This is a genomic window from Paenibacillus medicaginis (genome assembly GCF_042138635.1).
GTDB classification, from domain to species: domain Bacteria; phylum Bacillota; class Bacilli; order Paenibacillales; family Paenibacillaceae; genus Paenibacillus; species Paenibacillus medicaginis.
Genome location: NZ_JBHIRY010000003.1, coordinates 1 through 57671, shown reverse-complemented (window position 1 = coordinate 57671; position 57671 = coordinate 1). Strand labels below are relative to the sequence as shown.

General features: G+C 51.6%; 53 protein-coding genes and 1 pseudogene (1 of these 54 running past the window's edge). 40 read left to right on the top strand and 14 right to left on the bottom strand.

The genetic code is table 11. The annotated features are described in order from the left end of the window. A protein-coding gene (locus tag ACE5LO_RS04385; protein WP_375518845.1) for a protease complex subunit PrcB family protein crosses the window boundary here: on the top strand, positions 1 to 84 show its final stretch. 921 nt of this gene lie to the left of the window's left edge; only the last 84 of its 1005 coding nucleotides appear in the window; the start codon falls outside the window, past its left edge; its stop codon occupies positions 82 to 84. A gap of 140 nt (positions 85 to 224) precedes the next feature. On the opposite strand, the gene ACE5LO_RS04380 is transcribed toward ACE5LO_RS04385, so the two are convergent. Next, entirely contained in the window at positions 225 to 839 is a 615-nt protein-coding gene (locus ACE5LO_RS04380) for a TetR/AcrR family transcriptional regulator (protein WP_375518844.1), read from the bottom strand. Further along, positions 811 to 2352 carry a phytoene desaturase family protein gene (locus ACE5LO_RS04375; RefSeq protein WP_375518843.1) on the bottom strand — a complete coding sequence of 514 codons (1542 nt, stop codon included), beginning with the start codon at positions 2350 to 2352 and terminating at the stop codon, positions 811 to 813. Before ACE5LO_RS04375 ends, ACE5LO_RS04380 begins: the two co-directional genes overlap by 29 nt. A 551-nt stretch (positions 2353 to 2903) precedes the next feature. On the opposite strand from ACE5LO_RS04375, the gene ACE5LO_RS04370 reads away from it, so the two are divergent. Then, entirely contained in the window at positions 2904 to 3806 is a 903-nt protein-coding gene (locus ACE5LO_RS04370) for a transposase (protein WP_375518842.1), read from the top strand. Between the two features lie 673 nt (positions 3807 to 4479). Here ACE5LO_RS04370 and ACE5LO_RS04365 read toward each other — a convergent pair. Both ACE5LO_RS04365 and ACE5LO_RS04360 read right to left on the bottom strand, forming a co-directional pair. Continuing rightward, positions 4480 to 6588, bottom strand: a complete 2109-nt coding sequence (locus ACE5LO_RS04365; RefSeq protein WP_375518841.1) for an ABC transporter ATP-binding protein — start codon at positions 6586 to 6588, stop codon at positions 4480 to 4482. Between the two features lies 1 nt (position 6589). Continuing rightward, positions 6590 to 8347, bottom strand: a complete 1758-nt coding sequence (locus tag ACE5LO_RS04360) for an ABC transporter ATP-binding protein (protein ID WP_375518840.1) — start codon at positions 8345 to 8347, stop codon at positions 6590 to 6592. A gap of 500 nt (positions 8348 to 8847) precedes the next feature. Here ACE5LO_RS04360 and ACE5LO_RS04355 point away from each other — a divergent pair, with 500 nt between their 5' ends. Next, a complete protein-coding gene (locus tag ACE5LO_RS04355; protein WP_375518839.1) occupies positions 8848 to 9141 on the top strand; it encodes a HesB/YadR/YfhF family protein in 294 nt (97 codons plus the stop codon). 277 nt (positions 9142 to 9418) lie between these two features. Here the strand turns inward: ACE5LO_RS04355 and ACE5LO_RS04350 are convergent, their stop codons facing one another. From ACE5LO_RS04350 to ACE5LO_RS04340, 3 genes are all read right to left on the bottom strand, one after another. Next, positions 9419 to 9925 carry an ADP-heptose synthase gene (locus tag ACE5LO_RS04350; protein WP_375518838.1) on the bottom strand — a complete coding sequence of 169 codons (507 nt, stop codon included), beginning with the start codon at positions 9923 to 9925 and terminating at the stop codon, positions 9419 to 9421. A 120-nt stretch (positions 9926 to 10045) separates the two neighbouring features. Next, positions 10046 to 10489, bottom strand: coding sequence for a DUF441 domain-containing protein (locus tag ACE5LO_RS04345; RefSeq protein WP_375518837.1), 444 nt, complete (start codon positions 10487 to 10489; stop codon positions 10046 to 10048). A gap of 35 nt (positions 10490 to 10524) precedes the next feature. After that, entirely contained in the window at positions 10525 to 11511 is a 987-nt protein-coding gene (locus tag ACE5LO_RS04340; RefSeq protein WP_375518836.1) for a YpdA family putative bacillithiol disulfide reductase, read from the bottom strand. A gap of 146 nt (positions 11512 to 11657) precedes the next feature. Here ACE5LO_RS04340 and ACE5LO_RS04335 point away from each other — a divergent pair, with 146 nt between their 5' ends. From ACE5LO_RS04335 to ACE5LO_RS04325, 3 genes are all read left to right on the top strand, one after another. Beyond that, positions 11658 to 12254: a DUF2087 domain-containing protein gene (locus tag ACE5LO_RS04335; protein ID WP_375518835.1), complete on the top strand. Its 597-nt coding sequence runs from the start codon at positions 11658 to 11660 to the stop codon at positions 12252 to 12254. A gap of 390 nt (positions 12255 to 12644) precedes the next feature. Beyond that, positions 12645 to 13727: a ribosome small subunit-dependent GTPase A gene (gene rsgA, locus ACE5LO_RS04330; protein ID WP_375518834.1), complete on the top strand. Its 1083-nt coding sequence runs from the start codon at positions 12645 to 12647 to the stop codon at positions 13725 to 13727. 49 nt (positions 13728 to 13776) lie between these two features. Then, positions 13777 to 14115 (top strand): L,D-transpeptidase, encoded by a 339-nt coding sequence (locus ACE5LO_RS04325; protein ID WP_375518833.1) that lies wholly within the window; start codon positions 13777 to 13779, stop codon positions 14113 to 14115. Positions 14116 to 14231: 116 nt separating this feature from the next. Here ACE5LO_RS04325 and ACE5LO_RS04320 read toward each other — a convergent pair whose 3' ends face one another. After that, positions 14232 to 14471, bottom strand: coding sequence for a hypothetical protein (locus ACE5LO_RS04320; RefSeq protein WP_375352403.1), 240 nt, complete (start codon positions 14469 to 14471; stop codon positions 14232 to 14234). Between the two features lie 292 nt (positions 14472 to 14763). On the opposite strand from ACE5LO_RS04320, the gene ACE5LO_RS04315 reads away from it, so the two are divergent. The 10 genes from ACE5LO_RS04315 to ACE5LO_RS04270 all read left to right on the top strand — a co-directional run bounded on the left by ACE5LO_RS04315 (position 14764) and on the right by ACE5LO_RS04270 (position 26182). Then, positions 14764 to 15084, top strand: coding sequence for a hypothetical protein (locus ACE5LO_RS04315; RefSeq protein ID WP_375518832.1), 321 nt, complete (start codon positions 14764 to 14766; stop codon positions 15082 to 15084). A 78-nt stretch (positions 15085 to 15162) separates the two neighbouring features. Next, on the top strand, positions 15163 to 19152 hold the full coding sequence (essC, locus tag ACE5LO_RS04310) for a type VII secretion protein EssC (RefSeq protein ID WP_375518831.1): 3990 nt from the start codon (positions 15163 to 15165) through the stop codon (positions 19150 to 19152). 16 nt (positions 19153 to 19168) lie between these two features. Further along, the gene (locus ACE5LO_RS04305) at positions 19169 to 19999 is read left to right on the top strand and encodes a hypothetical protein (protein ID WP_375518830.1); all 831 of its coding nucleotides are present in this window, start codon (positions 19169 to 19171) and stop codon (positions 19997 to 19999) included. A 5-nt stretch (positions 20000 to 20004) separates the two neighbouring features. After that, positions 20005 to 20538 carry a WXG100 family type VII secretion target gene (locus ACE5LO_RS04300; RefSeq protein ID WP_375518829.1) on the top strand — a complete coding sequence of 178 codons (534 nt, stop codon included), beginning with the start codon at positions 20005 to 20007 and terminating at the stop codon, positions 20536 to 20538. A 198-nt stretch (positions 20539 to 20736) separates the two neighbouring features. Continuing rightward, a complete protein-coding gene (locus tag ACE5LO_RS04295; RefSeq protein WP_375518828.1) occupies positions 20737 to 21012 on the top strand; it encodes a WXG100 family type VII secretion target in 276 nt (91 codons plus the stop codon). 177 nt (positions 21013 to 21189) lie between these two features. Next, a complete protein-coding gene (locus ACE5LO_RS04290; protein ID WP_375518827.1) occupies positions 21190 to 23130 on the top strand; it encodes a serine/threonine-protein kinase in 1941 nt (646 codons plus the stop codon). A 29-nt stretch (positions 23131 to 23159) separates the two neighbouring features. Continuing rightward, a complete protein-coding gene (locus ACE5LO_RS04285; RefSeq protein ID WP_375518826.1) occupies positions 23160 to 23912 on the top strand; it encodes a vWA domain-containing protein in 753 nt (250 codons plus the stop codon). A 12-nt stretch (positions 23913 to 23924) separates the two neighbouring features. Then, positions 23925 to 24764, top strand: coding sequence for a hypothetical protein (locus ACE5LO_RS04280; protein WP_375518825.1), 840 nt, complete (start codon positions 23925 to 23927; stop codon positions 24762 to 24764). 130 nt (positions 24765 to 24894) lie between these two features. Further along, positions 24895 to 25263 (top strand): winged helix-turn-helix transcriptional regulator, encoded by a 369-nt coding sequence (locus ACE5LO_RS04275; protein WP_375352416.1) that lies wholly within the window; start codon positions 24895 to 24897, stop codon positions 25261 to 25263. Positions 25264 to 25372: 109 nt separating this feature from the next. After that, on the top strand, positions 25373 to 26182 hold the full coding sequence (locus ACE5LO_RS04270; protein ID WP_375518824.1) for an SDR family oxidoreductase: 810 nt from the start codon (positions 25373 to 25375) through the stop codon (positions 26180 to 26182). Here ACE5LO_RS04270 and gluQRS read toward each other — a convergent pair. Continuing rightward, a complete protein-coding gene (gene gluQRS, locus ACE5LO_RS04265) occupies positions 26179 to 27174 on the bottom strand; it encodes a tRNA glutamyl-Q(34) synthetase GluQRS (RefSeq protein WP_375518823.1) in 996 nt (331 codons plus the stop codon). The genes ACE5LO_RS04270 and gluQRS overlap by 4 nt on opposite strands. Before the next feature lie 97 nt (positions 27175 to 27271). Between gluQRS and hrpB the strand changes: the two genes are divergently transcribed. The 8 genes from hrpB to ACE5LO_RS04225 all read left to right on the top strand — a co-directional run bounded on the left by hrpB (position 27272) and on the right by ACE5LO_RS04225 (position 35085). After that, positions 27272 to 29773 carry an ATP-dependent helicase HrpB gene (gene hrpB / locus ACE5LO_RS04260; protein ID WP_375518822.1) on the top strand — a complete coding sequence of 834 codons (2502 nt, stop codon included), beginning with the start codon at positions 27272 to 27274 and terminating at the stop codon, positions 29771 to 29773. A gap of 112 nt (positions 29774 to 29885) precedes the next feature. Then, the gene (locus ACE5LO_RS04255) at positions 29886 to 31070 is read left to right on the top strand and encodes an acyltransferase (RefSeq protein ID WP_375518821.1); all 1185 of its coding nucleotides are present in this window, start codon (positions 29886 to 29888) and stop codon (positions 31068 to 31070) included. A 148-nt stretch (positions 31071 to 31218) separates the two neighbouring features. Further along, a complete protein-coding gene (locus ACE5LO_RS04250) occupies positions 31219 to 31641 on the top strand; it encodes a VOC family protein (protein ID WP_375518820.1) in 423 nt (140 codons plus the stop codon). 58 nt (positions 31642 to 31699) lie between these two features. Then, the gene (locus tag ACE5LO_RS04245; RefSeq protein ID WP_375518819.1) at positions 31700 to 32704 is read left to right on the top strand and encodes a Gfo/Idh/MocA family protein; all 1005 of its coding nucleotides are present in this window, start codon (positions 31700 to 31702) and stop codon (positions 32702 to 32704) included. A 188-nt stretch (positions 32705 to 32892) separates the two neighbouring features. After that, positions 32893 to 33270 carry a DivIVA domain-containing protein gene (locus tag ACE5LO_RS04240; protein WP_375352428.1) on the top strand — a complete coding sequence of 126 codons (378 nt, stop codon included), beginning with the start codon at positions 32893 to 32895 and terminating at the stop codon, positions 33268 to 33270. Positions 33271 to 33419: 149 nt separating this feature from the next. Beyond that, entirely contained in the window at positions 33420 to 33890 is a 471-nt protein-coding gene (locus ACE5LO_RS04235; RefSeq protein WP_375518818.1) for a DUF6376 family protein, read from the top strand. 48 nt (positions 33891 to 33938) lie between these two features. Continuing rightward, the gene (locus ACE5LO_RS04230; RefSeq protein WP_375518817.1) at positions 33939 to 34157 is read left to right on the top strand and encodes a YczO family protein; all 219 of its coding nucleotides are present in this window, start codon (positions 33939 to 33941) and stop codon (positions 34155 to 34157) included. Between the two features lie 187 nt (positions 34158 to 34344). Then, entirely contained in the window at positions 34345 to 35085 is a 741-nt protein-coding gene (locus ACE5LO_RS04225; RefSeq protein WP_375518816.1) for an SDR family oxidoreductase, read from the top strand. A gap of 142 nt (positions 35086 to 35227) precedes the next feature. On the opposite strand, the gene metE is transcribed toward ACE5LO_RS04225, so the two are convergent. Next, positions 35228 to 37519, bottom strand: coding sequence for a 5-methyltetrahydropteroyltriglutamate--homocysteine S-methyltransferase (metE, locus tag ACE5LO_RS04220; protein WP_375518815.1), 2292 nt, complete (start codon positions 37517 to 37519; stop codon positions 35228 to 35230). Positions 37520 to 37767: 248 nt separating this feature from the next. Here metE and ACE5LO_RS04215 point away from each other — a divergent pair, with 248 nt between their 5' ends. Continuing rightward, complete coding sequence (locus ACE5LO_RS04215; RefSeq protein ID WP_375518814.1) at positions 37768 to 38688, top strand: NAD(P)/FAD-dependent oxidoreductase; 921 nt, start codon at positions 37768 to 37770, stop codon at positions 38686 to 38688. A gap of 7 nt (positions 38689 to 38695) precedes the next feature. On the opposite strand, the gene ACE5LO_RS04210 is transcribed toward ACE5LO_RS04215, so the two are convergent. Next, the gene (locus ACE5LO_RS04210) at positions 38696 to 38998 is read right to left on the bottom strand and encodes a hypothetical protein (RefSeq protein ID WP_375518813.1); all 303 of its coding nucleotides are present in this window, start codon (positions 38996 to 38998) and stop codon (positions 38696 to 38698) included. A 150-nt stretch (positions 38999 to 39148) separates the two neighbouring features. Here ACE5LO_RS04210 and ACE5LO_RS04205 point away from each other — a divergent pair, with 150 nt between their 5' ends. From ACE5LO_RS04205 to ACE5LO_RS04175, 7 genes are all read left to right on the top strand, one after another. Next, on the top strand, positions 39149 to 39517 hold the full coding sequence (locus tag ACE5LO_RS04205) for a hypothetical protein (protein ID WP_375518812.1): 369 nt from the start codon (positions 39149 to 39151) through the stop codon (positions 39515 to 39517). A gap of 94 nt (positions 39518 to 39611) precedes the next feature. After that, entirely contained in the window at positions 39612 to 40184 is a 573-nt protein-coding gene (locus ACE5LO_RS04200) for a cupin domain-containing protein (protein ID WP_375518811.1), read from the top strand. Positions 40185 to 40470: 286 nt separating this feature from the next. Continuing rightward, positions 40471 to 41796, top strand: coding sequence for an extracellular solute-binding protein (locus ACE5LO_RS04195; protein ID WP_375518810.1), 1326 nt, complete (start codon positions 40471 to 40473; stop codon positions 41794 to 41796). 70 nt (positions 41797 to 41866) lie between these two features. Beyond that, the gene (locus ACE5LO_RS04190; RefSeq protein ID WP_375352444.1) at positions 41867 to 42748 is read left to right on the top strand and encodes a carbohydrate ABC transporter permease; all 882 of its coding nucleotides are present in this window, start codon (positions 41867 to 41869) and stop codon (positions 42746 to 42748) included. A gap of 23 nt (positions 42749 to 42771) precedes the next feature. Continuing rightward, complete coding sequence (locus ACE5LO_RS04185; protein ID WP_375518809.1) at positions 42772 to 43653, top strand: carbohydrate ABC transporter permease; 882 nt, start codon at positions 42772 to 42774, stop codon at positions 43651 to 43653. Positions 43654 to 43948: 295 nt separating this feature from the next. Further along, a complete protein-coding gene (locus tag ACE5LO_RS04180; RefSeq protein WP_375518808.1) occupies positions 43949 to 45730 on the top strand; it encodes a cache domain-containing sensor histidine kinase in 1782 nt (593 codons plus the stop codon). Next, positions 45711 to 47285, top strand: coding sequence for a helix-turn-helix domain-containing protein (locus tag ACE5LO_RS04175; RefSeq protein WP_375518807.1), 1575 nt, complete (start codon positions 45711 to 45713; stop codon positions 47283 to 47285). Before ACE5LO_RS04180 ends, ACE5LO_RS04175 begins: the two co-directional genes overlap by 20 nt. An 80-nt stretch (positions 47286 to 47365) precedes the next feature. Here the strand turns inward: ACE5LO_RS04175 and ACE5LO_RS04170 are convergent, their stop codons facing one another. Beyond that, complete coding sequence (locus ACE5LO_RS04170) at positions 47366 to 47683, bottom strand: winged helix-turn-helix transcriptional regulator (protein WP_375518806.1); 318 nt, start codon at positions 47681 to 47683, stop codon at positions 47366 to 47368. 202 nt (positions 47684 to 47885) lie between these two features. On the opposite strand from ACE5LO_RS04170, the gene zwf reads away from it, so the two are divergent. The 6 genes from zwf to ACE5LO_RS04140 all read left to right on the top strand — a co-directional run bounded on the left by zwf (position 47886) and on the right by ACE5LO_RS04140 (position 54339). Next, positions 47886 to 49382, top strand: a complete 1497-nt coding sequence (zwf, locus tag ACE5LO_RS04165; RefSeq protein WP_375518805.1) for a glucose-6-phosphate dehydrogenase — start codon at positions 47886 to 47888, stop codon at positions 49380 to 49382. 73 nt (positions 49383 to 49455) lie between these two features. Continuing rightward, positions 49456 to 50349 (top strand): phosphogluconate dehydrogenase (NAD(+)-dependent, decarboxylating), encoded by an 894-nt coding sequence (gene gnd / locus ACE5LO_RS04160; RefSeq protein WP_375518804.1) that lies wholly within the window; start codon positions 49456 to 49458, stop codon positions 50347 to 50349. Positions 50350 to 50457: 108 nt separating this feature from the next. Further along, a complete protein-coding gene (locus ACE5LO_RS04155) occupies positions 50458 to 51132 on the top strand; it encodes an SOS response-associated peptidase (RefSeq protein WP_375518803.1) in 675 nt (224 codons plus the stop codon). Positions 51133 to 51535: 403 nt separating this feature from the next. Next, positions 51536 to 52753: a niacin permease NiaP gene (gene niaP / locus ACE5LO_RS04150; RefSeq protein WP_375518802.1), complete on the top strand. Its 1218-nt coding sequence runs from the start codon at positions 51536 to 51538 to the stop codon at positions 52751 to 52753. A gap of 15 nt (positions 52754 to 52768) precedes the next feature. Then, a complete protein-coding gene (locus tag ACE5LO_RS04145) occupies positions 52769 to 53215 on the top strand; it encodes an OsmC family protein (protein WP_375518801.1) in 447 nt (148 codons plus the stop codon). A 50-nt stretch (positions 53216 to 53265) separates the two neighbouring features. After that, a complete protein-coding gene (locus tag ACE5LO_RS04140) occupies positions 53266 to 54339 on the top strand; it encodes a lactonase family protein (protein ID WP_375518800.1) in 1074 nt (357 codons plus the stop codon). Positions 54340 to 54499: 160 nt separating this feature from the next. On the opposite strand, the gene ACE5LO_RS04135 is transcribed toward ACE5LO_RS04140, so the two are convergent. Beyond that, positions 54500 to 55165, bottom strand: coding sequence for a TetR/AcrR family transcriptional regulator (locus tag ACE5LO_RS04135; RefSeq protein WP_375518799.1), 666 nt, complete (start codon positions 55163 to 55165; stop codon positions 54500 to 54502). Positions 55166 to 55391: 226 nt separating this feature from the next. Here ACE5LO_RS04135 and ACE5LO_RS04130 point away from each other — a divergent pair, with 226 nt between their 5' ends. Together ACE5LO_RS04130 and ACE5LO_RS04125 are read left to right on the top strand one after the other, a co-directional pair. Next, complete coding sequence (locus tag ACE5LO_RS04130) at positions 55392 to 56219, top strand: oxidoreductase (RefSeq protein ID WP_375518798.1); 828 nt, start codon at positions 55392 to 55394, stop codon at positions 56217 to 56219. 55 nt (positions 56220 to 56274) lie between these two features. Beyond that, a pseudogene (locus ACE5LO_RS04125) lies at positions 56275 to 56567 on the top strand (ATP-binding cassette domain-containing protein); the annotation flags it as partial. A 361-nt stretch (positions 56568 to 56928) separates the two neighbouring features. Here ACE5LO_RS04125 and ACE5LO_RS04120 read toward each other — a convergent pair. Further along, positions 56929 to 57671: hypothetical protein (locus ACE5LO_RS04120; RefSeq protein WP_375518797.1), on the bottom strand; the 743-nt coding region annotated here is incomplete at its 5' end.

Below are 57671 nucleotides of genomic sequence, written 5' to 3'. Positions count from 1 at the left end.
GAGCTGGACAGCAAATATGAGAAGGTCAGCATCAAGCCAGCGGACAGCAGCGCAGATACATCTGCCCTTCATTTGCGCCCATAAGACAGGTCTGTTCTGAAATGTAATGGACCGTGCTTCATTCATCAGTTGTGCCGAAGTGACAAGAAAAGGTCGGGAACAGGAGGAACTTGCTCTTGTTCTCGACCTTTTTTAATACAAAAATCCAAGGCGGGGAGAAAAGCCTACCGACCCAGCCCCCGGAAAAACGTCTCAATGGTGAAGGAGATCAGCTCATCTCTGGATTCCATATCCGGACCATAAAAGCTAAGAAGAAGCGATGTCAGACCGTGCAGCATGCTCCAGATGCTTTGTGCGGTTAACCGCTCATCAGTAATAGTCAGATAACCTTCATCCACTGCTTTTCTGATGCCGGCCTCCAGCATTTCAAACCCTTTGGAGCGGTCATTTTCAATGATCGCGATAGAGCTTGCCCCCTCCAGATTGGTGGTGAACAGGATGTTGTAGTATCCCGGATGCTCAAGTCCGAAAAGGATGTACGACTTGCATACGGTTTTCAGCACATCCATGGCATGTAGTCCCTCTGCCCTGGCTTCCTGCTCTCGCTGCTGAAGGGCCTGCAGAAACAAGGCATAACCTTCTTCGAGCAGTTCACGGACGACAGCTTCTTTATTTTCAAAATAGTGATAAATGGTCGTTGGCGAGTATTCAATCCGGTCCGCAATCTTGCGCATGGATACTTCTCCGTAACCATGGCTTAGAAAAAGATCACGTGCGGCCTCGATAATTTTACGGCGGATTTCATGGCTTTCACGTTCGCGGCGTTTGATATGCTTCATAAGTAGTTTGTTTTACCCTTTCTGCCTGCCCCAATTTGGCGGCGATGCGATCAGCTTCCATTATACCCGAGCTGATTGCTCCTTGAAAACCGCCTCCCGGCTGCGTCCAGGCGCCAACAAGAGACAGACGGTGCAGCGGTGCTGTCCGTTTCAGCCGTTTGATGCCCGATTGGCGGACAGTTTGCGCGAAGCCGTATACGGCACCCGCAGGATTGGCGGTATAACGTTGCATGGTACGGGGAGTTCCTAATTCAGCAACCGCCACTTTACTGGCCAGCCCCGAATAATGCTGTTCCAGCACCTCCAGCATATGTTGTGTGACTTCAGCCTTTTTGGTTTTGTATGCGGCACGGTCAGCAGGCCAATTCTCCATATTATCCGGGAAGGTAACGGCAATACAGCCTTTTCCGGGCTCATTAAGCGTAGGGTCCATGGCGTTGTAATTGGTAATGCTCCAGTTGCATTTGGTATATTCACCGCGCATAGCTGCTGCGTAATCCGTTTCGGAGTCCGGCTCATGATAGAGAATCAAATCCTCCTGTGTGATGCCAAGCTCATGTGGTTCGCAGGTCAGTCCCAAGTATAACTGAGTCAGCGAAGTCCCGATTTCAAGCGTGTTCAGCTTCTCCATTTCACGCTTGGCAGCAGGCTCGTGTTGCAGCAGACGGCCATAAGTTAACAGTGGGCTGATGCCGGACACAATCCAGTTGGCGTCGTACAGCGCCCCTTTTTTCAATTTTACCCCGCTTACTTTCCCATCTGTGACCACAATTTCCGACACCTCGCTGCGCAGATGCACCTGCCCGCCAGCAGATTGGATGACGTCAACCAGCGCGTTGGACAACGCTTGGCCGCCGCCCTGAATATAATAGGTGCCCTCAAGATGATAGCCAAGCCATGGAATAAAAAAATACAGAGCCGCCAGCCGCTTCGGAGGCAAACCATAATAGGGCCAGAGTGCGGTGAAAAATTCTGTGAACGTATCAGACAGCTCGAACTGTTTTACCGCTTCCCATGTCGTCATTTGCGTCCAGCGGAAGAAGGTGCCTGCCTTCATCAAACCTGCAGCCTTCCGCCAAGGGGACAGGGGGGAGGTGAAGGCGGAGAAGCCTGCCGCAAAACGGTGGATGCCTGCAAACAGCCTGTCAATGCCTTCCTGATCGGCAGGGAACATTTTTTTGAGAAGCTGTACATACGCTTTGGCGTCGGACGGGATATCGATGATTTCTCCTTGCCAGCGGATGGAGTAAGGATGCCTTTTGCGTAAAGGCACGATGCCTTTATCCGCTCCGCATGCCTGCAGCATTTGACCGAAGCTGCCAGTTTCCAGCCCGCCCACACCATGGAGAGCGACGTCGAAGACATAACCCTTGCGCCGGAATTCTGTTGCATAACCGCCGGCGAGAGTATGACTTTCGAATACTGCCGTCCGGTAGCCGAGCGTGGACAATCTTGCAGCACAGGACAAGCCGCCGAGACCTGCGCCAATGATAATAACATCATATTTACTCATTATTTCCACTCCTTTTTTCGTTAACATAGTTATTTAAATTAACACTGTTAAGTTAATCGCATTATAGACCATATTTCATGAAAAAAGAAGCCTTTTATTAAAATCAAAAACTCAACTTTCGTAGCATGGAATCGTCAAATAGGCCCTGAGATAACGGAGTAAAACGGAGATATACTGCTAGGGGTGACACTGGATCAAAGCAGACCGGTTTTTGCTAGTTATCTTGCAAGAAGGAGATTCGACTCCCGCAGAGTCTAGTAGCCAGAGTGAGATAGGTGTCTATAGGGTGCGATGTGTGGCGTCCGGTATTTGGTATTTGGTGTCCGTTGTCTGCTGCCTCCATACAGCCTTGCACGATTATCCCTTTCGTTCAGGATGCAGGGGTTGAGGATTGGGGATCGGGGGGACTAGGGAAGGAAAGAGAAAAGAAATAAGAAAAAAGAAAAAAGAGGCAGCTCAAGTGGAATGTTTGGCTTGAAACAAGAACATATGTTTGGTACAATGAAACAAGAACTTATGTTCGATGATTATGGATTTGGGGGCGAGCAGACATGGAAGTCCAAGCAGAAACGGAACTTCAACCGTTTAGCAGTCGTTATCACAACGAGCAGACCTGCATGGAGGCGCTGATCGCGATGAAGTGGCCGAGCGGCTTCGTCTGCCCGCGTTGCGCCCATACCCGCTGCAGTCGTCTGACTTCCCGTCGCATCCCCTTGTTCGAGTGCGCAAGATGCGCGCACCAAACGTCAGCTTTGGTTGGCACGATGTTTGAACGAACGCATCTCCCCCTGACCAAGTGGTTCCAGGCGCTGGAGTTGTTCCTGCTGCCTGATGGCATCTCGGCGATGCGGCTGAGCCAGGTGATTCAGGTCACCTACAAGACCGCGTGGTTCATGCTCCAACGCATTCGCCATGCCATCGGGGAGTTCGACGCCCGGGAGCTGCTCCGCGGAGACGTGAAAGTGAACAGCGACCTGTATGGGCGTAATCCGTCCCGGCCTCAGTTTCTTCATCCGTATGCTTCGGCAGTCGTTGCCGGGTGCACAGTCACGGAGTCGGGCGAGCCGGAGCAGGTCAAAATCCGCCTGGTCCCGCAGATGAGGGGAGAGGGGAACGGAGCGAATCGTCACGAACTCGCTGCGTTCATCCGTGAACAGGTAGATGTCCGTGCATCGGAGGTACAACCGTTCCCTCAAGCCTATCGACTGTATATGCCCTTGCGGAAAGTGGTGAGAGAGGCGTGGAAATCGCTGAAGCGTACGTATGTAGCCTTGGGCCTGAAGCATCTGCAGGCGTATCTCAACGAGTACACCGGACGCCGCCGACTGCGCTTGACCGAAGGGGAAGAAACGATGTGGCAGAAGTTGCTGTACATGTGTGTGGCGATTCCGGCGATCCCTTATCGCCGACTGATCGCGCGCCAACCGGTTCAGCCTCTTGCGGCTGCGTCCTGATCGCAGGGTTTGAACGAGGAAAGGTGAGCATGATGTGTGTTGCTGGATCGGTACGGGTCAGCATGAACGCGGACATCGGAACATTCGGGTTCAAGCCGCAACGAGGACCAGAGTCTTTTTATTTTTCCGATGCCTTGCTCCACTCTTTCCGTCTCTCTCGGTCGGTTTCACATCACCTAAACGCTCTGCTTTCTCCTAAGATCGTCTCATGACCTTGAACCGATCTGCTTCTCGATAAGGCACGATCAAAAAAATAATAGACCCATTCGATTATCCTGAATCGCGTAACCAAAGGCACTTTCGTGCTTCATTTGATCTGTTATTTTCTTTAACGTACCTAAAGTATTTTCGGCCGCGGGTCGCTGTTTTTTGCACCTGATCCAACGGGATAATCGTGCAAAGCTCCCGAACAGCGAGTTCATATGCCTTGCCGCGATCCGCTGGCGGCTTGACTGTCAAGCACGGATGATTAGGTTGAACTTAACTTTTGCAGCATGAAATCGGCAAATTTGCATGAAGAGGATTCGAATTCCTCAGAACCCAGTAATAAGAAAAAGCGCCCTTGGAGAGACACGGGAAACCTTAGATCGGTTATATCCATGTCAGGCTCCAAAGAGCGCATTTTTGCGGGTGATTAGGTTAGTTGTTCCGTGTTATGCTGCAGCTTCACGAGTTACGCCTGATTCCCCGGATAAGACACTTTTCCAGAGATACCTGCTGCACCTGCCGTCACGGGAAGCTGCTCTGTGGAAGCTGCAGGTTGTTCTGCAGCCGCCGCGGAGCCTTGCTGAAGCTGGTACATCTGATAATAACGGCCACGAAGCTGCATGAGCTGCTCGTGATTTCCTTTTTCTACAATTTGCCCGTGGTGCAGGACGAGAATTTGATCGGCGCTGCGGATTGTGGACAGGCGATGGGCGATGATGAAGGTGGTGCGCCCTTTCTTGAGCACCTCCAGCGCAGATTGAATCAAGGCCTCCGTCTCGGTATCGATGTTGGCCGTCGCCTCATCCAGAATGAGAATGGCTGGATCAAACGCCAGGGCACGGGCGAAGGAGATGAGCTGCCGCTGCCCGGCGGACAGGGTGCTGCCTTTCTCGATGACAGGCTCATCAAAACCCTGCGGCAGGTGGGCGAGTAGCTGTTCAGCCCCTACATCCCGCAGTGCCTTTTCCACCTGCTCACGGGAAATTCGGCTGTCCCCGAGACTGACGTTGCCCGCAATCGTGCCTGTAAACAGATAAGGGTCCTGCAGCACGATGCCCATATGGCGGCGAATCCACTGCTTTGGCAGCTCTCTGACGTTCTGGCCGTCAATCGTAATCGTTCCCTGCTGCGGGTCGTAGAAACGGAACAGCAGGTTGATAATGGAGCTTTTGCCTGAGCCAGTATGACCCACGAGCGCGACAGTCTGCCCTTGCTGGGCAGAGAAAGAGATATCCTTTAACACGAAATCCTTCTTGTAAGCAAATGATACATTTTTAAATTCGACGTTGCCTTTGTAACGGGGCATGTCACCGTCCGTCACTGGCTCGCCAGTTTCATCCATCAGCTCAAAGACACGTCCGGCGGATACAATCGAGGTATCCAGGGCGGCAAGCTGGTTGACCATGCCGGTGACAGGCTGGAAGAGCCTGCTCAGCACGTCGACAAAGGCGTACAGCACGCCAAGCGAAATAGCAGTGGATCCGGTGATGGAGCCTGCACCGAAATACCAGAGCACCACGGCAAAGGACAGATTTCTGAGCACATTGACCAGGTTGTGGGAGGTCAGCGCGTTCAGATTCAGCATTTTATTCTGATGCTTCATGTAATCATCGTTCAGATCCTCGAATTCCTGCATCGTCTTTTGTTGACGGCGGAAGATACGGATAATGGACATGCCCTGAATCGACTCGTTGATAATGGCATTGATCTCGCTCAGGCGTGAACGAATGATCGTATTATAGCGGGTTGCCACCTTGCGGTACAAAATGATCCACAGAATGAGGGCAGGAACCAGAAACAGGCAGATCAGCCCGAGCCGGACATCCAGCAGGAAGAGGGCGACATACACCCCGGTAATGGTGACGATACCTGAACAGAAATTGGACAGTACCGCGACAAAAAGATCCTTGACCGCCTCCGTATCATTGGTTACCCGGGAGACGACCTTGCCTGCAGGCAGATTATCGAAAAAATAGACTGGCAGCCGCTGAATCTGCGCATACAGGTCCAGTCGCAGCCGCTGGATCACCCGGTTGGCCGAGGACTGCAGCCAGTAGGTTTTGCCAAATTCCGCAATAATCGAGATGAACAGAAAGACAAAGTACAAGCCGATTAATTGCGTTATGCCGGGCAGCTCCGGCTTGTAAAAGCCGTACAGCTCATCCGAGCTTAATGGTTGTGCCGGATAGGAGGCAGCTTCTCCGCCGCGTGTGATGGTCATCATGCCGTCCTGGTAGCTGCGCACGCCGCCTGCTTCGGTCACGGGAGCATCAACGAAGTAGAAAGACGTCCCCGCCTGCAGAATGCGCACCTCGCGGCCGCGTGTCTCCCCGTCTGCCCAGCGGTCTCCGCGTTTAAACAGCTCATTGTTGTACGCGGCGGCTCCCGCCGGATCATTCGTTTGATAATAAGGCCGTTCAATGGCCAGCATATGTCCGTCAATCATCTGTTTCGCGATGAAGGGACCGGCCAATTCGGCGGCCACGCCGATCGCAAGAGCGATCAGCGCAACGATAAATGTATATTTGGCTGTCATGGCATATTGGAACAGCCGTTTGCCAATGTTCGGTTTCAAATCAGCTTACCTCCCCAGAGGAGAGACCCGTTTCCAGCTGTTGCCGTTCATACTGCTGGCGGTACCAGCCGTCCCGCTGCAGCAACTCGCTGTGCGTGCCCTCCTCGATAATCCTTCCCTGCTCCAGCACCACAATCCGGTCCGCATGCTCGACAGCGGAGAGGCGGTGGGTAGAGATCAGGGTCGTTTTGCCGGAGCGCTTGCTCCGGATGTTGTCAATAATGCGCGCTTCCGTCCTGGCGTCCACGGCGGAGAGTGCATCGTCCAGAATCAAAATGTCAGGATCGCCGATGAAGGCGCGGGCAAGGGACACCCGCTGCTTTTGCCCGCCCGACAGGGCAATGCCCTTTTCACCAACGATGGTGTCAAGTCCGTCAGAGAGAGTGCCCAGATCGTTATCGAACGCGGCGGTGCGGATGGCCTCCATAATGTCGGCATCCGTTGCGTCCGGCTTGCCGAAGCGGATGTTTTCTCGAACAGTTTTGGAGAACAGAATCTGCTCCTGCGGCACATACCCGATCCAGCTGTGCAGCCGCTCCGCCGCAATATGCTCAATCGGTGTACCAGAGAGCAGAAGGCCGCCGCTGCCTGACGGGTATTCCCGCAGCAGCTGCTTCAGCAGCGTTGACTTGCCGCTGCCGGTACGGCCAACGACACCCAACGTTTCCCCGCGCCGCAGGCTGAGATGAATCTGCTGCAAATTATCCGTCTGTGAGGTTGGATATCTGAAGGTGAAGTCCTTCATCACGATTGACTCGGCAGCCGCGACCGCTTCGGGATGCTCAATATCCCGAACGTCCTGCGGGGAGGACAGCGTCTCATTGACACGATCAAGTGAGGCGCTGCCGCGCTGCATGATGTTGATCAGCTCGCCGATGGCAAACATCGGCCAGATCATCATCCCCAGGTACATGTTGAACGATACGAGATCCCCCAGGGTGATTTCATTACGGAACACGAGAATCATGCCGTAGCCGAGACCGATCACGTAGCTTAAACCGACGAAGAGGCGAATGGTAGGCTCAAAGAGAGCGTCCATACGCGCAACCGCCAGGTTTTTGCGGTAGACATCATCCGTAATATCGGCGAACCGTTTTTCATCCAGACGCTCCTGGACATAAGCACGGATCACTCGAATGCCGGCAACCGATTCCAGCACCTGATCGTTCATGTCTCCGAAAGCGTCCTGCGCCAGTGTATAGCGCTGATGCACCGCTTTGCCGTAAATGCTCATGGCCAGCGCAATAAAAGGCAGCGGAATGATCGCCGCTAACGTTAATTTCCAGCTGATCAGAAAGCCCATCGCGCCCAATACGACGGCAAGATATATCGTTGAATCCGTCAGGGTAAGCATGCCGAAGCCTGCCGTGGCCGCAACGGAACGAAGATCGTTCGTGGCGCGGGCCATCAGGTCGCCTGTGCGGTTGCGCTCAAAGAATGGCGGCGTCATGCTCAGCAGATGTCTCATAAAGCGGGAGCGGAGCAGCCGTTCCACAAGGTTGGCGCCGCCGAACAGCCTGTGCATCCATATGTAGGTGATGTAGTAGATGAGCACCAACATTGCGAGGATGTACAGGATGGACCGCATCAGTGAATCCCAGGTCACGGAGCCGCTCACAATCTGATCAATCGAATCTCCCAGCAGGCGGGGAGGCACAAGCTCCAGGAAGCCGACCAGGATCAGCATGGCTAGCCCGATGGTATAGCGTTTCCGTTCCTGGTGGAAGAACCAGCCCAAATCTTTTAAAACTGTAAACAAAGTATCCCTTCCTCTCATCATCAAGTCTCTGCCGCATGTTGCGAACTGCTGAAGACAGCAAAAAGGACATACCGTCCGCAAACGATATGTCCCGTGTTCGACATCATATGGTATGCGCAGGTAAACCCGGCGGGAAACGCACAAGTCCTGCTGCATTTTTATACAGGTACGCGGCTATAGCAAGGTCAGAAAGACTGACCAGCCGGTACGCGGCAGATGTGGCTCCTCCGGTATGAAGTTGAATATTTGGTTTGCTTAAATACAATTGCTTTATCCAACACCGGAATCACCCTTTCTTGATCATTGTAAGTAATTTCAAGTTTTGATCTCGTATGGTTGCATCTTACCATCCAGTTTTGCGAAATGTCAAACCTTTTTCAAATTTGCAAGCTTCAGCACAAGTTTCGGGCGGGTTTGGAGTGCTTTGGCGGAGATGCTATGATAGGATATATGTTCAAGGCTGTAGAATATGCATTTGGTTAAGGAGTTGAGCAGAATCCATGAGTATATACGTATCAGAACCCGCTGCTGAATGGTATAAAAAAGAGCTCGGCTTAAAATCCGGGGATCATGTCCGATTTTTTGCGCGCTACAGCTCAGGCGGAGGGCTTCATCCCGGCTTTTCGCTCGGCATTGCCGTTGAGCCTCCCCAGCATGCGGCGCTGCGCACGGAATCCGGCGGTGTTGTTTTTTTCATGGAAGAGCAGGATGAATGGTATTTGAAAGGGTATAAAATCGAAGTGAAATACCTGCCAGAGCATGACGATATTATTTATGAGTATAGTCCTGAATAGGCAAACTTAGCTGTAAGAGGTAGTTCAAAAAGTCATCTTTTGATCACGAAGGAAGTCAGGAAGCGGACTCGACATCGAATCTTGAATTCAGCCGGGCCTTCCGGTGCTCACGTACCCCAAGTACGCTCCGCTCCTCAGTCCCTACTTCATCCAACCTTCTCGGTGCTGAAAACTTGACTTTTTGAACACTTACTGTAAGTGAAATTCAAAACGGCGGAGCTGCGGGCCACAGGCGTATGAAGAACGCCCTGTGACGGGCAGTCCGCCGTTTTATGCGTCATGGTAAATAAATGCCTTCTACGGCAAAATCAAAATCCTCGATATCATAGACCTGCACCGGTACGGAAGCTTCAACAATACGCTCGATCCAATCCGTCTGGTCGGTCAGAATCGGCAAACTTTCCCGCTGCGCGGTCAACAGAAGCTCGGTTTCAATGGGGTCGAAATATTCTCCGTACTGCGCGTTATCCACCCCGTTGATGATGGTAAAGGCTACGGAATTGCCGAATAAAATGGGCAGGCTTTTGGCCCAGGGCACCTGGAGCGCCCGGTTGATTTTCTTCTTGTTCAGAGGCTCCTCCAGATATTCAATCAGTTCAGCCACTTTCTCTTTTACATGCTTGTCTTCGGCCGGATTGTCCATAAGCGGCTCATCGCTGGCACGAAATTCGTACAATTCCAATAGGGTGGTATAGGGCACAACATATTCTACCGCTGCCGCCGGAGCCAGCAGTTGGCCGTAAATCGCTACCATGACGGCTTCGGTTACAAACTGTTGGGACATCGGCTTTCCTCCTGCGATGTGCAAATATGCGGTGTTAAATCGAATTGAGTATACCATAATGCTGTCCCAAAAACAGCATGGCAGCAGGCTATTCCTATTTTAAAGCGCATCCCGGGTGATCTAGGACTTGCCAAGCAGAAGGGAAAGGATGCCGGCAGCGATCAAAGGACCGACCGGTACCCCTTTAAAAAAAGCAACGCCAAGCACGGTTCCGATCAGCAGCCCGTTGACAACGGCAGGCTGGGAGGACATCAGCGTCACTCCGCGTCCTCCCAGATAGGCGACCAGGACACCGACACCAATGGCCAGCAGCGATTTCCAGTGCAGGAAGGACGTTAATACCTCCTGCACGGTAATCCGCCCGCTAGCCAAAGGGGCCATAACGCCAATTGTCAGCAGCACGATGCCGACCGTCAGGCCGTATTTCTCCAGCCAGGGGAAGGTTTGATGCAAATTCATCACCCGTAGCAGCAGCAGGACAACCATGGCGATTGTTACGCTTGAGTTGCCGCTGAAAATGCCGAGGCCTGCAAGCACGAGCAGCAGCAGGGCACTGTAATCCATGGTAGCAACTCCTTTTCCAGTCTGCTTGCCTGTTGTCATGATTGGTCTGGCGTCTGTGTGATATGCTCTGCAATCAGCCTGCCATGCCACCGTCCGGATTCGATAAACACTTCATTGGCGTTCCGTCCGGACGCGATTACGCCTGCGACATAAACGCCGGGTATGTTCGTCTCCATCGTTTCCGGGTTAAAAACAGGTTTATCCAAATCCTCGGCCAGCTGCACACCGACCGATTCAAGCAGCTTGCGGTCCGGGCGGTAGCCGGTCATGGCCAGCACAAAGTCGTTATCCAGCTTGAACTGGCTGCCATTATTGTCGGTGACGGTAATATCGTGCGGGCTGATTTCTGTGACGCGAGAGCCAAGGTGGAGTGTGATCTTTCCTTTGTTGACCAGGCTTTCAAACAGAGGTCTGACCCACGGTTTGATATGCTCGGATAAAACGGCGCCCCTGTATACCATATCGATATGCGCGCCTGCCTTGGTCAGTTCCATGGCTGCATCCACCGCGGAATTACTGCCGCCGATAATGGCGACACGGGTGCCTGTGTACGGGTGTGCTTCCCTGAAATAGTGGGTTACCTTGTCCATATCCTCTCCGGGAATGCCGAGAACATTTGGATGGTCAAAATAACCCGTGGCCACAACGACATGGCGGGTCCGGTATTGGTGGGACTGCCCGCTTTTGTCCGTCGTATGTACAATGAAGCTTCCGTCCGCTTCCTTGACGATGGAGCCAGCTTCCTCATAAGGACGAATGTCGAGCCCGTAATGTGCCGCTACCCTGCGGTAGTATGTAAGAGCTTCGTGCCGGAAAGGCTTGTCATTGGGGGAGCTGAAGGGGATGTCCCCGATTTCGAGCAACTCGGCTGTGCTGAAAAACTGCATATTGGTCGGGTAAAGATAAATCGACTGCACAATATTGTGCTTCTCAATAATAAGCGGCTTCAACCCGCGCCGTCCGCATTCTATGGCCGCAGACAGACCGCAGGGGCCGCCGCCGATAATAATAATGTCTTCCACAGTATTACCTCCAATAAAACAAAATTGCCCACATTCGGCAAGCAATTTTATCCTATCGCATTCATAGAGCAAATGCCAGCCGGTTGACAATGAACAAACACAGCTATATCATTAGATATATATCTAATTAAAGGATCGTGAAAACAATGCAGCTGGATAAAATCGTGAATTATCACAAGGCCCTGGCCGATCCAACAAGAATGCGCATGCTGTTGCTGCTGGCCGGAGGAGAGATGAACGGGCAGGCGCTCGCTGAGAAATTGAATCTGTCCCCGCCGACCGTCACGCATCATGCGGCGAAGCTGCGCGAAGCGGCACTCGTCAAGGAGCGCCGGGACAAGAACACGGTATATTTTACGCTGAATGAGGATTTTATCAGACAAAATGCGGAAGCTTCCGTAAACTTCATATTTGGCAAAGGAGGCAGGGAAATGGAGAAAGAAGGGGTTCAAGAGCCGCTGGCCGCTTCCGTGATGCGCAATTTTTTCGCCAAGGACGGAAGGCTGCGCCAAATCCCGGCCCAGTACAAGAAGAAGCTGATCGTGCTGCAGCACCTGGCCGAGCAGCTTGAACCGGGGCGAAAGTACAGTGAGCGTGAATTAAGCGATTGGATTAAGAACTACCATGATGATTTTGCAACCCTGCGCCGTGAGCTGATCATGCACCAGTTTATGTACAGAGAGAATGATATTTATGAACTGAATCCACGGGAAATGTGGAGCAAATGGGAGGATGTCATATAAACAAAATCAGTGTTGACAAGAAAAGCCAGGAAGACGTATAATCAAGAAAATTTTGAAGGAGGCGATATTGTATGAGCAAGCACATCATTGGATTGGTTTTGCGTCGTAATGTCGTCTCCCTAACGGACACACTCGGGTAAGGCCGCAGTAGCGGTCTGCCCGCCGGTCGGTACTGACCGGACATCCGCAGGGAGTTATCTCCTGCGGATTTTTGCATTTTTCGGGCATCTTTATGCCTGTTTACAGGCCTACCAGGCCTTTTTATGCAGCCGCAGGAGCATCATCCCTGCGGTTTTTTTGTGCTTGTCCGCGTGGTTAGGGAGACGTAATAGGAGCAGGAAATTGAACAGCAGCACGAAGCTGGAAAGCTAAAATGATCGGAGGACAAACATGCAATTGGAGAACTACGGATGGTCGGAAACATGGCAGCAACAGTGGGAGCAGCTTGTAGCTGCGGTAGCTCGGGACATCGAACTAAAACCTGCCAGGGTAACCGCCGACTTTGGACAAAAAATGAAAATTATGACAAGTGAAGGCGAACGCTGGGCAGCACCTTCCGGAAAGCTGCGTCATGAAACGCCGGAAGCTGCCGAACTGCCAGCGGTCGGGGATTGGGTGGCGGCCGCTTATTCGGCTACAGCTGACGATGCCGTTATCCATGCCGTGCTCCCGCGCAAGAGCCGCATATCGAGGCAGGCTGCGGGATTTGAGACGAAGGAACAGATTATTTCTGCCAATGTGGATACGCTGTTTTTGGTGCAGGCGCTGAACGGGGATTTTAATGTGCGGAGAATGGAGCGGTATCTCGTGATGGCCTGGAACAGCGGCGTTGATCCGGTCATCGTGCTGAGCAAAAGCGACCTTTGTCCCGACCCGGACGGATATGCGGCGCAGATGGAAATGGCGGCGCCGGGAGTTCCGGTGCTGATCGTATCAGCCTGGGACGGAAGAGGAAGAGATCAGCTCGAAGCGTACTTACGGAAGGGGAGGACGGTGGCTTTAACCGGCTCGTCGGGCTGTGGAAAATCAACCATCGTAAACTGGCTGTCAGGAGAAGAGCTTCAGGCAACCCAGGACATAAGGGAGGATGACAGCAGAGGCCGGCATACGACGACACACAGGCAGCTGTTCCCACTGCTGCATGATGCTGTTCTGGTCGATACGCCGGGGATGAGGGAGCTCAGCCTGTGGAGTGATGAGAACGGTACGGAAGCCACGTTTGCCGATATTGAAAGCCTGGCGGCGCAATGCAGGTTTGCGGATTGCCGGCATATGCGTGAGGAAGGTTGTGCCGTGAAGGAAGCGGTCAGCAGTGGAGCACTCTCACCACCGAGGCTGGACAGCTACAGAAAGATGAAGCGGGAACTGGAATATCAGAACCGCAAAGAAAAGGAGAAAGCTCGTAAAGCCAAAGCGGGAAAAACATCCCGTTCCTATGGCTCAACAGGCTGGCGGCACGATATGGAGGGGTAAGGACATTTGCGGTGGTCTGTCATAGGATAAGGCAGAAGGGGGGAAGACCATGCCGAATTACAGCATTACTGTAGACCTGTCGGATCACCGCTTATATCTGATGGACGGAGGCCGGGTTGTTCGAAGCTACCCGGTTGGAATCGGCAAAATAGCCACACAGACCCCTCATGGACGATTTACCATTGTGAACAAGCAGAAAAATCCGGGAGGCGCCTTTGGGGCCTTCTGGATGGGGCTTTCGGCTCCCCATTACGGCATACACGGCACCAATGCACCGTGGAGCATCGGACACTCGGTGTCCCACGGCTGCATCCGTATGCAGAACAGCGATGTATTGGAACTGGCAGGAATGGTGGGGGTGGGCACACCTGTAGCCATCCGCCCGTAACAGATCATACAGCCTGTCCAGAGCCGCATAAGGGAGGTTAGCTAAGTCCATGCTATGTGTAGAAAACGGGCAGGGGAGAATCCGGACGGATTCTCCCCTGTTTGCGTGGTATAATCTTAGTAGAGTGACAGAGCCAGTGAGTCATTCTCGCTAACGCTATGCAGAATGGCTTCGCCGCCAATGACTTCAATGCTGATCAGAGAGTTCAGGCATTTTTGCAGAGCGCGCTTGCCTGTCGCAATTTTGTTTTCCAGCGTGTTGGACAGCAATCTTAATGTTTTTTGGACAGGCTGTTTGTTTTCTTGATTAATATACACAGGAATTTTTTTGTTTTGGAAGATTATTAGTGTTCTCATAGAAATCACCTCACTAGAGTTATTTCATAGTACTGATTGTAGATTCTGTTGCTTAAAAATACCTTAAAAATACCTTATAAAAACATAAAGGTCAGAAAATTTTACAAACTGTTCACATTTGGCTTCGAAAATAAAGAAATAAAACTATAGTCTCTTCCAGTATAAAAAAACATACCATTAGTCTTATGATATATGCTTAAGTGGGTAGTTTGTAACAAATTGACAGAATGAAAGCGGTCATGTAAAGTTACATTAATAGTTTTTATCACTTGAAATAACGGGAGGGGAGTCTATGATCCTGACCGTGCTTGCGGGAAGACAGGAAACCGATTGGTTCGATATAGAAGTGGATGATGTATATGCCGTGCAGCATTTAAAGCTGATGCTCGGCCTGCGCATATTTGGAGAAGCGCCCGGAGAAGGCGTACAATATAATATGGAGGCTAAATTTCCCGAAGGGCTGTGGTTTCCGGTAGAGGATCACCAGCATCTGACCGGGGCAGGCCTGCGTGAGGGCTGCATGATCCGCATTCAGCGCGCTTTTTCTACTACTGAAGAAGAGGCGCCTGTATTTGGACGCAGATCCCTGTTTCAAAATGCGCAAAATGGGTAATATCACTGCAGATCAAGCTAAAACTGGGTACTGCTGATCAACTTTCAGGAACCTGAGAATGGAAAGGGGACTTTTGACGTGAACGCTTTGTATCAACGATCCCCGCGCATCCGCCCCGCTCTGTATGATGAGAAGCTGGAAATTTTGCGGCCCCCGGCCGAACCGGGCAAGCCGACGTTTTCTATGGTATCCCTCATTATTCCTTTAATAATGACCCTGGCTACAGTCGGTTTTTATATATATATGAGCAGAACAGGGAAAATGGGCAACAGCAATTATTTTATGTTTCAGATCCTGACACTCTTCATGATGGTTTCCTCTTATACCATTCCATTTTTTGTATACCTGCATAACAAAAAAGAATACCGGCTCAAGCTTGCGGAACGGGACCGCATGTACAGACAGCAGCTGCAGAAGCACCGGGAGCAGCTTGAGGAGAAGAAGAAGGAGCAGGTTCGCATTTTATATGAAATTCACGGCGATCCGCAAGGCTGCACCCAGATTGTGAAAAGCCGCAGCAGCTCGCTTTGGGAACGTTCGCCGGAGGATGATGATTTTTTGCAGGTGCGAATCGGAACGGGGGAGGTTCCTTTTCACATCAAGGTGCAGGTTCCTCGTGCGGAAGGATATGAACGTGAACCGCTGCTGGAAGCAGCCCATGAGCTGGCTGATGATTTTCAGACGGTGGAGGATGCTTCGATTGCGCTTCCTCTGTATCAATCCAAAGTCATAGGCATTGTTGGCGAGCGTACAAATACGCTGGCTGCGCTGCGGGTTATCATGTCCCAGATCGCTGTCAGACATTCGCCCGATGAGGTGAAGGTGGCGGCTTTTTATAATGAGCGCGAGCAGCAGGAGTGGAGCTGGATGCGCTGGCTGCCCCATGTGTGGGATGATGACCGCTCTCAGCGCATGATGTCAGATCGGAACAGCAGCGCTCACCAGCTGGCCGATGATCTGTTTTCACGCTTAAACCGCCGTAGGAACCGCAAGGATCGTGTGGGCAGAAATATGGAGATTCCATGTTATGTAGTCGTGCTCTCAGATGCACAGCTGATTGAGGAGGAGCCGCTGCTTCCTCTGCTGCTGGAAGACGGGGCGTATGCGGACAGCTGCACCATCGTGCTTGCCTCACGCAAGGAGGCCTTGCCGATGCAGTGTCAGCTGATTGTCGAAGCAGGACCGGAAAACGGGGTGTATACCCTGAAGACGGAGTCGTCGAATATTACACAAAAGAGCTTCCGTATGGACTGGCTTACCGTGGACGAAGCCGGTGTCCTGGCCAGATACATGGCCCCGATCCGCCTTAAGCGCTCTTCCGCTTCCGATATCCCACCCGTACTCACGCTGTTTGATATGATGGGGGTAGAGCGGGGAGAAGAATTGAACGTGCTGTCCAGATGGCGGGAAACGAGACATCCGGATACGCTGCCTGTCCCTATGGGGGTTCGCGCAGGCGGGAAGAAAATTATGATTAATCTGCACGATAAGATTGAAAGGCAGGGGCATGGTCCGCACGGTCTGCTTGCCGGGACTACCGGTTCAGGCAAAAGCGAGGTGCTGCAGTCCGTCGTCGCATCCCTTGCCGCCGAGTTTCACCCTCATGATCTGGCTTTCATGCTTATCGACTATAAGGGTGGCGGCATGTCCAACACATTCGTTGATCTTCCTCATGTTGTCGGCACGATTACGAATCTGGACAGCAATCTGATCGAGCGGGCCAAGATTTCATTGAAGGCAGAGCTTGTGCGCAGGCAAAAAATACTGAATGAGGCAGGCAATCTGCAGCATATCGACGAGTACTACAGGCTTCTGCGCCAGCGCCATGCACAGCCGCTTCCGCATTTGGTCATTATCATTGATGAGTTTGCGCAGCTCAAAAAAGACCAGCCTGAATTTATGGATGAATTGATCAGCATTGCGGCCATTGGCCGGACCTTGGGGGTACACCTTATTTTGGCGACCCAGAAGCCGGCAGGCGTGATCGATGACAAAATATGGAGCAACTCGCGGTTCCGCATCTGCCTGCGTGTCCAGAGCGAAGGCGACAGCCGCGATATGATCAAAATTCCGAATGCCGCCTGGATTACGAAGCCAGGCAGAGGTTATTTCCAGGTGGGCAGCGACGAGGTATTTGAGGAGCTGCAGTTTGCATGGAGCGGCGCACCCTACCGGGTCGATGACGGCAGCTCCAAGGTGCTGCCGGTGAATGAGGTCCGCCTGAACGGCAAGCGGGAACCGCTGTTAACCGGCGATCGGGCTGCAACGGCTTTGCAGGGCGGTGAACCGCCCAAGCAGCTCCAGGTCATGATCGACTATATCGCTGCCCAGGCTGCAGCGGCGGGCATCGAACGGCTGCAGGGACCATGGCTGCCGCCCCTGCCGGAAATGCTCGATTTGACGGCACTGCCCGCAAAGGGTGCCGAAAACGGCCTGTATGGGCCGGCAGAATTGCGGCCGGCCGCGGGTCTCGTGGACGATCTGCCCAACCAGCGGCAGGAGCCGCTTCATATTGCCATGGATCAGGGACATTGGGCGGTATACGGAATGCCCGGGATGGGCAAGACGACCTTTGTGCAAACCTTGCTTGTATCCATGGCGCGTGCTTATACACCGGACCAATGGAACGGCTATATTATCGATATGGGACGTATGATGCGCGATTTTACGGATTTGCCGCACATAGGCGGGGTCATGATGGGCGAGGAGGAGGACCGCATCAAGCGGCTGTTCCGCTTCCTGTTCAAATTGTCCGCACAGCGTAAGGAACTTATCGCCGAGTCCGGCGTCAAAACAATAAACGCTTACCGGCGTTCCGCCACAGGCACTGTACCGCAAATTGTAGTCATTATTGACGGTTATTCGAGTTTCAGGAATGCATATCCGGAAGAAAACGAGCTTCTCGAGGCTGTTCTCCGTGAAGGAGGAAGTCTGGGCATTACGTTTGTCATTACGGCCAACCGCATCACCGACCTGTTCGAGAAATTCCGCAGCAACATTCCGAATGCTGTAAGCTATGAGCTGGCGGATCCGAGCGATTATTATTATGCTGTTGGCAGGCCTGCCAAAACACCGGGACCGCTTACTCCCGGCAGGGGGCTTATCAAGGGGCAGACGCCACCGCTGGAGTTCCAGACGGCGCTGCCTGCGGTTGGTGAAGATGAAGCCAAGCGTTCGGCCGAGCTGCGCCGGAGCATTGCCAATGCGGGACAGGCATGGAAGGGAGAAAGGGCGCCTGCCATTCTTCCTCTGCCCGACAAGGTTCCACTGTCCGGGCTTATCCGTTCATGGAAGCGCACCGAGGGAATGGAAAGGGAGTATCCGTTCCAGGTGCCTGTTGCGATACATATCGACGATCTCGCGCCATTTCTCCTGAATTTGAAGGAAGGCCCGCATTTTATTGTGGGAAGTCCGATGGAGGGCGGGAAAACGTCATTTCTGCTCACCTGGATGCTGTCGCTCACCTATTATAATTCCCCGGACAAGCTTGAGATGTATACGGTGGACACCAGGTACGGAGGAGGGGGGCTGTCCAGGCTCCGGCATCTCCCCCATGTGAAGGCGGCAGCGGAAAGCGAAGAGGAGCTTGCTCCTCTGGTGGCGATGCTTTATGAAGCCGTTCAGCGCAGGACGAAGGACGGGAGTGATCCCGAGCTGCTCCTCATCATTGACGATGCGGACCTGCTCAGTAAACAGTTAAATGATTTCACGGTCAAGGATCAGCTTACCTCTATCGTCCGTCTGGGACGGGACCGCAACGTGCATGTGGTGCTTTCCGGAGTGCCTCAGGATTTTCCAACGTTCGGTGTGGATTGGTTCAATGATGTGAAGGCAAGCCAGAGCGGGGTCCTTTTTGGAACCCTTGATCCCAACGATTTATCCTTCTTCCGTATCCCTTATTCAGAGTCCAATAACGGCTCGGGAGGGTTGAAAGTCCTGCCTCCGGGGCAGGGATATTACATCAGACGCAAATTCAGCAGGATTAAAGGGGCAATTCCTTTTGATGAGGGGCATAGCTGTGAGGATTGGATCGTTGAAATTCGTGACCGATGGCATGTTGTAGTTTGAAGGGAGGTGGCACATAATGTTAACGTTTCAGGTTTCCCAACAGAAACTGATTACGCTGAAGTCCAAAGAGTTGTTTTTTCTGGCCGGTGTATTGGGGTCCAACAGATTGCTTGGCGTTGAAGATCCATTTCAAGGATTTCTTGCGGAAGAATTGACGGCGGAGTGGGATTTGGTGAAAGCTTCCCTGATGGACAAGGGTTATCTTCGCCAGGTAGAGGACGGGGGAGAGCTTGCCATCCCGCCGACTGTTTTTTCCAGAGTTGCTATTGCGGGTCTTTCCAGCAGAGCATGCCGGTACAGATATACGAAGGATGGCGCACAGTTGGAAGGATATCTTCACTGCACCAACGAAAGAGTGGTTGAATTGTCACCCTCCGAGGAAATGAACGACGAATACCGGCTCAGCGATCTTGGAGACGTGACAGCGGCTTGTGACACACTGACGGATAAAATGGGATGGCGTGAACAGGCTCAGGAAGAAGTGCCTGCCCTTATGTTTTCCCAAAAAAAATTCCGCGAGATCTATGATCTTGCCGGAAAAGAAGATACACAATTTCTCGCTTCGAGCTTTTCGGAAGCAAGCGGTGATCCGGAAGGCTCGCTGAAGCTGGCGCAAACGCTAAATGCGAGAATTTCGGACGGAGAGCTGCAACTGCTGGTTTGGAATGGGCGGGAATGGGAGGCACAGCGGGCTGCTTTTGCCGTGAGTGAATCCATGAGCTGGCTGTTCCGAATGAGTTCGGGCGGTAACGGGGATTGGCTGATTGCCACATTAACGACACGTGCTCAGTTTGTTGATTTGCTTCTAAATTGGTTAAGACAGTCTGCAGGTGCAGAGGAAAGGTGATGTACATGCGCATTCGTGTGGAGCCGGATGTGCTTCGGACGCTGAGTGGTCAGCTACAGAACGCGGCGGAGCAGATTCAACAGATTACAGGCGGGCTGGAGCAGACGCTGCAGTCTTTGGAATGGGACATGTCTGCCCGTGAGGCAGTCATGGATCAGTGGAGACAGGGCAAACGTTTGTCCGAGCAAATTCATGCTTGCCTGCGGATGCTTGGTTCGCAGCTGAACAGCAAGGCGGATCAGTTTCAGGCGGCGGATCAGAGCTATAATACGATTTTGGGCAGCATGAATCTGGGAAGGCCGACCGCTCTCTTTCAGCAGACTATTAGCGCCAGCCCTTCCATCCTGTCCGACTCGGATCAAAACGCAAGCCGCATCTCCGACCCACTGTCCGTGATCAGTGTTATTGGGGGAAAGGGAGCCGAATCGGATGCGCAGGTGAGCGACAGCATTCTTAAGATGGCTTCGCTGCAGCAGCCGCAGGATTGGCGTTTTTCCGACCCAAGCAGCAATAGAAACGCACCTGAGGCTTCACTTTAGATCAACGTGAAGAAGCAAAGTGCGAAATATCGGTCTTTGGTATGCATAATAACGACAAAAGTCGAGAAAATGACCCGAATCATGGGGGTAATTTGGATTAGGTCCTTCGCCATTTGTGACATGAAACGGTACTATAGTACAATTAAATCCATACATTGCCAAACATTTTTTTTGAATTCTTAAGGAGGACTCATTACAATGGCAGGAGGCATTTTAATTACCCCGGAGCAGGTCGATCAGGTGGCAAACCAGTTTAAGCAGAGCGGTGAGCAAAGCCAACAAATCGTTTCCAGCCTGAATCTGTCCATTCAAGGTATGGAAGGCCAGTGGGATGGTATGACAAAGCAGCGCTTCTTCCAGGAGTTCCAGGAGGCCAGCAAGCAAATGCAGTCTTTTGTGCAAACATTGAACAGCATCAGCCAGGAATTGACGGCCATCGCCAATAAATTCCGTACGGTCGACCAAGCGAAATAATTATCGTTTCTCGGATTGCAAGAGAAGCTTTGAAGATATTGCTGTTTATTATATAATACTAGTAATGAAGTTTGGCAAGAAAACCGGGCGCTCCTAGGACACCCGGTTTTCTTGCCATGCAGGACAATAATCTCGTTTCCGCATGAACCTGATTCAATCAAAAGAGAGGGATGTCGCATGTCTTTTCAACCCAATCCAGGAGACGAACTGATCATAAACGATGAGGTCTATGTTGTCGGCAGCCACCCGGCGGCACCCGGTCTTGCTTACGCACAGGCTGGCAGACAGGGCATTGTTTATCAGCTTCTGGACAAAAGCGGAGTGCTGCATAAGGCCAAAGCTTTGAAAGTATTTTTTCCGAAATTCCGAATTCCTGCCATGGTGTACCAATCCGAGTACATGGAATCTTATGGTGATATTCCAGGCTTGCAGGTCTGTAAACGCGACGTGCTCACTCCAGAAAGGAACGGAGATTTAATTGCGGAACAGCCGGATCTGCTGTACGCGGTGTTAATGCCATGGGTTTATGGGAAAACCTGGTTTGACTGCCTCACCGAGCAAAATCGGCTTGAACCGTCCGACAGTCTTGCGCTGGCAAAATCGCTTGCTGCCATTGGCTCTGCCATGGAGCAAAAAGGGGTGGCGCATTGTGATTTGTCCGCACCCAATGTAATGATTCCGTTTTTTTCTGAAGTTGAACTGCCTGAAGGAGTATCTCCGGTTGAGCTCGTGGATGTCGAGCAAATGTACAGCACGAAAATGGACCGGCCCGACACGCTGCTTGCAGGCTCGCCAGGATATGCCGCCCACAGAACGGTGCACAGTGGCTTGTGGAGCGCATATGCAGACCGCTTTGCAGGCGCCGTCATTATTGCTGAAATGCTGGGCTGGTCGGATCAAACCGTGGTGGACAGAGCCTGGGGTGAAAGCTATTTCGATCAGCTCGAAACGCAGACCCCGTGTGAGCGCTATTATATCCTGCGCAAATCGCTTGAATCCCGTTGGGGCAACCGCTTGTCCGAGTTGTTCGTAAGAGCGTGGGAAAGTCAGGATCTCAGCAGCTGCCCTACCTTCGGTGAATGGCTTGTCGTCCTGAATTCGCTTTCGGCCGAGCAGATTCCATCTGTTATGTCAGTTGAACCGGAACCGGAGAAGGAGGCCCCCGTCTTAGCGGGGGCCGTGGCGTCCGCCGAAGTCCTTCCCGTAGTGGTATCGCCCACAGTCCCGGAAGGCGCGCGTGGAGATAAAGAAATCATAGATCGTTTGTTCCGGCAGGCACGGGAGCTGGAGGAAGCCGGCAAGCCGGAAGCTGCTCTTGAGGTATATCGCTCGCTTTATCATTTTACCGAAGAAGGAAGCCCGCTTCAGGTGGAAGTGCAGGCCGCCATTCAGGGTCTGGAACAGCAACTTGATCCGTCGCATCCGGCTGAACCGGTCAGGCCGGTCTGGCATCGCTCCAAGAAAGTGATGATTTCTGCAGCGGCAGCCATTGTTATATTGGCCGGAACCATTCCGACGGTACAAATTTTGGCCGATCGGGCAAATACGAAGCAACTGGAAGCGGCCAGGCTCGCCGAGGAACAGAAGAAACAGGAGGCCCGGCGGCAGGCTGAGGAGGCGGTCAAGCTGAAGGCGGAGGAAGAGCGGAAGGCCAAGGAAGCCGAAGCGCTCGCGCTTGCCGAGAAGAAAGCCGCAGAAGAAAAGGCACAGCAGGAGGCTGCCAGGCAGGAACTTCAATCGAAGTACGACCGGCAGGCCAAGTATGAGCAATATCTTGCCTGGAAGAAAGAGCGTGACGAGCGTCTGGCTGCCGAAGCCGCTGCTGAAGAGAAAAGAAAGGCCGAGGAGGCAACGGCTGCCGCCAAAGCAAACCAGGCTGCCGCCAAGGTAGCGGCTGAACGCAAAGAGAAAGTGCTGAACCTCATTTCCCTGTATAACAAAGCATACAGCTCACAGGAAGGCGGCAGAGAGGATAAAGCGCGTGGCTTCGCCACCCAGTTCACCAAGCTGTACGAAACGGATTCTTCCTATCTTCATTCTGTTGGTGAAGTGGGATACAGGGTCTCATCCGTTTACAAATATTTAAGCGACAGTGATTTCAGGCTGCCGAAAATCTAGCTACGCTTGACCGAGGTGACAATAGTCGTATGAACTACAGTATTCAGGCATCCCAACGCACCCCTGCCTTAATTATTTATTTGGTAGATATCAGTGCCTCCATGAATATGCTTATGGATGGAAGGCGGCGTATGGACGTCGTCTATGAGGCCCTTTCTCTGGCGATACGCCAGATGGTTTTCCGGTCCACCAAGGGCAACAGGCTTACTCCAAGGTATCGGATCGCGCTTTTGGCATACAGTGATGACGTTTATGATTTGCTGAACGGAATTAAAGGCATTGACGAAATTGCCGCCATCGGTTCGCTGCCGGATTTGACGCCGAAGCGGTTCTCGGATTCCGCCAAGGCGTTTTTGCAGGCAGAACGGATTTTACAGGCTGAAATCCCCCATATGCAGGATTGTCCCGCACCCCTGGTATGTCATATGACGGACGGTGTATCCACGGGTGATGATCCGGAGCCGATTGCCAAAAGAATTATGAATATGAGTGTGCCTGATGGAAATGTGCTCGTGGAAAATATTTTCATATCCGACAAGCTGCTGGATGCCCCGATTCCGGAACCACGCCGCTGGAAAGGCATTACGGCTGAAACGATGCTGCAGGATGAGCATGCGAACAAGCTGAGAAACATGTCCTCCGTCCTGCCTGAAAGCTACCGGGAAATGATGTTCGAAGCCGACTACCAACTCGGCAAGGGCGCAATGATGATGCTGCCGGGGACATGTGCCGAACTGGTGTCCATCGGATTCCAGATGTCGGCAGCCACACCCGTAAGGTAAGGAGGTTATGGCATGAAGCCACTGCTGTCCCTGCTCTCCATAGTCAAAAAAAGAGGGGATTTGATGAAGCGAGACTGTTTTACTTATATAAGCTCCCAAACCTCAGAACAGCCGCTCAGCAGTTATGAAAGCAGATTCCGCTGCCGCTACGGTTATGGCCGTTCGTCTGACTCTGCGAATGCAGGAGAAAGCGGTCAGGACTTTGCTGCCCTCCAAATGGAAGGTCCCGTGTGCACCTTTGTGTTATGCGACGGAGTGGGGATGAGCTACCGTGGGGAGTTCGCAGCTCGTTATCTGGGGCAATCCCTGCTGGACTGGCTTAGTGCCGATACCGAGTTAAGCCTTGCCCGCCTGAACGAATGTCTTCGGCTGTGGGCTGTGTCTGCAGCGGAAGAGTTGGAGAAAGAACCGATCCCCCATAGGTCGGATCTGCTTCGCAATGTGCTCGAAGAGAAACGCAGGCAGGGCAGCCAAGCGATGTACATATGCGGCAAAATCGAGCTTCCGTCCCGTGGAAGGAAAGGGAAAATGACGCTGGCCTGGCAAGGGGATTCCCGGATCAGGCTGTGGAAGGGCACGGAGGAAGCTGGGGGTATTTTCGGGGATACATTCCGCACCGCAGAGCGTTGGTCAACGGTCCGCGGGCCAGTAGGCGGCCAGCCGCACTGGTATGAGACCAGGCTGTCGGCGGGGGAACAGATGAGACTGCAGATGTATACGGACGGCTTGGCCGATCTCGACCCGATCCGGGAGCAACTTCCGGATGACCAGATTCAAGTTCTGCTTGATTCCAGACACACGGACGGTCTGGATGATGACGCTGCCTTTCTTGAGCTGCAGTGGAATGAATAACCTGATATGAGTTCAGACGCCGGCAGCATGAATCCCCTGCCGGCGTTTTTTGCACAAAGTTAAGTAGTGTAGTATACTTTTTATACTGAATAACGAAAAAATTGTTATGGAGAAGGAGGAGTGCGGCGATATGCGAAATCGAAAAAGCGGTTATGGGTCCTGTCCTGCGGGTTGTCCGGTGGAGTCTACGCTCGATGTGATCGGCGGCAAATGGAAGGGAATTATTCTGTACCATCTGATGAGCGGCACAAAGAGATTTAATGAATTCCGGCGGTTAATGCCGGGTTTGACGCAGCGTATGCTGACACTGCAGCTGCGCGAGCTTGAGGAAGACGGAGTTGTGCACCGGGAAGTGTATCCTGTAGTCCCACCCAAGGTGGAGTATTCGCTGACTGAATTCGGAATGACCTTAAAGCCAATTATTATGCTGATGAAAGATTGGGGAACGCAGTATGAGCAAATAAATTCGCAAAAACTCACGGAAAGCCAAAATATTTAGCGGCTATGTTTCATTCAAACGGGTTCAGAGAGTTTATATATGGGCACTTTTTGGGTAATCTTGAGAATACTGCTGTTCTCAGCATTATATATAAAAGGAGCGTGTACATATGAGCTACTCTGCAGCATCTGGAGCCGCGTTTGAAGGGAAGACGGCCATCGTTACAGGTGCGGCTTCGGGAATTGGCAAGGCCGCTGCGCTGCGGCTGGCAAAAGAAGGAGCCAATATCGCCCTGTTTGACCTGAACCATGACCGCACCAAGACAACCGAGATGGAGATTAACAGCATCCGCACAGGGGCCGCGCGTGCCTTTGAAGTGGATATTTCCGATCCGCTCCGGGTGGAAAAAGCGGTGCTTGAAGCGGTTGAGCTCTACGGAGGGCTGGATATTGTCTTCGCCAACGCCGGCATTAACGGTGTGCTCGCCCCTATTGAAGAGATCGGTATCGAGGATTGGCGCAGGACGCTGTCCACCAATTTGGACGGGACTTTCCTGACGATGAAATACACGATCCCCCATTTGAAAAAGCAGGGCGGGGGCAGCATCATTATTACGAGCTCAATTAACGGAAATACACGTTTTACCAGCTTTGGCATGTCCGCATACAGTACATCGAAGGCCGGACAGACCGCATTTGCCAAAATGGCGGCTTTGGAGTTAGCGAAATTCCGCATCCGGGTTAATGTCATTTGTCCGGGGGCGATCTCCACCAATATCGATGATTCCACGATAAAGGCAGAAGATCTGAAAGAAATCGTCATTCCCGTTGAATTTCCGGAGGGAGGACAGCCTTTGGCGGGTGGCCCGGGTCGGCCGGAGCAGGTGGCTGATCTCGTGTGCTTCCTGGCATCGAGGCAATCCAGTCATATTACGGGGGCACAGATTGTCATCGACGGAGCGGAGTCGCTGTTGTTTTAAGATGAATAGGCCTGCAGCGCCCGCATGTTCTCCTCGGTCAGCCTTACCGGCTCTGCAGGCAGTCTGCTCATATCAAAGAGCGGTACCAGTTCTGCCGCCGTAATAGGAAGAGGCTCGGAAGCAAGGCCGCTCATGAAGGCAAGCCAGCCGACAACCGTCTCGGGACGGACGCCACGCTCGCGCATGGCCTGCAGGGCAATGTCTCCATGCCGTTTGGCGAGGCGGCGTCCATCCGGGCCATATACTAGTGGTACATGCGCAAAGCTGGGCGGGGTATGCCCCAGCGCTTCATATAGCAGCAACTGGCGTGGTGTGGAATCCAGCAGGTCGCTTCCCCGCAGGACATGAGTGATCTCCATCCCGGCGTCATCCACCACTACGGCAAGCTGATAGGAGTACATTCCATCCGCGCGTTTGACAATAAAGTCACCACCTGCGGAAGCAGGGACGGACACGCTTCCTGCCACTTGATCGTAAAAAATGATGACACGCTCCGGTTCGTCCGGAACTTTCATCCGCAGAGAGGGCGTTTTATGCCTCTCTTTTTCTTTTCTTTCTTCTCTGCTGAGACAGCGGCAGGTCCCGGGATATGCGGGGCCTTCTTTGGCAAGCCCATGGGGCGCGCTGGCTGCGCCCAAAATATCCGCCCTGCTGCAAAAGCAGGGATAGAGCAGCCCTTGCTCCCGCAGCTTGTTCAGGGCCATCTCATAACGCTGCAGCCTTTCGCTTTGCGTATACGGCCCGAAAGGCCCCCCTTTATCAGGCCCTTCGTCCCAGTTCAGGCCCAGCCATTGCAAATCCTCCAGGATGGCCTTGACCAGATGGCTGCGCGAGCGGGTCATATCGATATCTTCAATCCGCATGGCATAGGCGCCTCCTGCGGCCCGAATCTGCAGCCAGGAGAGCAGCGCCGTCCTTGCGTTGCCAAAATGCATCAACCCCGATGGCGTGGGGGCGAAGCGGCCTCTGATCGTAGATGTGCAATCATTCATTTGTACACCCCGTTTCAAGATGTGAACTACATAACCCTATTATAAAGTGAGCGCCTCCGGATTGCATGCGGACAGGACAGGAAGGATAAGGATAACATTGAAGAAAGAACTTCCCATTTATCATATACTGCCGGAAATAAAGGCTACGCTTCGGAACAGGCCCTCCGCCGTGCTGGTCGCCGAACCGGGTGCCGGCAAATCGACCGTAGTTCCGCTGGTTCTGCTTGAGGAGCCGTGGCTTGATGGCAGAAAAATCATCATGCTTGAGCCGCGGCGGCTGGCCGCCCGCTCGGCTGCAGCCCGTATGGCTGATGCCCTGGGAGAAAAGGTTGGGGAAACGGTCGGCTATAGGGTGCACATGGATACCAAAATCGGCCCGTCCACGCGAATCGAGGTTGTCACCGAGGGCATTCTGATCCGGATGCTGCAGGGAGATCCCGCACTGGAAGAAGGGGGGGTGGTCATATTTGATGAATTTCACGAACGCAGCCTGCATGCCGATCTTGGTCTTGCCCTGGCTCTGCAGGCACAAAGTCTGCTGCGGCCGGATTTGCGCCTGCTGGTCATGTCGGCTACGCTCGAGGCGGAGCCGGTAAGCCGCCTGCTCGACGGAGCGCCTTTGCTGCAGAGCTCCGGCCGGACCTATCCGGTGGAGACGGTCTACGTCCCGAAGCCGAAGGCGGCTTCTTTGGAAAGCTTTGTGGCCGAGCAGATAACGAGGCTGCTTCCCAGATATGAGGGAGATGTGCTCGTATTCCTGCCCGGAGCACGGGAGATTCATCGGACTGAAGCCGAGCTTATGGTCTGCGGCTTGCCTTCCGGCACCTATGTGTGCAAGCTGTACGGCGCTCTTTCGCTGGGAGAGCAGGATCAGGCGGTGCGCCCTTCACTGGCGGGAAAGCGCAAAATCGTGCTCGCCACATCCATTGCCGAATCCAGCCTTACGATCGAAGGCGTGACGGTTGTCGTGGACAGCGGACTGCGGCGTGAGCCTGTATTTTCCCCGCGCACAGGCATGAACCGGCTCGAAACGGTCAAGGTGTCCAAGGCTTCGGCGGATCAGCGCCGGGGGCGAGCAGGGCGTCTGGGTCCCGGCACATGCTACCGGCTGTGGAGCATGGAGGAGCACGGGGGGCTTACCGATGCCGGCCGGCCGGAAATTTTGTCGGCTGATCTGGCTCTCCTTGTGCTTGAAGCAGCGCTGTGGGGAGCGGAGGATGCAACTGAGCTCGACTGGATCGATCCTCCTCCCGCGCCTGCGCTCAGACAGGCGCGGGAGCTGCTGGAACGGCTCGGATGTCTTCGTGAAGGGAAAGTCACGGAGCATGGAAAAAGAGTAGCATCCATAGCGGCTCATCCCCGGTTGGGCCACATGCTGCTCAAGGCCGCAGAGCTGGGATATGCGGGACAGGCGTGCTGCCTGGCGGCTTTGCTGCAGGAGCGCGATCCGTTCAAATCCGGGGCTGATCTGCGTCCCCGCATGGAGAGGGTTTGGAGCAGCCTTGCAGACAGCCCACGCAAGCCGGAGGCCAATGCTTCCGTTGACCGGGAGCTGCTGGGCCGGATTGTACAAAACAGCCGCCATTTGCTGTCAGGGCTGCAAACAGTCATCGGTAAGCGGATCCAGGATCTGAAGCCTGCTTCCTGCGGGCTGCTGCTGTCCTTTGCTTATCCCGACCGGATCGGACGTTCCCGCAGTGGCGGCAGATATTTGCTGAGCAGCGGACGCGGCGTCAGGCTTGCCGGTGAAGAACTCCTGTCCAGGTCGGAATATTTGGTTGCGGCTTCGGTCGAGGATGCAGGCGCCGACGGGACCATCAGGCTTGCTGCGCCTGTGGAGGAGCGTGAGCTGACGGAGCATCAGCAAGGGCTGATCAACGAGGAGACGGCGGTGTATTGGGACGCTGCTGCGGGAAGCGTGCGGGCGCGCAAAACCGTCCGGCTTGGCGCTATTGTCCTGAAAGAGCTGGCGTACGAAAATCCCCCGCAGGACCAGATTGCCGCAGCGTGGATGGACGGGCTGCGGGAGCGTGGACTTGAGCTGTTGACCTGGACGAAAGCGGCGCGGCAGCTGCAGCAGCGTCTCATTTTTATGCACCGCAAGCTGAACGACTGGCCTGCAGCGGAGGATGCCGATCTGCTGGCAGCTCTGGAGGAGTGGCTGCTGCCATATGCGCAAGGGGTGCGGAGCTTGTCCGATCTGAAGAAGCTGCATGTGGAAGGCCTTCTGCTCGGCATGCTCAGCTGGGAGCAGCGGCAGGAGCTTGACCGTGAGGCTCCGACCCATATCCGTGTGCCGAGCGGCTCCAACATTCCCGTGGATTACAGCAATCCGGATGCCCCGGTGCTCTCTGTTCGGCTGCAGGAACTGTTTGGCATGAGTGCCACTCCTCGCCTTGGCAGAGGACGTGTGCCGGTTGTTCTGCACCTTTTATCTCCTGCGCAGCGTCCCGTGCAGGTGACCTCAGACCTCGCAAGCTTCTGGAAAGAGGCGTATTTTGAAGTGAAAAAAGATCTGAAGGGCAGATATCCGAAGCACTACTGGCCGGATGATCCTCTGCAGGCCGTTCCGACCAACAGGGTCAAGCCGAGGAAATAGTAAACTAAAAATAGAAAAAATTTTCTTCTCTTTCTCGATACTCTTTACATTTACGGAATACGAACAGCGATTATAATAGACTTGTAGACATCGAGAGGGTTGGGGGAAAACAATGAGCAAAAAGGAGAGAGTGCCGGAGATTGGAGTTTTGCGTGGCCTTGCGTTTGCAGCCGTGGTGCTGCAGCATTCCATAGCGCATTATTCCATTGTGCCGGGCGTGACCTTGGCGGATGGAGTGCTGATGTCGATTCTGCTGCTGGCGGCGAAATTTGCGGTGCCTGTGTTTATTTTTATTACCGGACTGGTGCTGTTTTACAACTACGATGGTAGATTTTCATACAGAACATTTCTTGCCAAGCGTTTTAAAGATATTGTCGTGCCTTATATAATTTGGTCTGCGCTCTTTGAAGCCGGCAATGTGCTCGCCGCAGGAGGAGGCTGGAGCTGGGATGCGCTGCTGCTGTATGGCCAAAAGCTGCTGACCGGCAAAACAAGCTACCATTTATGGTACATCGTCATGATTATTCAATGTTATTTGCTATTTCCGCTGCTGCGGAAAGCGTTTCGTGTTATTGCAACCGTCATTCCGGCTAGAATGGGTCCGTCGGCCATTATCGTCGCGGGTCTGCTGTACACAGGACTTATGTTCTGCATTGGCCCGATTTCTCGCCTGTTCGAGGCCGCGGATATCCCGGTGCTGACACCGATGTTTACCGTTTATGCTGACCGGAACGTCCTGTATTTCCTGTTCTATTTCTTTATTGGCGCGTCCGCCGGCATGAACATAAACCGCTGGAACGAGTGGGTCCGTAAAATTGAATGGGTTTACTGGAGCCTCTTTGTGCTGTTGACCGGCATTCTGCTGTTCAGACTTATCGGAACCTTTCAGACCGATGAAGGACTGCTCATCGGCTTCAATTCGGTATCGCTGCTGCGTCCGTTGATGTCGGTGTACTGTATCGTTTTGATTTTTGCGGTATACCGGACAGCCATGGCTATCACTGCCACAGGCTCTAGTGTGGTGCGCTGGATTTCCTGGCTGGGCACGGTTTCTTATGGTGCATATCTGATGCATCCGTTAATGCTGAGGCTTACCTACCTGCCTGACCAGCAATGGTTTGCTGGCTGGAATGTCACAGTCAGAGTATTGATTACCTTTGTGCTCTGCACTCTGCTCTCAGCGGGAGGCGCCTGGCTGCTGTCCCGGCTGCCCTTGGGGCGCTGGACGGTGGGGCAGCAGATGCGGCGGCCATCCACAACGGCACGCAAGCCGACAGGCTTGCCGGGGCAAGCTTAACTGTTGATGTGCCGTCCGGTGGCACGGTGCGCGACCGCTCCTCTGCAGGAGCGGTTGTTTTACATTCTCAAGTACTGATTTCGATTTCGTCCCAAAAGTATAGTATGATGAGCCTATACTATCTCTCTTTAATGGAAGGGGCCACAACATGATTCAATCCATTGTCCATGTCGCAATTGTCGTAAAGGATTATGATGAAGCCATCGAATTTTATACAAAGAAGCTGAACTTTACTTTAGTGGAAGATACATATCAACCCGAACAAGATAAAAGATGGGTTGTAGTATCGCCGCCAGGTTCAGTGGGGACCACATTAGTGCTTGCAAAAGCATCGACTCCGGAACAGGAGGAGTTTATAGGAAACCAGACGGGTGGCAGAGTTTTTCTATTCTTAAATACCGATAATTTCTGGAGAGATTATGAGGATATGCGATCAAAGGGAATCGAATTTATTCGTGAACCCATTGAACAGCCTTATGGTACGGTTGCCGTTTTTAAAGATCTATACGGGAATCAGTGGGATTTGTTGGAGTTAAATAAAGATCATGTGATTTCTGCAATAATAAAATAGTCTTTTAAAAGATGCTGAACAGGACAACTACTAAACCAATACGGGAAGGATGAGGAAGATGACCCGGAAATTGAAGTGGGGAGTTATCAGTACAGCGGATATTGCAAGAACAGCCGTGATTCCGGCCATACAGGAATCGGAGCGGGGAGAGGTCGTCGCCATTGCGTCCCGGAATGCGGATAAAGCGCTGGAGATGTCCAAGCAGTATAATATAGAAAAATCGTACGGAAGCTATGAGGAGCTGCTGCAGGACCCTGAGGTTGAGGCGGTTTATGTGCCGCTGCCCAATCATCTGCATAAGGAATGGACAATCCGCTCGGCCCAAGCAGGCAAACATATACTGTGCGAGAAGCCTTCCTCTCTGAGTGCAGTTGACACCGCCGAAATGGTTGAAGCGTGCAAAAAGGCGGGTGTGCTCTTCGCCGAAGCATTCATGTACCGTTATCATCCGAAGCATCAGCGTATTAAAGACATCATCGCCAGCGGCGAGATCGGTGAGATTCGCAGCATCCACTGTACGTTCACCTTCAACTGCTCCGATCAGCAGGATAACGTACGCTTTAACAAGGAGATGGGTGGCGGTTCTATTTACGATGTGGGGGTCTATCCGATTTCAGCTGCACGTATGTATTTGAAGAACGAGCCGGAGGCCGTGAGTGTGCGTGCGCTGTATTCCGAGAAGCACGGCGGTGTCGATATGATGGCCTCCGGGCTGGTGGAGTTTCCGGGAGACATTACTCTTACCTTCGATTGCGGCATGTGGGCTGCAAGTCGTTCCAACATGGAAATCCTGGGAACGAAAGGCACGATCGCCATGCCGAAAATGTTCGGCTGGGAGAAGACGTCTGTCGTTCCGCAAATCTTCGTCCATGTGGGAACGATGACCCGCGAGGAAAGGCTGAAGGGCCATAACTCCTTCAAACTGCAGGCCGAAGCGTTCGCTGCTGCTGTGTTGGACGGGACGCCGCTGCCCTATGAGCCGGAAGATTCCATTTTAAATATGAAGGTGGTTGACGCCTGCCTGGAATCGGCGAGAAGCCGAAAGAGAATTGTTGTGAGCTGATCTGCCGATTGCAATAAGTGAGCTTAAACAGGCTGTCCGCTGGACAGCCTACTTTGTAAACTCAACGCTTCTACATATCATTATAGTCTTTCACATGCTGTAAGGCCAAACGCTGCGGGAGAGGATTCGGTTTTATTCCCGTGTCGAAATATGTTATAAAAATAAAAGGAGCTAAGGAGGTCGTACTGATGGATGAATATATGAAACGCAGATTAGAAAAGCAAAAACAGCTTTTTAAGCAGCTTGGCATACAAATGGACGCGCTTTCCATTCACCAGAAACAGTTTAAAACCAAAATGCGCGGCTATGATCCGGATGAAGTTGATGCCTTTTTGGATGAAGTCATTAAGGATTATGAACGCTTTTATGCCAATATTGCGGATTTGATGGATAAATGGCAGGAGCAGCAGGCTTTAATCAAGGAAATGAAAAGCGCCCCCAAGCCGGCTTCCGATTTTAATACGATTGACCGCAAGCAGCTTGAGGAGGTTGTTATGCAAATGGAAAACAGCCTGCGGCTGCTGAAAGTACGCTTGCGGCCGGAAAATGACTACTTCCCGGAGTGAAGAGACTATGAAAATGATCGTAATTTCCGATACACATATTTCGGCTGCAGCGCGCGGACTGCCTTCAGCTCTTGGTAATGTATTTGAAACGTTCAGAGATCCCAGCCGTAAGCATTCATAAACTTTGATGCAGAGGAGTGTGCGTGCACATGAAAATCCGCAAGCGAAGAATCGGACAGGCGGCTGCAGCGGTCGTCATGGGAATCAGTCTTGCGCTGGCAGCTGGCTGCGGAGCTGTTGACAGTGTCAATCAATCTCTAAATTACGCGAATGAAGCAACCGGGTTTGTTACGGACATCAGCACGGCGGGCACGGAGCTGCAAGGTTTGGCGGAACAGGCCGTATCCGACCCGCAGGCGCTCGCAGACCTGAAAAATCAGCTGCAGGCATTGCGTGACGAGGCACAGCAGTTTACACAGGTAGAGGCGCCCGAATATGCCCAATCCATCCATGGGGAAATCAGCGGTTATGCCCAGTCCCTGAGTGAAGCGGCAGATTCTTTCCTGCAGCGCTTGGAGCAGCAGGGATTTACCATTGAAGCCTGGCAGCAAACCGAAATTGCGCAGCTGATTCAGCAAATTACAGAGCTGAAGGGCCAGATTAATCAGCTGGGCGGTTGAGATTTTGTTGTATTTCATCAATATCACGATACCAGGGAGGCGAAAACGATGTCCCAATCCGAAAAACAAGCGGAAAAGCTGCAGCAACTGGGCAACCGCGATCATCCCGAGCAGTATCCGACCGATCAGCCAAGTTTGTTTGACCTTTATGAAAGCGAGCTAAATGTGGACCCGATTCCGATGGAAGACTTGACGATGGAGCAGCAGGAAGAAAATCGCCATGGGGAAACTAAGCATCAATCCTCCAGCGAGAACAAGTATAAGTGATTTTTCGAAACAAACCTTCTATGTATAAAAGACTCTCCCAGCCGGAGAGTCTTTTCAATTTGAAACAACTGTCAGTATGTGTCAACAAGAACGGATAAATTTAGAATGTTGACAGTTAGAATTCTAAATGTTAGAGTTCAACTAAAGATTTGTGTTTTTAAATAAAAACGGAAAGTTGGTAGAAGACATGAACAAATTAAAAGGGAAAGTAGCGATTATTACTGGATCTTCCAGAGGAATTGGACGTGCCATAGCTGAGCAGTTATCTGATTTAGGTGCTAAAGTGATTGTCAATTATTCCAGTAGTCCAGATGAAGCAGCAGCGGTGGTGGAAGCTATTATTCAAAAGGGCGGTGATGCGATAGCGGTTCATGCTGATCTCGGTAAGGTTCATGAGATTGAGGAAATGTTTGCCAAAACACTGGCCAGATTCGGCAGAGTGGATATTCTAATCAATAATGCGGCAGTGATGATGACCAATCCCCTTGCCGAGGTAACAGAGGCTGAGTACGATAAGCAATTCGCAGTAAATGTAAAAGGTATCTTCTTTGCTTGTCAACAAGCAATGAAACATATGGAGAACCACGGAAGAATCGTTAATATCTCCACAGCCGGAACAAAACTAATGTTTCCTGAAATGAGTGTATATACGAGCACAAAAGGGGCGGTTGAACAACTCACTCGTCAGCTCGCGAAGGAGTTCGGTCCCAAGCAAATTACCATTAATGCAGTGGCGCCCGGTCCTGTTTTTACCGAACATTTTAAAGAAGACAAAACGGAGCAAGAAATTGAGTTCATGAAAAGTATGAATGCATTTGGCCGTATCGGCATGCCTCAGGATATCGCAAATGTCATTGAGTTCCTGGTTAGTGATCAATCCCAATGGGTTACAGGTCAAACCTTGCATGTAAATGGAGGGCTTAACTAAAGCCCTTCATATAAAACACGGCGACAATAAAACATGAGCCCGGGGCCTGCTTCCTGGTCGTATAAGTAATGAGACCGCCTATAAACGGCGGTCTCATTCTTTGAGGTTCTAGTTTTTGAGCTCTTGTGTGAAAAAATACTTATCAACTGTTGGCCCCAACGGCATATTTCTCGCGGGCCTGTTTGGTGGCTTGCACCATGTTGCGCAGCGCAGCGATCGTTTCCTCTGCCTTTCGTGTCTTCAGGCCACAGTCCGGATTGATCCAGAACTGATCAGGGGACAGCACCCGCAGGGCACGGTCGATCATAACCGTCATTTCCTCGGGCCCCGGGACGCGGGGGCTATGGATGTCGTACACACCGAGGCCGATACCTTTCTCGTACGTGTGTTCCTCGAAGCTTTCAATCAGCTCCCCATGGCTGCGTGAGGTTTCAATGGAGATCACGTCGGCGTCCAAGGCGCTTATCGCTTCAATGATGTCATGAAATTCGCTATAGCACATATGTGTATGAATTTGCGTCTCTGGCTTCACCGTTGAGGTGGACAACCGGAACGCACGAACAGCCCAATCCAGATAGGCTGGCCAATACTCCCGCTTGAGCGGCAGTCCTTCGCGCAGCGCCGGCTCATCCACCTGGATCATGCCGATGCCTGCCGCCTCGAGTGCCTCTACTTCTTCGCGCAGCGCCAGCGCAATCTGATAAGCAACCTCCTCCCGCGGCTTGTCATCCCGTACGAACGACCAGTTCAGAATGGTAACCGGACCGGTCAGCATTCCCTTTACCGGCGCATCCGTCAATGACTGGGCAAACACGGTCTCCGCGACGGTCATCGGCTCCGTAAGCTCAACGTCACCATATATGATCGGAGGTTTTACGCAGCGCGAGCCGTAGGATTGTACCCAGCCGTTCGCCGTAAAGGCGAAGCCGGCCAGTTTCTCGCCGAAAAACTCGACCATGTCGTTGCGTTCGAACTCGCCGTGCACGAACACGTCCAGCCCAAGCTCCGACTGCAGCCCGATCCAGGTTTTGATTTCCGCTTTGATAAAAGCGTCATACTGCGTATCGCTCCATTCCCCCTTGCGCCACTTCCTGCGGGCGCTGCGAATCTCGGGTGTCTGCGGAAAGCTGCCGATGGTCGTCGTTGGCAGCAAGGGCAGGTCCCAGCGAATCCGCTGCGCCTCACGTCGTTCTGCGAAGCTTGCCGAACGGGATGCAGACTGCGAAGCCAGGTCGGCGATTTGCTCATTCACCCGCTTGCTGTTGCGGGAAGGGGACCGCTGCAGCGCAATACGACTCCGGCTGGCCGCTTCCAGTTCGGAGCGGATCGCATCCTGGCCCGAACGGCCCGCCTTTGCCAGCAGCGCAAGCTCTTCCAGCTTCTCGTCGGCGAAGGCAAGTGCTTCGCGCAGCGTTGGTTCAAGTGCCACCTCCTGTTCGGCACTGACGGGCACATGCAGCAAGCTGCAGGATGGCTGCACGATGATGCGATCGGCGGCAACGAGGCCGGTCAGCGCCATTAGCGTCCCCAGCTTGCTCTCGAGGTCTGCCCGCCAAATGCCGCGTCCGTCAATCAGGCCCGCGCCAAGCAGCTTATCGGCAGGGAAGCCATAATCGCGTATGGCCTGCAGATTGCGCCCGCCATCGTGCACGAAGTCCAGACCGATGCCGTGGACCGGCAGCGCGGTGACCGACTCGTAATGGTCGACCGCTTCGAAGTACGTCTGCAGCATCAGCTTGATACCGGGCGCCTCCGTTCTCAGCCTGTCATAAATGTGTGAAACATGCTTCAGTTCCTCCGCCTCGAGCGTCGTGGACAGAATCGGCTCATCGATCTGCACCCATTCCGCCCCGGCTGCTTCCAACTCGCGCAGCACCTGCCCGTACAGCGGCAGCAGCCGGTCGATCCAGCTCCCAAGCTGCTCCGTGGCGTAGCCCTTGGACAGCTTTAGAAACGTATACGGCCCGACAAGGACCGGCCTGCCCTCGATGCCAAGTTCTGCTTTCGCCTCAAGATAGGCGCCGAGCGGTGTGTTTTTGGTTAGTTTAGGCTCAGTGTCTTCAAGCTCCGGTACGATATAGTGATAATTTGTATTAAACCATTTCGTCATTTCACAAGCTGTCGCTTCGCGGGTACCACGAGCCATAGCGAAATATACGGATAAATCCGGCTTGCCTCCGGCATAACCGAAGCGTTCGGGGATAAGACCGAACATGACGGCCGTATCCAGCACATGATCGTAATAAGTGAAATCACTGACCGGGATGACGTCGATACCCTTTTCCTTCTGGGTCTGCAGCCCCCGCAAACGGATCGCCTTCAGCTCCGCATGCAGCTCCTCTTCCTCCAGCCGGCCGGACCAATAGGCCTCCAGCGCCTTTTTCCATTTCCGGTCCTGCCCGATACGGGGATAGCCCAAGTTGCCGCTTTTCATATACGCTCTCTCCTCTGTCTTCCATGTTCGAATCGATAAGAGAAAGATAACATATCTTGTAAATCAACCCGTAACTCCAAATAACTATAGCCGATCATAGCCGGAGGCTATAGTGAGAATGTACGCCTTTCTTTTGGGGTTATTTCATGCCTGGATAGGTGAAAATAAGTTTGAAAATGTGTGAGCGGTGTACATAACCATTACAGGATTGTTCACAGAATGTGGTTTGCAGAGGAGGAAGGCAAAAAGTGAAATCATACGACACGATCGTTGTAGGAGGGGGCATTGCCGGTTTGCAGGCAGCCATCCAGTTAGGCAGATATTCGACCATTCGTACCTTGGTTATTGACGCGGGTTACGGCCGATCCACGTTGTGCCGGAATTATCATAACCTGCTTGGTTTTCCAGACGGCATATCAGGCGAGGAATTAAGACAAAGAGGACAAGAAACGGCATCAGGCCTGGGCATTGAGTTTTTGCGGGGCAGGGCTGTTAAAGCCTTCAGGCAAAACGGCGAATTTCGAATCACGGTGGAAAGTGGAGAGGTCTTTCAAGCACCTACACTGCTACTGGCAACCGGGGTAACAGACCGCTTTCCCGATCTGCCGGGGCTGGTCCCTTGTCTCGGTAGCAGCATTTATATATGCCCTGATTGTGACGGCTATGAAGTTCAGAACCGCCTTACCGTTGTATTGGGGGCGGGGAAAGCAGGTGCGGATATGGCCCTTGTGTTGTCAGACCGGACGGATAGATTGATTTACATTAATCACGAAATGACGGAGGTGCCTGCATTCCTGCTGGACAAGCTGCGGAGCAAAGGAATTCGTTATATTGAAGCCGCCGCAGCCGAAGTGGTTTGTCCAAGTGAAGGGCGATTGTCCGGCATCAAGCTGGAGAACGGTGAAATGATTGAAGCAGAGCGGGGTTTTATCGCCTTTGGCGGAAATCATGTTCATTCCGGGCTTGCCGAACAATTGGGTGTAAAGCTAATCCATAACCGGCACGTGGAAACGGATGCCCGCACTAAAATGACCAATATCGAAAATGTGTGGGTGGCGGGTGATCTGGGGGCTCATTCGGAGCAGGCAGCAGTGGCCATGGGGGAGGGATTGCTGTCCGCAATCTGGATTCATAAAGCGGTTGTAAAAATAAAGAATCCGGCTCTCTGATCTTCTATCAAGATAAATGGAATCTGCTGATGTGGTCGTGCAATCCGAACTTGCGGAGGATTTCGAGCTGCTTCTGTCCGAGAAGATCGAAATGGGGAAAGCTTGCACGTTTATGAATATAGCGGGGATTCAAGCCGTTCTCCCTGCACCATGTGCTGAGCCGATTTTCATCCGAGCAGCCCACCTTGGTAACGGTTCGGATTTCCGGAAAACGAGGGTCTAGCCAGTAGTGGGTGAGAAAAGCAATTTCACCGCGGCTGACAGCCTGCTTCCACTCATTGAGCTCCCCGCGGTTTATCCCAAAAGCCATGAATTGAACTCATCCTTTCAAAGCAACAATAATTCATCTTAGCATGCAGCCCCAAGCAAGCGCAACCTTGCGGCTGTTTTCCCGTATACATTTTTTGGTATGCATTTTTTGGCGATGCGTAAAGCTCGTTAAAAGAAATGGGGGTGCAGAATGGAAAAATTAAAATCGAAATATCTCCTTTATTTACTTTGGGTTGCGGGTTTTGTAGTTATAAGCTTCCTTATTGGCCGTTTGGAAGAGAGTATCGAGGATCAAATGAAGATGTCCTTTTTCATAGCACTCAGATGGGTCATAGCAGGACTTAATGTGATTTGGGGAGGCTATATCGGATTAATTTTTATCAAATCCCTGAAGATTAAAATAAACTGGAGCTTTCTTGGCTGTGTGGTTCTGCCCTTATTCATGATCCTCGTTTGGCAAATGATCCGGTATTCCATTTATTTAAGACTGGATTTGCAGGTGTTGGCTCTGGCATGCGGGGCAACGCTCGTTTATAGTTTGTTTAGCAGGCCAAGCTAATGGCTGCGGGATCAAGCTAAACAGAGCCGACGCACGTCTTTCTGGGCGAATGAATATATTTATCCCATCATCCAATCCAGAAAGGTGGGATAGCGTGCGGTCCGACAGTGTTATGGCAGCCCTTCAATCTCCTTCTTTGAATCTGTCTTTTGACTTGAGAGCAAAGCCGTTTTTCGTGCAAAATCCGCAAAACTTCATTCTGCAGCAGTTTGCCGAACAGCTGCCTGTGATGCAAAACCTTAGCCTGCTTGACATCTATCTGAGCAAAGGACACAGTGTGGAAGCTCATTGGCACCCGAACGCAGCCGAACTTGTGTATGTTATACAAGGGGAGGCAGATATCTCCATTCTTAACCCTTTCACGCTGCAGATACTCAGTTACCGTGTCAAACCGCCGCAAACGGTGTACGTTCCGATGGGGTGGTGGCATTGGGAAATCGCTACGATGGATCAGACGCATCTGCTGGCTATTTTTGATAATCATGCAGCACAGGCGGTGTTCGGGTCTGATGTCCTGAGAAGGACTCCTCCTGAAGTATTCCAGAAAATATATGGTGTGAATGCTGCCTGGATGGCGGAGGTGCTGAAGCCCATCAATCAGACGGTAGTCATAGGACCGCCAGCTTCACAAAATATTAAAGGGAGGATAGGTACGCAACAGGGTTAAAAACTGACTATGTTGTTCGTATTATTAGGCCAGCCAGAAACTTCTGGTTGGCCTGTTTTTTTAGGCATGGATATGCACGCAGCAGCGGAGAGAACGAAGCAATTCCGGATAAAGCGTCAGCGTCCGCCTTTGGCCCGGAGGGTCAACAGCGGTTGGAGGAATGCTTCGTTCTCGGAGCGCCCAACAAGAGCTGAAGTATTTCTACCCTATGCTTGAAGTTTTTCACCTTAAAAATTGAAAGCGGTGCCAATATAATTAAAATCACCAAATCAGGGGAGGTCAAACGATGAAAACGTCACTTTTCAGAAAAAGGCTTATACAAATCACTGGTGTCGTCCTGTCCATCAGCCTGTTGGCCGGGTGTGGCGGGCAGGCTGCCGAAGACGAAGGCGGTGCAGACGGCAAAGTAACGCTGACCGTATGGCATAACTGGACAGGGCAGGATGCAAAGGCGACAGCCATGCGCAAGCAGCTTGCGGATTTCCAGACCAATAATCCGGATATTGTGCTTGAAGAGGAGGGGCTGCCGACAGACGGGCTGAGAACCCGGCTGCGTACCGTGGCAGCCGCCGATGAAATGCCGGATCTGTTCGTTATGTTTCCTGATGCAATGACCAAGGAATTTGTCAAAGGCGACCTGCTTCAGCCCATTAATGAAGAGCTGGACAAAAATCCGGAATGGAAGAACGGTTTTATTCCCGGAGCTCTTGATGGTTTTACCGTTGACGGGAATATTTATTCGGTGCCGATGAACCTGGCGCCAAGCTCGTTTATTTACTACAACAAGGCCTTGTTTGACCAGCACGGAGTCAAAGTGCCTGAGACCTGGGACGAGCTGCTCACAGCCGTTCATACCTTCAATGAAAAAGGCGTCATTCCGATTGCCTTGGGCAACAAGACGAACTGGGTGGCCCAATCGACCACCTTCAGTACGATCGCTGACCGGATTACAGGGACGGACTGGTTCCTCAAGGCTGTAGCCCAGGATGGGGCAAGCTTTACCGATCCACAGTTCATTGAAGCGCTGTCCAAGCTGCAGGAGCTGGGCAATGCCAAAGCGTTCCAGGATGGCTTCAACAGCATTGACGAAACTCAAATGATGCAGCTCTACTTCCAGGGCAAAGCCGCGATGGTGATCAACGGCGGATGGGCCTTGGCTAACCTGGTGAACAATGCTCCGCCCGAGGTGCTTGATAATACCCACATCACGATTATCCCGCCAATTGAGGGTGGAAAGGGAGAACCTGCAACGACTTCCGGCGTGGTGGGAACCGGGATGGGTGTGAGCAAAAAGCTTACCGGTGCCCGCAAGGAAGCAGCCATGAAACTGTTGTACGCTCTGTCGGGTCCTGAAGGGCAGCAGGTGACCCTGAACAGCAGCACACTTGTCAGCTACGATATTGCACTGGATGAAAGCAAGGCGCACCCGCTGTTTGTCGAGCTGTACAATCTGATGAAAAACATCAAGATTGTCCCTGTATATGACTCGAAGCTTGCATCGGCGACCGTAGAAGTAACCAACAACGGGCTGCAGGAGCTGCTGATGGGCGGAGACCCTAAAGCGATTGCCCAGAAAATCCAGGATGCACAGGCCGCAGCAGTGGCCCAGTAACAAAAACAAAAACGCCTCCCGCTTGAAATCTGACTTCGGCGGGGGGCCGCTTCATAAAGGATGTGAAACGATGAATGCATTAAGCAACCGGAGATTTATTGCGCTCGGGCTGCTGCCCGCTCTCCTGATCTATGCGCTGTTTGTGTTTGTACCTGTCGTCTGGTCTGCTTATTACGGTTTTTTTAACTGGTCCGGGATAGGAGAAGCGAAGTATATCGGCCTGCAAAATTATACCGAGATTGTAAAAGATCCGATTTTCTGGCGAGCGTTGAAAAACAATATTATTTTCGTGCTGGCGTCGGTCTTCGGCCAGATCCCAATCGCTCTGGCGCTTGCCGTGCTGCTGCACAAGAGCAGCTTTCTCCAGCGCTTTCTTCGTTCCGCCATATTTCTGCCCATGGTGCTGTCCACGGTCGTAATCGGAATGGTATGGCAGTACATTTATCATCCCCAGATCGGTATTCTGAACTTTCTGCTTGATACGCTCGGACTGCAGAGCTGGAAGCTGCAATGGCTCTCCGATGCCGGCATTGCCATCTATGCTCTTATTCCGCCCCTGATCTGGAGCTTTGTAGGACTGTATCTCATCATTTTTATATCGGCGCTGCAAAACATATCAAGCGACATTCATGATGCCGCCAAGCTGGACGGTGCTACAGGCCTGCGCAAGCTGGTGTCCATCTCCCTGCCCATGATCCGCGCGACCGTGCAGGTGGCCGTCATCCTGTGCATATCCGGCAGCCTGAAATCGTTTGATCTGGTCTATATTATGACGAAAGGCGGACCCGCTCACGCAACGGAACTGCTGGCCACCTATATGTATAACTCCACCTTTACAAGCTACCGCTACGGATTCGGCAGCGCTATATCAACCACCATTGTGATCGTAAGCCTGCTGCTGATTGGAACGAGTCAGTGGCTTGCAAGCCGCAAAAAAGAAGACTTGATTTGAATTGGAGAAAGGAGGACGCACACATGAGCGATACTGCTGCTCCGCTCGGGACGTCAACAGGCCATCGCAGAGCTGGCCGGGCACGTCCCCGGTACGGGGCTGCCATTCTTTGGACTCTGCTGACGGTTTATGGTATTTTAACTTTGTATCCGTTTTTTTGGCTGGTTATCAGCTCATTTAAAACAAATACGGAGTTCTATGAACGCCCCTTTGCACTTCCCGCTCAGTGGCAATTTGATAATTTCATCAACGCCTGGGAGAGCTCGCGCCTCGGCAGTTCATTTATGAATTCCATTATTGTTTCTGCTGGATCACTGCTGCTGACCCTGTTTATTGCATCCCTGGCCTCATTCGTGCTGGCTCGCTTTCGCTTTAAAGCCAAGGGGTGGGTGATGGCTTTCTTTGTCGTTGGCATGCTGATCCCGATTCACAGCACGCTTGTGCCGCTTTTTATTTTGATGAAGCAGATGTCGCTGCTTAACACCTATTGGGCCTTGATTCTTCCCTATACGGCATTTGCGCTGCCGACCGCCATTTTTATTTTGACAGCCTATCTGGTCTCCGTCCCCCGCGATATTGAAGAAGCCGCATTTATGGACGGAACGGGAGTGTGGGGATTGTTTCTGCGCATTATGCTGCCGATGTCCACCCCGGCGCTTGCGACCGTTACGATTTTAAGTTTTCTGCATGCCTGGAATGACTTTTCGTTTGCACTGGTGTTCATCAGCAAAACAGATATGAAAACACTTCCGCTAAGCATTGCCAACTTCGCTGACGGATACCAGACGGATTACGGTTTGACACTGGCGGCCATGACATTGGCGGTAATACCGACCGTCATCATGTATTTGCTGTTTCAGGAGCAGATCATGAAGGGCATGACGGCCGGAGCCGTGAAAGGCTGAACATTCCTATATTAATGCGAGTTCAAAAAGTCAGGTTTTCAGCACCGAAGCGTATGCTTCCGAAGTGCGTTTTTTCAAAACGCTGGAGTTGGATGAAGCTAGGGACTGAGGAGCGGAGCGTACTTGGGGTACGTGAGCACCTGAAATGTTTCCGCAGGAAACATGCTTCGTAAGCATCCGCTTAGGCCCGGCTGAATTCAAGATTCGATGTCGAGTCCGCCTCCTGATTTACTTCGTGATCAAAAGATGACTTTTTGAACTACCTCTATTAGATTTTTGTGCAGGAGGCTGAGCAATGAAGGATTGGATCCGGTCTTCCCTGCACCGCAAGCTTTCTTTTCTGGTGGCTGTTTGCATTCTGGTGCCGCTGCTTCTGCTTGGCATATTTGCCTATGTGATCTCTGCGGGATCGACAGAAGACAAAATGAAGCTGGCCGGGCTTGATGCGCTCCGACAGATGAACGCCAACTTGCGGTTTATCAGCGGTGATGTTGAGAATATGTCTGTTTTTTTGACAGGCCAGCAGGAAATTCAGCAGTATATGGCCTCTGCTGCACAGGATGAGAAGAAGATCAGTGAGATCAACGGCATGCTGGCCAATCTGGCTGCATCAAAACGGTATATTCTTGACATTGCCATTGTTCCGGTGCGTTCCATCCCGGTGTTGTCCACAGGCCGCATTGAGCCGTCCCCGCAGCTTTCCGTACAGCGATTGGGGGCGGTGAAAAGCAAGACATGGACGGGGGTATATCATGTCCGTGGTTATGCCAAGGTGCAAAACGCCATTACCTTCATAAGGCCGCTGCGGAGCGTGCATGATTATAAGCCGCTGGGCTGGATATGTATCAGTCTCAATGAGCGCGAGCTGTCCAAGTACTGGTCATCTCCGCGGCTGGGGAGTGGCGGGAATGTGGTGCTTGTGGACCAGAACAGAACCGTCCTGTCGTCCACTGCCGAGACACAGCTGGCGCACCCGCTCGAGCAGATCTACCCTGGAAGCTCGTCCATGGAGTGGGCCTCCGTAAGTGGAACAGCTGAAATGAACACGGAGGGCGGACGCAAAACGCTATTATATCAGCGGAATGAGAACACAGGCTGGTCGCTCGTCGGCATGATCGACAGTGAGGATTATTTGTCTGAAAACCGTTATATTTTGATGCTGACGCTGGCAGCTGTGCTGGTGGCTTTCGGCCTTGGAGCCGGAATGATCTGGTTTGTCGTGCAGCGGATCACCCGGCCGCTTCGTTCGCTGGAGCTTCTGTTGTCACATCTCGATCCCGAACGGCCGCTGCCGGCTTTTCCGGTCATTGGGCAGGACGAAATAGCCCGGCTTGGCGGCAGCTACAACCGGCTGGGAAGGCATATTGATCGTCTGAAGGAAGAGCTTATTCTTCAGGAAACGCGCAAGAAAGAAGCGGATATCCGTGCTCTGCAGTATCAAATCAACCCGCACTTTTTGTACAATACCCTGTCTTCCATCCACTGGATCGCCTTGATGTCGGGGGAACAAAAAATGGCGGATATGGTGGAATCATTGAGTGATTTTCTGCGCTTCAGCCTGAATAAGGGACGTGATTTTTGCCGTGTGGAGCAGGAATTGGCTCATATCAGGAGTTATGCCAAGGTGCAATCCATCCGCTTTCCCGACCGCTTCAGGATCGAGATACTGGCTGATGCTTCCGTCATGAACCATTACATGCTCAAGCTGCTGCTGCAGCCCCTGGTTGAGAATGCGATAACGCACGGCCTGCGGGATCAGGGAACCCACGGGTTGATCGTGCTGAAAATAGATCAGCAGGGAGATGTTCTGCACTTTACGGTTGAGGATAACGGCAGAGGCATGAATGGTGGCCGTCTTATGGAAGTGATTGCTGGCATGCGCTCAGGCAAGCCCCTGGCGGAAACAGACAAGGAAGCGCTATCAGGTTATGGCTTGCGCAACGTAAACGAACGTTTGCTTTTGTACTACGGACCGGAATCAAGCTTGAGCATTACCAGCCGCGACGGGGCGGGAACAAAGGTGACTTTTGGCATCCCCTATGCAAGGAGTGGTTTACATGAAGGTTCTGATCGTTGATGATGAGGTCATTATACGTACAGGCCTGTCCAAGGTCATTCCGTGGCAGGAGCTTGGCTTTGAGCTGCTGACACCCGCAGGCTCGGCTGAGGAAGCGATAGAGGTCATCCAGCAGGAATGTCCTGACATACTACTGACAGATATCCGGATGTATGACATGAGCGGGCTGGAGCTTGCCGAGAAAGCCGTTAATATCCATCCTGATACAGAGGTTATCATTCTCTCGGGTTATGATGACTTTCAGTATACCCGCCAGGCCATCAAACAAAGGGTATCCGACTATCTGCTTAAAACGAGCAGGACAGAGGATATTATCCGTACCGTTCTGGAGGCGAAAACAAGGATCAGGCAAAAGCGGCATTTCAGCAGCCAGGTTCATTTTGACAAGAAGAAGGAGCAAAGCCGTCAATTGCTGCAGTGGCTTGCCTATGAGGATGTGCAGCTGCAGGAGGATGGCGTCGCCGCGATTTTGAATAATTTTGGATTGCCCCTTGAGGGCAAGTACCGCGTCTGTCTGATCGAAGCGGAAGGCTGGGGAGAAAACGAGCAGGAAGAATCGCTGCTAGTGTTCGCCGCCGCTAACTTACTGGGGGAATCGCTGCCTGGCATCACCCTGCCGCAGGGGCAACAAATTGTCTTCATTATGGCAGAAGAAGCTGCGGACGGGAGACAGGGACAAGCGGCAGTCACGTCATACCGGAATGAGCTGGACAAAACGGAACAAATGCTGAAATGCCGGTTGTATCTGGCACAGGGGGGCACAGTGGATCGGCCGGGCGAATTGCCGGCTTCTTACCGCATGGCCAAACATACCTTACGTTACCGGAATTGGATGAAAGGGAATGTCTGGTGCTGGGATGAGATGAGCCGGCGCAAGGGTGGGCTGTCCATCTGTACGGCGGAAGAGGAACGCAGCCTGTCCGCCATTCTGTTGACCCGCAATGCTGGCAGACTGCAGTCCTGGGTTGCCAGTTTCGTGGAGGTGAGGCTGATGGACCCCGGCACGACGGTGGATACAATGGAGGCTTCCGTAAGGTCGGCTGTCTTGGCCGCCTGTCGCTGGCTGCGTAGTGTCACCTCCGATCTTGGCTTTGAACAGGATCAAGCGCTCGTGCTTCCCGATATGGTTCAGCAGGTTCCGCACTCCAAGGACCAACTGTTCCGTCAGTTGTACACCATTATGGAGCAATACCATGAGATGGCTGCAGAAGGGCAGGAAAGCCATGTGCGCAAGGCCATGGCCTATATCACCGAACATGTGGGAGAAGGCATCAGCCTGCAGACGGTAGCGGGCCATATTCACGTGCACCCCCACTATTTGAGCGAAATATTCAGAAAAGAAACCGGGATGACTTTTGGCGACTTCGTAACCGGCTGTAAAATACGGCATGCCATGCATCTGTTGGCTTCTTCACCAATAAAGGTCGGCGAGGTAGCCGCTCGTGTCGGCTTTGAGGATGTAAAATACTTCAGCAAGCTGTTCAAAAAGCATACGGGCGTGACGCCAAGCGTGTACCGGGACACCGTGCCCGGGCAGCCTGCCGGCAATACTTAGCAGCGGCATACAGAATGGAGAATGAATATCGCAACAGAAGCAGGGAGAACCTATTGCTAGGCTCTCCCTGCTTCTTGCTGCTATAGCCATTTCTCGGCCCAGGCTTCAATATAATTCAACGCATATCCCAATTCTTTGCCCTTGCGGGTTAAAGAATACTCAATTCGAACCGGTCTATCAGCGATCACATGGCGGATGATGATGCCCGATTCCTCAAGCTCCTTAATACGTTCCGTAAGCATACGCTTGCTGAGATCCGGAATGAAGGCTTGAATCTCACTGAAACGTTTTGGATGTTCCATTAACGTGTGAATGATGAGAGCAGCCCATTTCTTGCTGATCATTTGATAGGACTGTTCTACTTTGCCGCACAGCAGTTTCGGCTTTTGACCGTCCATCGTGGTTGTCCCCTTTTGACAAGAAATTGAAGGTGTTACAGACAATTTATCAAAGAAAGCGCAATCATTCAAGGCATGTTATAAAATTCACAATTTCGACAAATTTTCATTGACTACATATTTTAATGGGTGTATTATGGTTACGTTAATTTAACGGGTAACTTTTAATAACCTTAACTCATGTTGGGAAGAAGGAATATCCATGGAATCAATGACATTTATCTTGTTTGGAGCCACAGGAGACCTGGCTAAACGCAAGATTTATCCTGCTTTATATAACCTGTTTGCAGACGGCAAATTCCCGTCTTCGTTCTCCGTCATCGGACTCGGGCGGCGCGATGTGCCGGATGCCCAGTTCCAAAGCAATGTCGAACAGGCGGTGCAGACGTTCTCCAGACGCAAGCCGCAGGACAGCGCGCAGATGCAGCAGTTCCTGAGCGCTTTCCGTTACTGCTCTCTGAACGTCAACCATCCCGAAGATTACAAGAAACTGCTGCAGCTGGCCGAACAGTGTGAGGCGGAGCTTGGCATCAAGTCGAACCGCCTGTTTTATCTGTCGGTGGCGCCGGAATTTTTCGATGTGATTGCATTAAATATTCAGAGCAGTGGACTTGGCGATACGGAGGGCTGGAAGCGTCTGATCATCGAGAAGCCTTTCGGCCATGATCTTGAGTCTGCCCGCGAATTGAATGACAAGTTGAGCAAAGCGTTTGCCGAGGATGAAATTTACCGTATCGACCACTACCTTGGCAAACCGATGGTTCAGAATCTTGAAGCTCTGAAATTCGCCAACCCGTTCCTGCAGGGTGTGTGGAACCGTGACTATATTGCCAACGTGCAGATTACGGCTGCCGAGACCGTAGGCGTCGAAGAGCGTGCAGGATACTACGATCACTCCGGGGCGATCCGGGATATGGTGCAAAATCATATGCTGCAAATGCTGATGATGACGGCCATGGATAAACCGGCACAGGTGACGGCATCTGATATCCGCGCGGAGAAACGGAAAGTGATGGAGGCACTGCGTCCACTGACAGCGGAGCAGGTTCAGACCGATATTGTGCGCGCCCAATACGGACGCGGCGAGCTTAACGGCAATGCATTGCCTGGTTATAAGGAAGAGCCTGACATCGGTCCTGATTCGCAAAATGATACCTTTATCGCCGCACGCGTCTGGATTGATAATGAGAAGTGGGCGGGAGTACCCTTTTATATTCGTACAGGCAAGCGGATGGCCGAAAAATCCACAAGAATCGTTATTGAATTCAAGCGTGACGCCGCAGACCCTTATGCTGCTCAAGGACAACCCGCCGCACCAAACCTGCTTATCATCAGCGTAAACCCGCAGGAAGGGGCAACACTGAGCATCAACAGCAAAAATCCGGTAAACGGCAAGCTTGAAACCGTACAGTTAACCTTTAGTGAACAGAACAAGGAGGTTCCTGAAGCGTACGAGCGTCTCATTTACGACGCGCTGCGCGGCGATTCCACGTTCTTCGCTCACTGGGATGAGGTAGAGCTTTCCTGGAAATGGGTACAACCTGTATTGAATGCATTCCAGGCAGGCACAGTGCCGCTTCATACGTATGCAGCAGGCTCATACGGTCCGGAGGCATCGGCAAAACTGCTTGCCGAGCACGGATTTACTTGGTGGCTGGATGATGCATTGGAGCAGCCGGTGTCGGTAACTACACGTTAATCGCGAGTTTCGAATCGGTAATCTTACAGCCCAAATACGCACCACATGAAACTTAACTGGGAGGCATTTATTTATGCAAGTCGGTCTTATTGGTCTTGGAAAAATGGGTTTGAATCTGGGAAGAAATCTGATTGATCACAAGCATGAATTGGTCGCTTTTGACGTAAACCCTGCGGCCGTAACGGAAATGAAGGAGTATGGTGCAGTTGGCGCTGCTTCCATTGAAGAACTCGTACAGTCCACCAAAGCCCCAAGAGTCATCTGGGTAATGGTGCCGCATACGATTGTGGATTCCGTGCTGGATCAGCTTCAGCCTATGTTGTCTGAAGGAGATATCGTGATCGAGGGCGGCAACTCGCACTATAAGGAATCGATCGCAAGATATGAGCGTCTGAAAGAAAGCGGCGTCCGGTTTATGGACGCAGGCACTTCCGGCGGTATGGAGGGCGCACGCAACGGAGCCTGCTATATGATCGGCGGCGACCCTGAGGCGTGGGAAGTTGTTGAGCCGATTTTCCGTGATACGGCGGTAGAGAACGGCTACCTGTACGCAGGCAAAGCCGGCAGCGGCCATTTTCTGAAAATGGTGCACAACGGCATTGAATACGGTATGATGGCAGCGATTGGCGAAGGCTTCGAGGTATTGGAGAAAAGCAATTTCGATTTCGATTATGAGCAGGTGGCACGAGTATGGAACCATGGCTCCGTCATCCGTTCCTGGCTGATGGGCCTAACTGAGCGTGCCTTCTCCAAGGATGCCAATCTCGACGAAATCAAAGGGGTTATGCATTCTTCCGGTGAAGGAAAATGGACCATTGAAGAAGCCCTGGACCTGCAGGCTGCAACACCGGTCATTGCGCTTTCTCTTCTTATGCGCTACCGTTCCCTGGAAACCGACACGTTTACAGGCAAAGTGGTGGCTGCGCTGCGCAGCGAATTTGGCGGCCATGCTGTAGAGAAAAAGTAATAAACGGATCCCCCGCGCTGACAAGCTGCGGGGGATTTACATAATCAGGAATAAGATGCCATCACTTTTCGCACACTGTTAGGACAAAAGTGCAAAGGAGATGGCAATATGTGCAGAAGATTTTCTTTATCCGCCGATCTGGATGAAGTCAGAGATTTTTTTGGTGTGAACAGAGTTATGTATTATTACAAGACCCGCTACAACATCAGTCCGACACAGCCAATACCGATTGTTATGCATCATGACGGGGAGAAGGTGCTGGATGAATTCCGCTGGGGGATGGTTCCTTATTGGGGTAAGGATTGTGTCAATGCGGATTTGAATACGTTCAGCATCAATCCGGCATACCGGAAGCTTGTGGAAACCCAGCGCTGCATTATCCCTTGCAACGGGTTTTACTATTGGCGCAATATGGGCAAAAAAAGCTATGCCGTCCGGGTGATTCTGCCCGGGCAGCAAATGTTCGCCATCGCCGGGCTTTATGAAATCTGGCAGGATACGCGGAAGGAGCCCATGCGGACATGCACGATGGTGATGGCTCCGTCCAACCGGACGATAGGGGAGTTCAGTTCCCATATGCCGGCCATTTTAAGTTTGGATGAGGCAGACCGCTGGCTGGATCCGGAAATTAAGGATCTGAACGAGCTTCAGCATATGGTCCAAACCTTTGATGAAGAGGACATGCAGGCTTATCCCGTCACACCGCTGGTGGGTAATGACGGCCATGACCATGAAGAGTGCATTCGGGAGATGGATCTTAAGCTGGCCTGGGTTAAATCTTAGGGCATTTGATATATATCAGCATAACGGTATTCTTGCGCGCATATAGTTGTAGCGGGGAACCGGGTCTCATCCGGGGAGAGGGGAAACGGCCGAAGGAACATCTTATGAGATGGAGGCGATTGGACTTGAGTACAGACACGCTCATCCAACTGCTGGTGCTCATCGTGATGATCATCGGTTTGGGTTCCAGCCGGTAAGCCGCAGGTTCTGTATGACGGGAGAGTGCCTTTATAGGGCATTCTTCTTTTTTGGTTTAGGGGTGTCTTGTCACCTGAATTTACGCTACAATAAAGGACAGCAATGTAGAGCATACAGCCAAGATCTGGGGATAACGGGGCTGCAAACTAGATCCGGGCGGGTATGCCCTGCATCATTAAATAGACAACCGAGGGAGAGTTAACTTATGAATGAGTCCGTTTTACCCCCGGCCCAGAAACGCAAGCTTTTGTTCAGTGCGGGCTTGAGCTGGATGTTCGATGCCATGGATGTGGGGCTGCTGTCCTTTATTTTGGCGGATATTGCGCATAAATGGCAGCTCGGCACCGGCCAGATGGGTATGATCACCGCGGTGAATTCCATCGGCATGGCGGTGGGGGCGGCACTTGCCGGCATATTGGCCGACCGGTTCGGCCGCAAGGCCGTACTTGTCTGGACGCTGCTTATTTTCTCCATCGCAACAGGGCTGTCTGCCTTGGCGACGGGATATGCTGTTCTGTTAGCTTTGCGGTTTGTGGCAGGGATCGGCTTGGGCGGCGAACTGCCGGTGGCCTCCACGCTCGTTTCGGAGTCGGTGCCGGCCCGTGAGCGCGGCCGCATGGTGGTGCTGCTGGAAAGCTTCTGGGCTGCGGGCTGGATCGTCTCTGCACTAGTAGGGTATTTCATAATCCCATCCTTCGGCTGGCAGATGGCATTTGTGATCGGCGCCATTCCGGCGCTCTACGCTCTTTACTTGCGCAGAGCGATTCAGGACCCGCCGCGTTATGTGAACAGACAGGTGAAAAGGCTGCCGCTTGGTGAACGGATCGCTTCAATCTGGTCGGGTCCCAACCGCAAATCGACGATTATGCTGTGGGTTCTCTGGTTCACTGTGGTATTCTCTTATTACGGCATGTTTTTGTGGCTGCCAAGCGTCATGGTTATAAAAGGATTTTCGCTGGTGAAAAGCTTTGAATACGTGCTGATCATGACCCTTGCTCAACTGCCGGGCTATTTTACCGCCGCTTATTTGATCGAGAAGCTCGGCCGCAAGTTCGTGCTGGTCGTGTATCTGCTCTTAACGGCGGTATCGGCCATCTGGTTCGGCACTGCGCAGAGCGCGGGGGTGCTGCTGGCAGCAGGCATTTGTCTGTCCTTCTTTAACCTGGGGGCATGGGGAGGCATGTATGCTTATACGCCGGAGTTATATCCCACATCCGTCCGTTCAACAGGGGTTGGCATGGCTGCCTCCTTCGGGCGGATCGGCGGTGTCATCGGACCTTTCCTGGTCGGCATGCTGCTTGCACAGGGAACAAGTATTACGACCGTCTTTGTCATTTTCTTCGTTGCGATCATCATCGGGGCGGCGGCAGTGCTAGTACTGGGGAAAGAGACGAAAGGACAAGAGTTACTGGAAGAAGTCTAATGGAGGTGACCTGCAATGGAGCATACTTTTCTGCTAAAAGCCACCTGGAACGGGGGGCGCAACAGCGACGGCAGGATTGAAGCGGGAAACCTGCGTACACAGATTTCCATCCCTGCTGAAATGGGCGGGCCCGGTGTCGGCACCAATCCGGATGAAATGCTGCTCGGTGCCGCATCTACCTGCTACTTAATTACACTGGCGGCCATGATGGAGCGTTCGGGATTAAGTGTTCAGTCCTTGACGCTTGATTCGGAAGGCATCGTCGATGTAACGAATAACATCTTCACCTACCGCCGCATCATCCACCGGCCACGGGTGATTTTGGCTCACGAAGCATCTGAAGATGATTTGAAAAAAGCGGTGCTTCTTGCTGAAAAAGCGGAAAGTTCCTGCATGATTTCGCGTGCCGTGGCCGGAAATGTGGAGCTTTCGACTGAGCATGTGATTGAGCGGGCAATATAACATCTATTCATCATGCTAATACTATTGAAAATATGAGGAGGATATGATTTATGTCAGAACAACGACTGCTCGTTTTTGCGGGCTCTTATGCCGAGGCTGAAGAAAGCGGAGTGTACGTATACTCTTTTGATGAAAACACAGGGGAACTGAACCTGCTTGATGAATTCGCAGGTCTCAAAAACCCGACCTTCCTGAATGTCGATCCTGCTGCGCGCAAGCTGTATGCCATTGGGGAGACCGTATCTGCCTCTGGAGAAAAAGCGGGTGAGGCCGCTGCTTTTGACATCGATCCGGCGGCTGGAACGATCAAGCTGCTGAACCGTGTACAGACGGTTGCACCGACCTGCCATATCCAGCGCAACGCGGCTGGCGATCATCTGACAGTGCCAAGCTACCATGGCGGTATGATTGGACTGCTGGCGATCGAGGAAGACGGCAAAATCGGCGAGCTGCTTGACGTCGTTCAGCACGAAGGCAAGAGCGTTCATCCAGAGCGCCAGGACCGGCCGCATCCGCACTCCACCTTCTATAGCCCGGACGGGAAGCTGCTGTTCGTGCAGGATCTTGGTCTGGACCGGATTCGTGCTTATTCCCTGGATGGAGACAAGTTCAAGCTCCACAGTGAAACTGCAACCCATCCGGGAGCTGGACCGCGCCATCTGGCGTTCCATCCGAATGGAAAGCTTGCTTTTGTGATCAATGAAGTGGATTCGACCGTTACATCTTTTGCATACGATGCCGAGGCAGGCACGCTGACCGAAATTGAAACGGTGCCTACGCTGCCGGAAGGGTTCGAGGGTGAAAATACAACTGCGGAAATTACTGTATCCGAAGACGGTGCTTACGTGTACGGCTCCAACCGCGGCCATGACAGCATCGTGGTGTATGCCGTTGACGCGAATACCGGCAAGCTGAGTCTCGTGCAGCATGTTCCGGTGCAGGGGCAGCATCCGCGCCATTTTGCGCTGACGCCAGGAGGCAATTACCTGATTGCCGCCAACCGTGATACCAACAATATCGTTACATTCCGGGTGGACAAGACCAGCGGACGCCTGGAATATACCGGTCTGAGCGTTTCCGTATCCAAGCCGGTGTGTGTGCAGCCGTTTTATTTTGAAGTGTAAAAAATGAAGAAGACAACAAAGCGATAAAGGACATTGCTATGTTGTGGATATATGCGAACAGAAGAAAGGGGTTGCCCAATGAATGGGCAGCCCCTGTTTTAATTGCCTGTTGCTGCTCTTGAACAGAGCAGGTCTGACCAAGTAAGCAAGCGAGCGAGCACTAACTTTGGTCTTGCGCCAAACTACTATTTAAATAATGTACGGTATAGGAAATGAACTCGGAAAAATCGTCAACAAAAGCAGGCAATGGAAAAGAGACTCCCGCTTGCTCGATCGCTTCCTGTTGGAGCTGTGACGGTGATGTAGCAGAGAATAATCCGATCGCATGGTACATTTGCAAACGAAGAAATTTATTGGTGTGATGATCATCCCATGTTGGGAAAACGGTTTTAACGACTTTACTTAACTCAAACAATTCAATGGAAAGTTGTTTTTTAAAATTTACGAGACTTTCGAGAGATACCTTTTGCTCGATCGTTGTAAAGAGTAAAGAAATCAGCTTTAGAAACCGTTGATGCCGATACACAACCTGTGTCCATTGCTGTGAAAAATCCGTGACCGCATGAGTCATGTCCGCGTTGAAGGTGTTTCTCAGGTCGCTAACCCAATCGTTGATCTCATCCAGAACGACTAGAAGATATATCTCTTCTTTTGAAGAAATATATTTATATAAATTGCCGCGTGTAAAGCTGGTTTCATTGGCAATTTTGGTTAAGTCGATTTCGTGAAACGGCTCGTTATCAAAAAGCTTAATCGCCGCATTTTTAATTTGCTGTACTCTGATTTTTCGTTGCTCATCATTTCTTACCCGATCAAATTCCATCATTCCTGTCTCCTTTCCCAAAAAAATTATAGCATAAAAATGTTGCGTGACCATAAGAACTGAACTATAATGATTTTGAAGTAACGTGACGTCGCGTTACTATAATGCCATAACATCAAGCTGCAAACCAGTGTTTGCTCTGAAAACTAAGCCTTTGCTTCCGAAGCGAGTTTTGCTTGAAGCAGATTTCAGGAAGTAACGCTCACAAAACTTTCAGGAGGGATGACAATTGGATACGAAGAAGAAAGGTGTTGTTTTAATCACAGGTGCGTCGGCAGGGATGGGGAAAGTGACGGCAGAGCTGCTTTTAAAAGCAGGATACATTGTATATGGAGCCGCCAGACGAGTGGAGAATATGAGGGACATTGAATCCAAAGGCGCACATATTATGGCTATGGATGTGACGGATGAAGCGTCCATGATCAATGGTGTGAAGCGGATCATTAAGGAGCAAGGCAGAATCGACGTTTTATTTAATAATGCAGGATATGGCTCCTTTGGTGCGGTCGAAGATGTGCCGATGGAGGAAGCCAGGCGTCAATTTGAAGTGAACCTTTTTGGATTAAGCCGTCTGACCCAACTGGTTCTTCCTTATATGAGACAACAAAAATCAGGCAAGATCATCAACAATTCTTCTGTGGGCGGCAAAATTTATACTCTGCTTGGTGCCTGGTATCATGCTACAAAACATGCGGTAGAAGGATTCTCAGATTGTCTGCGCCTGGAGGTCAAGCCGTTCGGGATTGATGTGGTTGTTATACAGCCGGGAGCGATTACAACTGAATGGGATGGCATTGCGCGTGAGCATGTGAAAAAGACCTCGGGCAATACTGCATACCGTAAAATGGCGGATACTTTTGTGAACTTCATGGAGAATGCAGGTAAAAATGCTTCTTCTCCAGATGTTATTGCGCAAGTGGTTTTAAAAGCAATTCAATCCAAAACGCCGAAAACAAGATATGTGGCAGGAAAGTATAGTAAAACGACGTTGTTCATGCGAAAAGTTTTGTCTGATCGAATGCTTGATCGCGCTCTTTATCGTATGTTTAAGGTGTGACCATTTACAAAAAAAAGGAAATCGCGCAATTCTAAAGTAACGTTTCGTCACGTTAATTTTTGCGAAAAAACAGTTTTCCCAGCATGATGTACGCAAAGAGTTGTCTGTTTTAAGCGGTGGTGAAATCATTAAATTGCAGCTTGCCAGAATGCTGCTGGGCGGTACAACATCCTGCTCATGGATGAACCAAACAATTTTCTCGACCTGCCTGCAGTGGCGGCTTTAGAAAATTTGATGAACAATTACGCAGGCACAATCATTTTTATAACACATTATGTCCGTTTGTTGGAGAACGTGGCAGATATCGTGTATGAAATTGTGGATAAAAAGATTACACGTAGGGCTTAATATCATGCTGTAAAAAGGAGAAGCTGAACAAAGTTCTTTCTAAAAAATGGGTTCAACTTGAAAATCGGTGCTCAACGATGGGTCATTAGAACGAAGGGGCATCTAAGTGGTTAAGAGATTATAATTAAATAGCCTTAGCCCCATAAAAAAATCAGGGCTAAGGCTATTTAATATTGTTTGTTTTAAAATAATCATTTCTTTTTGTTTTTCCTGATTAAATCGATTATAACAATCAAAGCAAGTATGAAAATAGAATGAATTAGAGGTCTAACATAACTGGATTCATCATAGATGAAGTAAGCCACTATATAGTTAAGTATGAAGGTTATAAAATATCCCAATCTAATCATCCTATCTCATTTTAGAACCAAGGTTCCACTACAGATGATCTTCTTGCATCTGTTTCGCGGTTACCACCAGTATAATTTGAATTTTTTGTAACCCTAATTTCTTTCAGAATTTCATAATCTCCAATGAAAGTACCATTGTGATCAAAAAAACCTGGTCCTAACTCCCGATAGGAGTATTTAATATAAAAGTACAGGTCTTCTTTATCAGAGTTTATGAAATAATAGGCACCAAAGCCACCAACAGCAGCTACACTAATTTTAAGCGGATCTGGTATCAATTTGTTTTTTGCCCATTCAATAACCGCCGCAGCCAGAGCCGTTTTTGTTGCTGCTTGGAATTTCTGTGAGTTATAAATATCATATTGTTTCATATGTGTGTAAGGAGTGGGATAGGCAGCAGCAATTGAAGCAGAATCAGGACTGTTCTTGAACCCTGAGGAAATCAACTTATTGACTTCAGTGATGGATTCAGGCGTCGCAACGAGCAATTTAATACTACCCTCTGAGATTTCAAAGCCAATATTGTTTTTCTCTAAGATGCTGATAATTCTTTCATTAAGTACAGGTGAGGTGTCTTTGTTGTCTTCGGCTGCAAAAGCAAGAGGAGCACTGCTGACTAGCAATAAACAAATCGAAAGTAATACAGTTAGGGACTGTAGTGAAATAAACGCCCTAACAAAACACACGTAGAACTGGAAATGAGCGAAGCATGATTCAGCAATATCTGATAGACTGGGAGAAACAACGGTTTGGC

Excerpts from the sequence above, each read along its gene's own strand:
- ACE5LO_RS04205 (WP_375518812.1), top strand. The coding sequence starts at position 39,149 with ATGGAAAAATTAAAATCGAAATATCTCCTTTATTTACTTTGGGTTGCG.
- metE (WP_375518815.1), bottom strand. The coding sequence starts at position 37,519 with ATGAAAAGCGGCAACTTGGGCTATCCCCGTATCGGGCAGGACCGGAAA.
- ACE5LO_RS04135 (WP_375518799.1), bottom strand. The coding sequence starts at position 55,165 with ATGATGGAATTTGATCGGGTAAGAAATGATGAGCAACGAAAAATCAGA.
- ACE5LO_RS04290 (WP_375518827.1), top strand. The coding sequence starts at position 21,190 with ATGTCTTTTCAACCCAATCCAGGAGACGAACTGATCATAAACGATGAG.
- gnd (WP_375518804.1), top strand. The coding sequence starts at position 49,456 with ATGCAAGTCGGTCTTATTGGTCTTGGAAAAATGGGTTTGAATCTGGGA.
- zwf (WP_375518805.1), top strand. The coding sequence starts at position 47,886 with ATGGAATCAATGACATTTATCTTGTTTGGAGCCACAGGAGACCTGGCT.
- ACE5LO_RS04140 (WP_375518800.1), top strand. The coding sequence starts at position 53,266 with ATGTCAGAACAACGACTGCTCGTTTTTGCGGGCTCTTATGCCGAGGCT.
- ACE5LO_RS04355 (WP_375518839.1), top strand. The coding sequence starts at position 8,848 with ATGAGTATATACGTATCAGAACCCGCTGCTGAATGGTATAAAAAAGAG.
- ACE5LO_RS04325 (WP_375518833.1), top strand. The coding sequence starts at position 13,777 with ATGCCGAATTACAGCATTACTGTAGACCTGTCGGATCACCGCTTATAT.
- ACE5LO_RS04280 (WP_375518825.1), top strand. The coding sequence starts at position 23,925 with ATGAAGCCACTGCTGTCCCTGCTCTCCATAGTCAAAAAAAGAGGGGAT.
- ACE5LO_RS04295 (WP_375518828.1), top strand. The coding sequence starts at position 20,737 with ATGGCAGGAGGCATTTTAATTACCCCGGAGCAGGTCGATCAGGTGGCA.
- ACE5LO_RS04190 (WP_375352444.1), top strand. The coding sequence starts at position 41,867 with ATGAATGCATTAAGCAACCGGAGATTTATTGCGCTCGGGCTGCTGCCC.
- ACE5LO_RS04275 (WP_375352416.1), top strand. The coding sequence starts at position 24,895 with ATGCGAAATCGAAAAAGCGGTTATGGGTCCTGTCCTGCGGGTTGTCCG.
- ACE5LO_RS04335 (WP_375518835.1), top strand. The coding sequence starts at position 11,658 with ATGCAGCTGGATAAAATCGTGAATTATCACAAGGCCCTGGCCGATCCA.
- ACE5LO_RS04170 (WP_375518806.1), bottom strand. The coding sequence starts at position 47,683 with ATGGACGGTCAAAAGCCGAAACTGCTGTGCGGCAAAGTAGAACAGTCC.
- ACE5LO_RS04230 (WP_375518817.1), top strand. The coding sequence starts at position 33,939 with ATGTCCCAATCCGAAAAACAAGCGGAAAAGCTGCAGCAACTGGGCAAC.
- gluQRS (WP_375518823.1), bottom strand. The coding sequence starts at position 27,174 with ATGAATGATTGCACATCTACGATCAGAGGCCGCTTCGCCCCCACGCCA.
- ACE5LO_RS04145 (WP_375518801.1), top strand. The coding sequence starts at position 52,769 with ATGGAGCATACTTTTCTGCTAAAAGCCACCTGGAACGGGGGGCGCAAC.
- ACE5LO_RS04375 (WP_375518843.1), bottom strand. The coding sequence starts at position 2,352 with ATGAGTAAATATGATGTTATTATCATTGGCGCAGGTCTCGGCGGCTTG.
- ACE5LO_RS04255 (WP_375518821.1), top strand. The coding sequence starts at position 29,886 with ATGAGCAAAAAGGAGAGAGTGCCGGAGATTGGAGTTTTGCGTGGCCTT.
- ACE5LO_RS04305 (WP_375518830.1), top strand. The coding sequence starts at position 19,169 with ATGTTAACGTTTCAGGTTTCCCAACAGAAACTGATTACGCTGAAGTCC.
- niaP (WP_375518802.1), top strand. The coding sequence starts at position 51,536 with ATGAATGAGTCCGTTTTACCCCCGGCCCAGAAACGCAAGCTTTTGTTC.
- ACE5LO_RS04370 (WP_375518842.1), top strand. The coding sequence starts at position 2,904 with ATGGAAGTCCAAGCAGAAACGGAACTTCAACCGTTTAGCAGTCGTTAT.
- ACE5LO_RS04345 (WP_375518837.1), bottom strand. The coding sequence starts at position 10,489 with ATGGATTACAGTGCCCTGCTGCTGCTCGTGCTTGCAGGCCTCGGCATT.
- ACE5LO_RS04270 (WP_375518824.1), top strand. The coding sequence starts at position 25,373 with ATGAGCTACTCTGCAGCATCTGGAGCCGCGTTTGAAGGGAAGACGGCC.
- ACE5LO_RS04380 (WP_375518844.1), bottom strand. The coding sequence starts at position 839 with ATGAAGCATATCAAACGCCGCGAACGTGAAAGCCATGAAATCCGCCGT.
- ACE5LO_RS04250 (WP_375518820.1), top strand. The coding sequence starts at position 31,219 with ATGATTCAATCCATTGTCCATGTCGCAATTGTCGTAAAGGATTATGAT.
- ACE5LO_RS04155 (WP_375518803.1), top strand. The coding sequence starts at position 50,458 with ATGTGCAGAAGATTTTCTTTATCCGCCGATCTGGATGAAGTCAGAGAT.
- ACE5LO_RS04210 (WP_375518813.1), bottom strand. The coding sequence starts at position 38,998 with ATGGCTTTTGGGATAAACCGCGGGGAGCTCAATGAGTGGAAGCAGGCT.
- ACE5LO_RS04180 (WP_375518808.1), top strand. The coding sequence starts at position 43,949 with ATGAAGGATTGGATCCGGTCTTCCCTGCACCGCAAGCTTTCTTTTCTG.
- ACE5LO_RS04350 (WP_375518838.1), bottom strand. The coding sequence starts at position 9,925 with ATGTCCCAACAGTTTGTAACCGAAGCCGTCATGGTAGCGATTTACGGC.
- rsgA (WP_375518834.1), top strand. The coding sequence starts at position 12,645 with ATGCAATTGGAGAACTACGGATGGTCGGAAACATGGCAGCAACAGTGG.
- ACE5LO_RS04320 (WP_375352403.1), bottom strand. The coding sequence starts at position 14,471 with ATGAGAACACTAATAATCTTCCAAAACAAAAAAATTCCTGTGTATATT.
- ACE5LO_RS04245 (WP_375518819.1), top strand. The coding sequence starts at position 31,700 with ATGACCCGGAAATTGAAGTGGGGAGTTATCAGTACAGCGGATATTGCA.
- ACE5LO_RS04185 (WP_375518809.1), top strand. The coding sequence starts at position 42,772 with ATGAGCGATACTGCTGCTCCGCTCGGGACGTCAACAGGCCATCGCAGA.
- ACE5LO_RS04285 (WP_375518826.1), top strand. The coding sequence starts at position 23,160 with ATGAACTACAGTATTCAGGCATCCCAACGCACCCCTGCCTTAATTATT.
- ACE5LO_RS04175 (WP_375518807.1), top strand. The coding sequence starts at position 45,711 with ATGAAGGTTCTGATCGTTGATGATGAGGTCATTATACGTACAGGCCTG.
- ACE5LO_RS04315 (WP_375518832.1), top strand. The coding sequence starts at position 14,764 with ATGATCCTGACCGTGCTTGCGGGAAGACAGGAAACCGATTGGTTCGAT.
- ACE5LO_RS04195 (WP_375518810.1), top strand. The coding sequence starts at position 40,471 with ATGAAAACGTCACTTTTCAGAAAAAGGCTTATACAAATCACTGGTGTC.
- ACE5LO_RS04235 (WP_375518818.1), top strand. The coding sequence starts at position 33,420 with ATGAAAATCCGCAAGCGAAGAATCGGACAGGCGGCTGCAGCGGTCGTC.
- ACE5LO_RS04240 (WP_375352428.1), top strand. The coding sequence starts at position 32,893 with ATGGATGAATATATGAAACGCAGATTAGAAAAGCAAAAACAGCTTTTT.
- ACE5LO_RS04300 (WP_375518829.1), top strand. The coding sequence starts at position 20,005 with ATGCGCATTCGTGTGGAGCCGGATGTGCTTCGGACGCTGAGTGGTCAG.
- ACE5LO_RS04225 (WP_375518816.1), top strand. The coding sequence starts at position 34,345 with ATGAACAAATTAAAAGGGAAAGTAGCGATTATTACTGGATCTTCCAGA.